At 47.0% G+C, this 57671-nt stretch carries 53 protein-coding genes (2 of these 53 running past the window's edge); 23 read left to right on the top strand and 30 right to left on the bottom strand.

Annotated features, from left to right (window positions below; translation table 11 throughout):
- From C9J03_RS07695 to C9J03_RS07680, 4 genes are all read left to right on the top strand, one after another.
- Nucleotides 1-656: the final stretch of an intermembrane phospholipid transport protein YdbH family protein gene (locus C9J03_RS07695; RefSeq protein ID WP_044621076.1), read on the top strand. The gene continues 2659 nt to the left of window position 1, outside the view; 656 of the gene's 3315 nt are visible here — the last part of the coding sequence; its start codon lies beyond the left edge, outside the window; the stop codon is at nt 654-656.
- Between the two features lie 92 nt (nt 657-748).
- A complete protein-coding gene (locus C9J03_RS07690; protein ID WP_044621077.1) occupies nt 749-964 on the top strand; it encodes a YnbE family lipoprotein in 216 nt (71 codons plus the stop codon).
- 18 nt (nt 965-982) lie between these two features.
- On the top strand, nt 983-1306 hold the full coding sequence (locus C9J03_RS07685) for a YdbL family probable chaperone protein (RefSeq protein ID WP_044621078.1): 324 nt from the start codon (nt 983-985) through the stop codon (nt 1304-1306).
- A gap of 152 nt (nt 1307-1458) precedes the next feature.
- Complete coding sequence (locus tag C9J03_RS07680; protein WP_044621079.1) at nt 1459-2409, top strand: YeiH family protein; 951 nt, start codon at nt 1459-1461, stop codon at nt 2407-2409.
- 75 nt (nt 2410-2484) lie between these two features.
- Here the strand turns inward: C9J03_RS07680 and C9J03_RS07675 are convergent, their stop codons facing one another.
- The 3 genes from C9J03_RS07675 to C9J03_RS07665 all read right to left on the bottom strand — a co-directional run bounded on the left by C9J03_RS07675 (nt 2485) and on the right by C9J03_RS07665 (nt 4534).
- Nucleotides 2485-2736, bottom strand: a complete 252-nt coding sequence (locus tag C9J03_RS07675) for a hypothetical protein (RefSeq protein ID WP_146149068.1) — start codon at nt 2734-2736, stop codon at nt 2485-2487.
- Between the two features lie 109 nt (nt 2737-2845).
- A complete protein-coding gene (locus C9J03_RS07670; protein WP_044621081.1) occupies nt 2846-4147 on the bottom strand; it encodes a Y-family DNA polymerase in 1302 nt (433 codons plus the stop codon).
- Between the two features lie 3 nt (nt 4148-4150).
- Nucleotides 4151-4534: a LexA family protein gene (locus tag C9J03_RS07665; RefSeq protein WP_044621082.1), complete on the bottom strand. Its 384-nt coding sequence runs from the start codon at nt 4532-4534 to the stop codon at nt 4151-4153.
- Between the two features lie 333 nt (nt 4535-4867).
- Here C9J03_RS07665 and C9J03_RS07660 point away from each other — a divergent pair, with 333 nt between their 5' ends.
- Entirely contained in the window at nt 4868-5278 is a 411-nt protein-coding gene (locus tag C9J03_RS07660) for an SPOR domain-containing protein (RefSeq protein WP_044621083.1), read from the top strand.
- Nucleotides 5279-5322: 44 nt separating this feature from the next.
- Here the strand turns inward: C9J03_RS07660 and C9J03_RS07655 are convergent, their stop codons facing one another.
- The 3 genes from C9J03_RS07655 to C9J03_RS07645 all read right to left on the bottom strand — a co-directional run bounded on the left by C9J03_RS07655 (nt 5323) and on the right by C9J03_RS07645 (nt 7628).
- Nucleotides 5323-5859 carry a GNAT family N-acetyltransferase gene (locus tag C9J03_RS07655; RefSeq protein WP_044621084.1) on the bottom strand — a complete coding sequence of 179 codons (537 nt, stop codon included), beginning with the start codon at nt 5857-5859 and terminating at the stop codon, nt 5323-5325.
- Entirely contained in the window at nt 5860-6129 is a 270-nt protein-coding gene (locus C9J03_RS07650; RefSeq protein WP_044621903.1) for a type II toxin-antitoxin system TacA family antitoxin, read from the bottom strand.
- Between the two features lie 122 nt (nt 6130-6251).
- Nucleotides 6252-7628 (bottom strand): MATE family efflux transporter, encoded by a 1377-nt coding sequence (locus tag C9J03_RS07645; protein WP_044621085.1) that lies wholly within the window; start codon nt 7626-7628, stop codon nt 6252-6254.
- A gap of 205 nt (nt 7629-7833) precedes the next feature.
- On the opposite strand from C9J03_RS07645, the gene C9J03_RS07640 reads away from it, so the two are divergent.
- Complete coding sequence (locus C9J03_RS07640; protein WP_338064692.1) at nt 7834-8847, top strand: LysR family transcriptional regulator; 1014 nt, start codon at nt 7834-7836, stop codon at nt 8845-8847.
- A 27-nt stretch (nt 8848-8874) separates the two neighbouring features.
- Here C9J03_RS07640 and C9J03_RS07635 read toward each other — a convergent pair whose 3' ends face one another.
- Both C9J03_RS07635 and C9J03_RS07630 read right to left on the bottom strand, forming a co-directional pair.
- Nucleotides 8875-9804: an electron transfer flavoprotein subunit alpha/FixB family protein gene (locus C9J03_RS07635; protein ID WP_044621087.1), complete on the bottom strand. Its 930-nt coding sequence runs from the start codon at nt 9802-9804 to the stop codon at nt 8875-8877.
- Complete coding sequence (locus tag C9J03_RS07630) at nt 9804-10577, bottom strand: electron transfer flavoprotein subunit beta/FixA family protein (protein WP_044621088.1); 774 nt, start codon at nt 10575-10577, stop codon at nt 9804-9806. The genes C9J03_RS07635 and C9J03_RS07630 overlap by 1 nt, the downstream gene beginning before the upstream one ends.
- Before the next feature lie 128 nt (nt 10578-10705).
- Here C9J03_RS07630 and C9J03_RS07625 point away from each other — a divergent pair, with 128 nt between their 5' ends.
- A complete protein-coding gene (locus C9J03_RS07625; protein ID WP_231580634.1) occupies nt 10706-12364 on the top strand; it encodes an electron transfer flavoprotein-ubiquinone oxidoreductase in 1659 nt (552 codons plus the stop codon).
- A 29-nt stretch (nt 12365-12393) separates the two neighbouring features.
- On the opposite strand, the gene rlmF is transcribed toward C9J03_RS07625, so the two are convergent.
- The 3 genes from rlmF to C9J03_RS07610 form a co-directional block, all read right to left on the bottom strand.
- Nucleotides 12394-13419 carry a 23S rRNA (adenine(1618)-N(6))-methyltransferase RlmF gene (rlmF, locus tag C9J03_RS07620; protein ID WP_044621090.1) on the bottom strand — a complete coding sequence of 342 codons (1026 nt, stop codon included), beginning with the start codon at nt 13417-13419 and terminating at the stop codon, nt 12394-12396.
- A gap of 246 nt (nt 13420-13665) precedes the next feature.
- Nucleotides 13666-14439 (bottom strand): slipin family protein, encoded by a 774-nt coding sequence (locus tag C9J03_RS07615; RefSeq protein WP_044621091.1) that lies wholly within the window; start codon nt 14437-14439, stop codon nt 13666-13668.
- A gap of 43 nt (nt 14440-14482) precedes the next feature.
- Entirely contained in the window at nt 14483-15877 is a 1395-nt protein-coding gene (locus tag C9J03_RS07610; protein WP_044621092.1) for an NfeD family protein, read from the bottom strand.
- A 287-nt stretch (nt 15878-16164) separates the two neighbouring features.
- On the opposite strand from C9J03_RS07610, the gene C9J03_RS07605 reads away from it, so the two are divergent.
- Complete coding sequence (locus tag C9J03_RS07605; RefSeq protein WP_052829615.1) at nt 16165-17259, top strand: transporter substrate-binding domain-containing protein; 1095 nt, start codon at nt 16165-16167, stop codon at nt 17257-17259.
- A 61-nt stretch (nt 17260-17320) separates the two neighbouring features.
- Here the strand turns inward: C9J03_RS07605 and viaA are convergent, their stop codons facing one another.
- Both viaA and C9J03_RS07595 read right to left on the bottom strand, forming a co-directional pair.
- Entirely contained in the window at nt 17321-18769 is a 1449-nt protein-coding gene (gene viaA / locus C9J03_RS07600; protein ID WP_044621093.1) for an ATPase RavA stimulator ViaA, read from the bottom strand.
- A 14-nt stretch (nt 18770-18783) separates the two neighbouring features.
- Nucleotides 18784-20439 (bottom strand): ATPase RavA domain-containing protein, encoded by a 1656-nt coding sequence (locus tag C9J03_RS07595; protein ID WP_044621094.1) that lies wholly within the window; start codon nt 20437-20439, stop codon nt 18784-18786.
- Nucleotides 20440-20985: 546 nt separating this feature from the next.
- On the opposite strand from C9J03_RS07595, the gene C9J03_RS07590 reads away from it, so the two are divergent.
- Nucleotides 20986-21804, top strand: a complete 819-nt coding sequence (locus C9J03_RS07590; protein ID WP_044621095.1) for a phosphate ABC transporter substrate-binding protein — start codon at nt 20986-20988, stop codon at nt 21802-21804.
- A 63-nt stretch (nt 21805-21867) separates the two neighbouring features.
- On the opposite strand, the gene C9J03_RS07585 is transcribed toward C9J03_RS07590, so the two are convergent.
- Complete coding sequence (locus tag C9J03_RS07585; RefSeq protein WP_044621096.1) at nt 21868-22716, bottom strand: sulfurtransferase; 849 nt, start codon at nt 22714-22716, stop codon at nt 21868-21870.
- Nucleotides 22717-22922: 206 nt separating this feature from the next.
- Here C9J03_RS07585 and C9J03_RS07580 point away from each other — a divergent pair, with 206 nt between their 5' ends.
- Complete coding sequence (locus tag C9J03_RS07580; RefSeq protein ID WP_044621097.1) at nt 22923-23915, top strand: lipid A deacylase LpxR family protein; 993 nt, start codon at nt 22923-22925, stop codon at nt 23913-23915.
- A gap of 36 nt (nt 23916-23951) precedes the next feature.
- Here C9J03_RS07580 and C9J03_RS07575 read toward each other — a convergent pair whose 3' ends face one another.
- Complete coding sequence (locus C9J03_RS07575) at nt 23952-24776, bottom strand: DUF5718 family protein (RefSeq protein ID WP_044621098.1); 825 nt, start codon at nt 24774-24776, stop codon at nt 23952-23954.
- A 345-nt stretch (nt 24777-25121) separates the two neighbouring features.
- Between C9J03_RS07575 and C9J03_RS07570 the strand changes: the two genes are divergently transcribed.
- Together C9J03_RS07570 and C9J03_RS07565 are read left to right on the top strand one after the other, a co-directional pair.
- On the top strand, nt 25122-26219 hold the full coding sequence (locus tag C9J03_RS07570; RefSeq protein WP_082060474.1) for a S1 family peptidase: 1098 nt from the start codon (nt 25122-25124) through the stop codon (nt 26217-26219).
- 284 nt (nt 26220-26503) lie between these two features.
- Nucleotides 26504-27616 (top strand): S1 family peptidase, encoded by a 1113-nt coding sequence (locus C9J03_RS07565; RefSeq protein WP_052829616.1) that lies wholly within the window; start codon nt 26504-26506, stop codon nt 27614-27616.
- Nucleotides 27617-27722: 106 nt separating this feature from the next.
- On the opposite strand, the gene C9J03_RS07560 is transcribed toward C9J03_RS07565, so the two are convergent.
- Nucleotides 27723-30875, bottom strand: coding sequence for an efflux RND transporter permease subunit (locus C9J03_RS07560; protein ID WP_044621099.1), 3153 nt, complete (start codon nt 30873-30875; stop codon nt 27723-27725).
- A gap of 2 nt (nt 30876-30877) precedes the next feature.
- Nucleotides 30878-31999 carry an efflux RND transporter periplasmic adaptor subunit gene (locus tag C9J03_RS07555; protein WP_039460164.1) on the bottom strand — a complete coding sequence of 374 codons (1122 nt, stop codon included), beginning with the start codon at nt 31997-31999 and terminating at the stop codon, nt 30878-30880.
- Between the two features lie 337 nt (nt 32000-32336).
- Between C9J03_RS07555 and C9J03_RS07550 the strand changes: the two genes are divergently transcribed.
- Nucleotides 32337-33290 (top strand): precorrin-2 dehydrogenase/sirohydrochlorin ferrochelatase family protein, encoded by a 954-nt coding sequence (locus C9J03_RS07550; protein ID WP_044621100.1) that lies wholly within the window; start codon nt 32337-32339, stop codon nt 33288-33290.
- Between the two features lie 56 nt (nt 33291-33346).
- Here C9J03_RS07550 and C9J03_RS07545 read toward each other — a convergent pair whose 3' ends face one another.
- Nucleotides 33347-33826: a DUF1097 domain-containing protein gene (locus tag C9J03_RS07545; protein ID WP_044621101.1), complete on the bottom strand. Its 480-nt coding sequence runs from the start codon at nt 33824-33826 to the stop codon at nt 33347-33349.
- Nucleotides 33827-34237: 411 nt separating this feature from the next.
- On the opposite strand from C9J03_RS07545, the gene nagZ reads away from it, so the two are divergent.
- Nucleotides 34238-35242 (top strand): beta-N-acetylhexosaminidase, encoded by a 1005-nt coding sequence (gene nagZ / locus C9J03_RS07540; RefSeq protein ID WP_044621102.1) that lies wholly within the window; start codon nt 34238-34240, stop codon nt 35240-35242.
- A gap of 753 nt (nt 35243-35995) precedes the next feature.
- Here the strand turns inward: nagZ and C9J03_RS07535 are convergent.
- Both C9J03_RS07535 and C9J03_RS07530 read right to left on the bottom strand, forming a co-directional pair.
- A complete protein-coding gene (locus C9J03_RS07535) occupies nt 35996-36910 on the bottom strand; it encodes a cation diffusion facilitator family transporter (protein WP_044621103.1) in 915 nt (304 codons plus the stop codon).
- A gap of 187 nt (nt 36911-37097) precedes the next feature.
- Nucleotides 37098-37550 (bottom strand): hypothetical protein, encoded by a 453-nt coding sequence (locus C9J03_RS07530; protein WP_231568985.1) that lies wholly within the window; start codon nt 37548-37550, stop codon nt 37098-37100.
- Between the two features lie 357 nt (nt 37551-37907).
- On the opposite strand from C9J03_RS07530, the gene pdhA reads away from it, so the two are divergent.
- Genes pdhA through C9J03_RS07515 form a run of 3 tightly spaced genes read left to right on the top strand, consistent with a single transcriptional unit; the run spans nt 37908 to nt 41117 of the window.
- Nucleotides 37908-38996, top strand: a complete 1089-nt coding sequence (gene pdhA / locus C9J03_RS07525) for a pyruvate dehydrogenase (acetyl-transferring) E1 component subunit alpha (protein WP_044621104.1) — start codon at nt 37908-37910, stop codon at nt 38994-38996.
- A complete protein-coding gene (locus C9J03_RS07520) occupies nt 38989-39972 on the top strand; it encodes an alpha-ketoacid dehydrogenase subunit beta (protein WP_044621105.1) in 984 nt (327 codons plus the stop codon). Before pdhA ends, C9J03_RS07520 begins: the two co-directional genes overlap by 8 nt.
- Nucleotides 39969-41117 carry a dihydrolipoamide acetyltransferase family protein gene (locus C9J03_RS07515; RefSeq protein ID WP_044621106.1) on the top strand — a complete coding sequence of 383 codons (1149 nt, stop codon included), beginning with the start codon at nt 39969-39971 and terminating at the stop codon, nt 41115-41117. Before C9J03_RS07520 ends, C9J03_RS07515 begins: the two co-directional genes overlap by 4 nt.
- 85 nt (nt 41118-41202) lie before the next feature.
- Here the strand turns inward: C9J03_RS07515 and C9J03_RS07510 are convergent, their stop codons facing one another.
- Nucleotides 41203-42543, bottom strand: coding sequence for a DEAD/DEAH box helicase (locus tag C9J03_RS07510; protein WP_044621107.1), 1341 nt, complete (start codon nt 42541-42543; stop codon nt 41203-41205).
- A 258-nt stretch (nt 42544-42801) separates the two neighbouring features.
- On the opposite strand from C9J03_RS07510, the gene C9J03_RS07505 reads away from it, so the two are divergent.
- Nucleotides 42802-43416 carry a DUF2238 domain-containing protein gene (locus tag C9J03_RS07505; protein ID WP_052829617.1) on the top strand — a complete coding sequence of 205 codons (615 nt, stop codon included), beginning with the start codon at nt 42802-42804 and terminating at the stop codon, nt 43414-43416.
- A gap of 75 nt (nt 43417-43491) precedes the next feature.
- On the opposite strand, the gene galE is transcribed toward C9J03_RS07505, so the two are convergent.
- On the bottom strand, nt 43492-44508 hold the full coding sequence (gene galE, locus C9J03_RS07500; protein WP_044621108.1) for a UDP-glucose 4-epimerase GalE: 1017 nt from the start codon (nt 44506-44508) through the stop codon (nt 43492-43494).
- 193 nt (nt 44509-44701) lie between these two features.
- Here galE and C9J03_RS07495 point away from each other — a divergent pair, with 193 nt between their 5' ends.
- From C9J03_RS07495 to C9J03_RS07485, 3 genes are all read left to right on the top strand, one after another.
- Complete coding sequence (locus C9J03_RS07495; protein ID WP_044621109.1) at nt 44702-45634, top strand: alpha/beta fold hydrolase; 933 nt, start codon at nt 44702-44704, stop codon at nt 45632-45634.
- 152 nt (nt 45635-45786) lie between these two features.
- Nucleotides 45787-46836: a GGDEF domain-containing protein gene (locus tag C9J03_RS07490; protein ID WP_044621110.1), complete on the top strand. Its 1050-nt coding sequence runs from the start codon at nt 45787-45789 to the stop codon at nt 46834-46836.
- A gap of 45 nt (nt 46837-46881) precedes the next feature.
- Complete coding sequence (locus C9J03_RS07485) at nt 46882-47406, top strand: NUDIX hydrolase (RefSeq protein ID WP_082060541.1); 525 nt, start codon at nt 46882-46884, stop codon at nt 47404-47406.
- A gap of 122 nt (nt 47407-47528) precedes the next feature.
- Here the strand turns inward: C9J03_RS07485 and C9J03_RS07480 are convergent, their stop codons facing one another.
- On the bottom strand, nt 47529-48419 hold the full coding sequence (locus C9J03_RS07480) for a LysR family transcriptional regulator (RefSeq protein ID WP_107291682.1): 891 nt from the start codon (nt 48417-48419) through the stop codon (nt 47529-47531).
- A gap of 130 nt (nt 48420-48549) precedes the next feature.
- Here C9J03_RS07480 and C9J03_RS07475 point away from each other — a divergent pair, with 130 nt between their 5' ends.
- Both C9J03_RS07475 and C9J03_RS07470 read left to right on the top strand, forming a co-directional pair.
- Nucleotides 48550-50568, top strand: a complete 2019-nt coding sequence (locus C9J03_RS07475; RefSeq protein ID WP_044621113.1) for an alkyl/aryl-sulfatase — start codon at nt 48550-48552, stop codon at nt 50566-50568.
- A 172-nt stretch (nt 50569-50740) separates the two neighbouring features.
- Nucleotides 50741-50848 carry a hypothetical protein gene (locus tag C9J03_RS07470; protein ID WP_044621114.1) on the top strand — a complete coding sequence of 36 codons (108 nt, stop codon included), beginning with the start codon at nt 50741-50743 and terminating at the stop codon, nt 50846-50848.
- Between the two features lie 36 nt (nt 50849-50884).
- On the opposite strand, the gene C9J03_RS07465 is transcribed toward C9J03_RS07470, so the two are convergent.
- The 7 genes in view from C9J03_RS07465 to C9J03_RS07435 are tightly spaced (at most 44 nt apart) and all read right to left on the bottom strand, a layout consistent with a single transcriptional unit that may run on beyond the window.
- Nucleotides 50885-51643, bottom strand: coding sequence for an SDR family oxidoreductase (locus C9J03_RS07465; RefSeq protein ID WP_044621115.1), 759 nt, complete (start codon nt 51641-51643; stop codon nt 50885-50887).
- Nucleotides 51644-51683: 40 nt separating this feature from the next.
- Nucleotides 51684-52589, bottom strand: a complete 906-nt coding sequence (gene mmsB, locus C9J03_RS07460; protein WP_044621116.1) for a 3-hydroxyisobutyrate dehydrogenase — start codon at nt 52587-52589, stop codon at nt 51684-51686.
- Nucleotides 52589-53767: an enoyl-CoA hydratase/isomerase family protein gene (locus C9J03_RS07455; protein ID WP_044621117.1), complete on the bottom strand. Its 1179-nt coding sequence runs from the start codon at nt 53765-53767 to the stop codon at nt 52589-52591. Before C9J03_RS07455 ends, mmsB begins: the two co-directional genes overlap by 1 nt.
- A gap of 44 nt (nt 53768-53811) precedes the next feature.
- A complete protein-coding gene (locus C9J03_RS07450; protein ID WP_044621118.1) occupies nt 53812-54594 on the bottom strand; it encodes an enoyl-CoA hydratase in 783 nt (260 codons plus the stop codon).
- Between the two features lie 25 nt (nt 54595-54619).
- Nucleotides 54620-55780: an acyl-CoA dehydrogenase family protein gene (locus C9J03_RS07445; RefSeq protein WP_044621119.1), complete on the bottom strand. Its 1161-nt coding sequence runs from the start codon at nt 55778-55780 to the stop codon at nt 54620-54622.
- A 30-nt stretch (nt 55781-55810) separates the two neighbouring features.
- Nucleotides 55811-57319: a CoA-acylating methylmalonate-semialdehyde dehydrogenase gene (locus C9J03_RS07440; protein WP_044621120.1), complete on the bottom strand. Its 1509-nt coding sequence runs from the start codon at nt 57317-57319 to the stop codon at nt 55811-55813.
- A 13-nt stretch (nt 57320-57332) separates the two neighbouring features.
- On the bottom strand, nt 57333-57671 hold the end of the coding sequence (locus tag C9J03_RS07435) for a thiolase family protein (protein WP_044621121.1). 864 nt of this gene lie beyond the right edge of the window; the window shows 339 of its 1203 coding nt (coding positions 865-1203); the start codon falls outside the window, past its right edge; the stop codon is at nt 57333-57335.

Here is a 57671-nt window from a genome sequence, read left to right as displayed (position 1 = left end):
GCCTTCATGTCAGCTACCTGCACGCAGGAATACTATTGGAAAACCTGTATGCCATGCTGGAGTTCGACAGCCAAAAACCATATTACAAACTCTATAGGGGCAAAGCTTATTTGCTGGGTGGGGACATCAGTATTCACGACATCGCCAGCGACTCCCTGTCCAATATTCCCACCGTGCCCATCCAGGTCCATGGCATAAAATTGCCAAAACTCATTGAGGCTGTTGCGGCTGATGATATCGAGATGTCCGGAGTTATCGACGGTCTGCTGCCATTTGGAATAAAGGATAGCGCACCAATAATAGCAGGTGGAAAACTGCACGCTCGATACCCGGGCGGGATCCTCAAGTACAAGGAGGGATCCCGTATCGATCAAAACGTAGAGGCCGCGGGTGAAAATAGTTTGTTAGTTGTGAGTACGATTCTCAAAAATTATAACTACCACTCGCTAATCGTTAATCTAGACTATTCTAAAGAAGGACAGCTAAGTGCTAGATCACATTTTAAAGGGCGAAACCCAGATGTTTTATCCGGGCGACCCATTAATCTGAATCTCAGCATAGAAGAAAATATTCCAGCACTACTAAAAACACTTAACATGATTAATTCAAAAAAGCTGGAAAACATGTTCTTAAAGCAGATTGGTGTGGATAAGTAGCATTTTTGCGCTTGAACTCAAAATCACTTAGTTGGACACGCCTTTGAGCTAAAGCGAGGTCAAAGGTAAGGGTCCACAAAAGGTTGTAACCAATGGATATCCAACTTAAGCTGTTTTATATACCATTTTTTATCGCCCTGTTTTCGGTCATGTCGCTTATGGCACTATCTGGCTGTACCCCAACGGTACAAGTCACTGCCTCTGATAAGCCAATAGAAGTTAATTTGAATGTCAAGATAGAACACGAAATTCGTATTAAAGTTGATAAGGAAATCGATGAGCTGTTTAATGATGATGATGTCTTTTAAGCTGGCAGGGAGTATGCCATGACGCGAAAACTGCTGTTCTTACTTTCCGTCTTCCTGACATTTAGTGCATTTGCTCTCGATCTTCAGCAAGCCAAGGATCAAGGACTTGTTGGTGAAGCAAACACTGGACTTATCGCCCCTATTACTGCCCGCCCGTCACCGCAGGTAAAAAGTTTGGTTTCCGAGGTGAATACACGCAGAACAAATACTTTCAAAAGAATTGCCGTCTCACACGGGCTCACCGTCAAGGAAGTTGGCCATATCGCCCACAAAAAAGCCGTCGATAAAACCGCACCTGGTCATTATTATCAGGATCCATCTGGCAGGTGGATTAAAAAATGACCTGGACAGGATTGCTACATTTAACCGCTATCGGTTCAATACTGCATAACCATATGTTAAGTAGATCTTAACCCTGGCATCAAAATATTATAATTATCCTTACTACTCTTTACGCATATACTCCTGCCAAGTTTTGTTCATCTGTATAACCAATGTCTGCTAAATTCTCTCTTTTAAATAAACTATCCAAGACCGATGGCCTTTTCATCGCAGTGGCATTGCTATGCTTGCTACCGGTTGTCAGCTCTCCGGTTGCCCTGGTGCTAGGCTTCACCCTTGCCACTTTCGGTTTGGTCCCAACACAATTTAATTTGGCTGCACTGACTAAGAAACTCCTCTCTTACTCCATCATTGGACTTGGTTTTGGTATCCAGCTAGATCAGGCAATAGAAGCAAGCAAACAAGGCCTGGGCCTTATCATTGCCTCGATCTTTTGTACTTTGCTACTGGGCTATGTACTCACTAAATTACTGCGTATAGAACAGAAAACGGGTCACCTTATTGCCTCAGGCACAGCCATCTGCGGCGGCAGTGCTATTGCGGCGGTTGCACCGGCCATTAATGCCAAAGACGACCAAACCTCTTTAGCACTGGCCACGGTTTTTGTCCTGAATGCGATTGCATTGTTTATCTTCCCTGTCATTGGCCATTACTTGGAAATGAGCCAACATGCTTTCGGCACATGGGCAGCAATTGCAATTCATGATACATCGTCGGTTGTGGGTGCTGCTGGTGCCTACGGGGACGAGGCACTGAAAACAGCAACCACGTTGAAGCTTGCCCGTGCGCTATGGATCATTCCAATTGCCTTCCTCAGCGCTCTGATGTTCAAGGGTAACAGTAAAAAAATCGGTGTGCCTTTCTTTATTGTGTTCTATTGCTTGGCAATTGGCATTGCCTACCTACTACCTGGTTTTCAACCGATGTATTCGGCAATATTCTCGGTATCCAAACGTATCCTGGTGGTGTGTCTGTTCCTGATCGGTTCAGGGATCACCATCCAGAAGCTTCGAGCCGCAGGTATCCAGCCGTTGTTACTGGGTGTGCTGCTATGGCTATGTATCGGTGGAGGCTCACTGGCCTATATCCAGCTTGCTGGCTAATTTTCGGTATCACACAAACAATACAGCCCCTTATTCACTTTAAGGGGCTGTTTTTTAGTCGCTTGCCACAATACGTTACGGTGTAATGTCCAGCCGGTCTGTCGCACTGTTAATCTGCTTCACTTCTTCAATAAAGCCCGAGCTATCCGCCTCAGCCTTCAACTGACGCACACTTCCCTTTTTATCCACTTTACCTTGCCTTACCCTGCGTACACCTAGGCCTAAAATAATGACAAATGCGGCAAGGTCTAATACTGCGCTTACCAGCCCAGAGGTATACGATGAGGCGATCAGAATGCCACATACTAAGCCTATCCATACAAACATCCGCAACCTCATACCTTCCTGTTTCAATGAAGGTAATTATTAACCAATTGGTTAAATCCAGAAATTCGCTTTCACTCTATGACATACAGTTTTGTTATATGGTACGCCATTAACACTTGGCGACCTGTAGCTCGTCCAGCCGTGTCGTCCAGCGGTTTGATCTAAATGCTTGGCGCATGTGCCAATTGGTAGAGCCAATCACAGAAGCCGGCTTTACACCATTTTTGAATTTAGCATTCATCTGATCGGTAATAACCATGAGATCACGCCGCTTCATCTCTTCGAGTGCACTGTCATCAAACATATCAAACTGGAACTGATCATTGTTGGCGTCGCTTAAGCCCTCTAGGATCACCCCGATCTTCTGGTAGGCGTAACCCGGTCGGTAAATAGACTCCAGTTGCTGCAACGCAATATCGAGAAATTTATAACTGTCCTGACTCGGGCACAGCAACTCTCTCGCACAACTAACATTATGCTGCGGCAAATCTTTATAGCGATTGGTACGAAGAAAAACACCAACCACACCAGCTTGGCTATGTTGACGCCGAAGCTTCTCGCCAGCCCGCTGGCAATGAAATGCAAGAGCCGATTTCAAATCGTCGAGATCGCTTAGGTCAACACCAAAACTGCGGCTCGATAAAATCTGCTTACGCTTCTCGTCTATGTCGCCGGGGTCAATACAAGCAACACCTTGAAGCTCAAGCACAGTTCGGGCAAGCCCGACATTCCACAATCGGCGCATATCGGCCGGATTCTGTTCGGCTAATTGCAGTGCATTAGTGATACCACTGGTTTGCAGCCGGGTCGCGGTCTTCGCTCCGACCCCCCATATATCTTGCACACAGCACCTTTCTAGCAACCAGCGGCGACGCTGTTCGCTGTCAATTTGAATAACGCCATCCACCCTTTGCTCGTATTGTTTGGCAGCCTGATTGCCAAGTTTGGCTAATGTTGGACTCGAACCAATACCCACCCTGACCGGCAGCCCCAAATGCTGATAAATCCTGTCGCGGATCTCCTTACCATAATGGGTCAACCCATCGAGCTGGAAACCGTCCAGCCGTACAAAAGCTTCATCGATAGAGTACTGCTCAACATGAGGCGAAAAGCGATGCAGTTCTTCGATGAAGCGGCGGCTCATATCAGCATACAGGGTATAATTCGAACTCCTGACTTCAACCCCCATCTTCCTGGCTTCGCGTTCAATTTTGAACCACGGCGCACCACGCTTGATACCGAGCGCTTTGGCCTCAGGAGAAAGCGCGACACAGCACCCATCATTGTTAGATAGCACCACAAGCGGTTTATTCACCAACTTTGGGTCAAACAGCTGTTCACAGGCACAGTAGAAACTTTTGGCATCAACCAGCGCCCACACCTGATCACGATATCCGTCTAATGCCGCCATCGTTCACCCCAGTAAGTTATGCACATTGCGCGTTACCACCCCAAAAATTTCTGAATCTTCGGGCATGGGAAAAGGCTTGAAACTCGGGTTTTCGGCAACCAACCACCATGTTTGGTCATGGCGCATCAGGCGCTTGCATGTGAATTCATCATATATCCTGGCAATCACAATTCGCCCGGGAGCAACGGGCTCGGCCCGATCAACGACCAATAGGTCACCGTCGTAAATACCGGCACCTATCATGGATTCACCAGACGCCCGCAGGAAAAAAGTGGCATTGGGGTTTCTAATGAGATAGCTCTCTAGGTCGAGCTCCTCTTGATGGCCGTCAGCAGGTGACGGAAAGCCGCACTTCACCCCTTCAATAAAGTAAGGAAATAGCTTCATCTCCATCGTTCTCAGTTAACTGTATGTATATACAGTATACTGAAAAATAGATAGAATAGTCACACCTTAGTGTTAACTTTCAAGGTAACTGAAGACCGAACCAACAAACGAGCTATTTTCTATACAATTTCAATCACCTGGCAATATTTCGCTGCGCCTTATTCCGTCAACGCCGAATAAATCAGCAACTTTTGCTGCCATCTTCGGCAAACACGCTTTTACCGACGAGTATTGTCAAACAAACGCTCATCATTATTGGTAAAATTGTCGTTTATAAAAACTAAAAGATATATCCAATGAATTGGGTATGGGGTTATTACCAAGGAGTTTTTAATGCAAAAAATTTTTGCAGTTTTGGCTGTGCTTCTTTTAGCCGGCTGTTCCACCACCGAAAACACGCACACTGACAGCCAATGTATAGGCCAGATGACCACAGAGGAAGCCTACGGCCACCTCAACCCTGAGCGTTTCACCATTCAGGTGCTCGCTCTGACCGAAGAGCGCCAAGCCGATGTCAGAAACTATATCAACCACATCCAGGGCCAACAGCCAATCTGGGTGAACTGGAAGAAAAGTTCAAGCGGTCGCTGGTATGCTGTCATTTACGGCGATTTTGCAACCAAAGACGAAGCCAAAGCTGTCATTGACCGCCTGCCAGAAGCCGTACGCCAGCAGGGACCATTCATCAGAAGCTTTGCCGAAGTACAAAGTGACAAGCAAACTGACGTCTTCCGCCTGCGTTGATCAAAAAAGCCGGAGTGTTTCACTCCGGCTTTCGATTCTTTCAATTATCGCCCTTCAAACAACTGGCCGACAGTTTTCATCGGTATAAACATCCGTACCCGCCCGTTGTGCTCGCAAAGCACTTCAAAGCCATATTTGGTATAAAAGGATTCCGCTTCGGAGCTCAGACAATCAACGACAATCGCATACGCCCTCATATGAGCATTGACTTGCCAAAGATATCTCAATGCCTTGACTAAACTCACTTTACCCAGTCCATTGCCATGATATTCGTGGTGAACGGCAAGTTGAGCAAGCAAAAAAACAGGAATCGGATACTTGGGAAGCTTTTTAGCCATTGCCGCCGGTAATGTATCGCGACAAATCGAGCTCGGCGCAATGCTATAGAACGCACAAATGGGCCGTTTTTGATTGGGTAGAGGAAGTAAGGCAGGTAGCACCATGGTACGGCTGATACCTGCCTGCATATGTTTTGCCGCCTGAGTCTGAATGAAGGTATTTAGTTCCGGTTCACCGCAGTCAAAGGACGCGCGGTCATGCAGCTTTTTATCAAGCTCGATAAACTCTTTGGCCCAACTCACTTACTTAAAGCCCTTTTCATCTGCAAAATCCACAGCATCGAGCAAAGCTTTATTCGGTGATTTAGCCTTATCGCAAGCATCAACGAACCGATCAAATACATCACCATCAACAGTGATGCTTTCATGCTGAGCGATTACCTGGCTGGCATCTTCATCCATCAGACGGACCACGTACTCAGTCAAACTTTTCAGCCCCAAAAGTGCCGAGGCCTTTTCAGCTTTGGCTTTAATTTCTTCATCCAGGCGCAAGTCCAAACGTGCTGTTGCCATATCCACCTCCATCAGTACAGAAACACTCCGTACATAAAAAGTATACTCCTTGTTCACCGACACAGCAAATCGTACGGAAAGCTTCCGTACGATTTCAATATCAACAACGGGATATCATTCCTTTAAGATGACATAGCCCCAGCACTTTGTGTTTTGTGGCTTTGCACTTCACGTCCTTCAAGCTTGTGAAGTTCACGCAACAAGATGAACAGTAGCATTAAGCCCGTAGCAGCCAAACCAACGGCCAAACCACCCCAAACACCTTCCAAACCAAACATGTTCATCAACACCCAGGCAGAAGGCAGACCAATGAGCCAGTAGCCAATACCAGTCGTTACCGTCGGGGCTTTCACCACTTTCATGCCGCGAAGAATACTAATAGCAGACAATTGCCAAGCATCAACCACAAAACAAGCCGCAACCATAATCATCACACTGGGCAATGCTGTGACTAACTCTTCCGCCAATGCATCACCTTCGACATTGAAGACAACAGTCAAGAACTCTGGTTTTGCAATCAACAATACCCCAAATAGAGCACTGGTGATTGTTACCAGCAACAAACCCTGTTTGGCATAGCGTTTTACCATGCCAGGTTCTTGCAGACCGACATGCTGGCTAACCAAAATAGAAGCTGCCTGGGACAGGCCAAAGGCTACGTTCCACGACAAATTCAAGCATTGCATTGCAATCTGGTGAATAGCCAGCGACACGGCCCCCAAGGTCCCCGCCAACAGTGCCGCGCTAGAAAACAGAGCATGCTCCATCAGGGTCGCAATCATTATAGGCACCCCGATCGCCAACAACGGCACCAGGATACCCAAACGATACTCCTGCCAATTGGCAAATGGATTATATTGACGGTATTTATCAAGGGTGAAGACCCAATAGCCATAGCCTAGCATGACAACGAAGGCGGCCAGTGCGGTACCGTAACCCAAGCCTGCCAACCCCATATCCCAATGAAACGCCATCAGGTAGCTTAGCGGCACATTAAGGATAACAGTGGCAATTGACATCACCATAACCGAGCGGGTGTCACCAAACGCACTAACCAAGCTGCGCAGAACCAACAGAATCAACGTCGGCAGCATCGCCCACTTCAAGGCATTGAGATAATCTACCGCCAGCACGACGGTTTCAGGATCTTGACCGGCTTTGAGCAGTAGGTCGTGCATCCAGAAGAAGACGGGCAATAACGTCACGGTCAGGATAACCGATAGCAACAGTCCACTTTTGAGAGAAATACTGACTTCGGCGTCACCCTTCTCCATATCTTTTATTCTTTTGCCGTAGGCGATAGCAATTAAATTCGCAACACATCCAACGGTACTGCCCGCAACAGTAAAAACGATTGAGTAGACAGCTGCTCCCAGGCCACCGCCGGCAATAGCAAGGATACTGAGTTGGGCCATCATCCAAACATCAGTAAATACCAATAATTGCGCAACCAGCTGTGAAATGATGAGCGGCACAGCCAGGCTGATTAATTTTTTCATTTATCACCACAAGACACTAGAGTATCGAAAAGCAGAAAGGATCTTCAGCAGTGACGGTAAAGGCGACCTATTTGAGAAAACCTAGATCAGAAAATGTAGGTTTAAAGTGCGTAACGGCCATCAAACTGCAGAGATAGGGATAATGTAAAATCTTCATGTTTGTGTTTCAAACGACATTTATAGTACCTTAGCATTCATAAAACTCATGCAAGAGTTATCTCAAACTGAGCCGCGCGCGTGGCGAACACAATTGCCTATGAAGAAAAGACACAACCTACTTCCATCATCTTTAAATGGGTTAAGAGTATTTGAAGCCTCTGCAAGACACCTGAGTTTTACACTTGCCGCAGAGGAACTCAATGTGACGCAAAGTGCGGTCAGCAGGCAAATCAGACAGTTAGAGGATAAACTTGGTTTCTCACTGTTTATTCGCCACCACCGCTCACTGGAGCTGTCAGCCCAAGGAAAAGAAATCGCTCTGCTGCTTACCCGCCAATACAGCGAACTAAACCAAACCATCCGCCAATTGAAAACGAAGGAAACGGGCACTTTGCGAGTGCAGGTTGCAATGAGTTTCGCTGTACGTTGGCTGATTCCCCGTTTGCATTCTTTTAAGTCACTCAACCCAGATGTCAACATTATATTGTCGTCCAGTATGGGACATGACAATGAACTCTTACACTTAGAAGAGGATGACTATGATATAGCGATATATAACGTCCCTGAAGTCCATCAAAGCAGCAACATGCCGACTTTTCTCAGAAAAGAGTACTTGGCACCCGTCTATTCTGAACTCTTGACCAAAACCGACGAGCCAATCGATGTGGACAAGCTCATCACTAACTACCCTCGATTACACCCGACCCCCGACCAATCTGACTGGCGAGAGTGGCTTAGCCGAAATGGGCGAAGCGATCAGATAAAAAAAGACGGTCTAACCTTCAATACCTTGGATATGGCTTTAACTTCCTGCTTTGCGGGCCAGGGCGTCACCATTACCGATCTGATGCTGGTCGTCCATGAATTGCAGCAAGGCTATTTGAAACTGCCTACCGGGGCGACTATCGTCACCAACAACACCTGGCAGTATTACTATCAAACCATCAGCAAGGGTGACACCGTCACGCGATTTATTGACTGGATGGTTGAAGAAGATAGGAAGGACATGGCCGCGCTAACCTGTATGGCCGAGCAGCACGGCTGGAAAATCATCGATTGATTTCAAATAAGTGTGTTTTTGAGCAACTCACACTGACTCAATCAGCTCAGGCAGGATGTCAAAAAGATCACCGACCAATCCATAATCAGCGATCTCAAAAATCGGCGCTTCAGGATCACTGTTGATAGCAACAATCACTTTGGCATCTTTCATGCCGGCGAGGTGTTGAATAGCACCGGAAATGCCTATTGCAATATATAATTCCGGGGCCACAATTTTACCTGTCTGGCCAACCTGGTAATCATTGGAAATAAAACCGGCATCTACAGCCGCCCGAGAGGCGCCAATTGCCCCTCCGAGTTTATCGGCTAGTTGCTCGATCAAAGCAAAATTCTCTCTGCTGCCGAGCGCCCTGCCGCCCGATACGACAACACGGGCAGCGGTTAACTCAGGCCTTTCACTTTCCGATGCCTGACATCCGACAAACTCACTCAATTTATTATCAATCGAAATATCTAACTGTTTCTGATCTGCTCGGCCGCTACCCATCGGGGCCGCATCAAATGCCGAACCACGAACAGTGATTATCTTTGTGGGATCAGTGCTGCGCACTCTTGCCAGTGCATTACCGGCATAGATGGGCCTGATAACCGTATCCTCACTTTCTATAGCGATAACATCAGACAGCATGCCAACATCCAACAACGCAGCCACACGAGGCATTACGTTTTTTCCAAACGTCGTGGCCGATGCCAGGATATGGCTATAATCAGAGGCTATTTCGGAAATTAACAATGCACTGTTTTCCGCCAGCTGATGCTCATACTCTGGCTTATCAGCAACCATGACCTGGCTGACGCCTTCTATATTTGACGCATCTTCAACAACCAAGTGACATTGATAGCCAATAACCAATACATCAATAGCCATATCAAATGATCTAGCCGCCCCAACCGCCTTCAGTGTTTCCCCACCCAAGCGCTCATTATCATGCTCTGCAATGACTAGTACCCGCATTAGATCACCTTCGCACTATTTTTGAGTTTATCGACAAGCTCTGCCACTGAGCCAACCTTCACTCCGCCAGAACGCGGCTTCGGCGCCATTATCTCAATCACCTCTTGGTGGTTCTTGATTGTTGCCCCGAGCGCTTCCGGGGTCATTACATCAAGAGGCTTTTTCTTTGCTTTCATGATGTTGGGTAATGATGCATAACGAGGTTCATTTAGCCGCAAGTCTGTACTCAATACTGCCGGCAAGGCCAATTGCAGCGTTTCCAATCCTCCATCTACTTCCCGGGTTACTTTCACTACTCGTTTACCATCAATAGTGACACCGTCACCCATCAGCTCAACATTCGAAGCAAATGTACCCTGCGGATATCCCAGCAAGGCTGACAACATTTGTGCCACCTGATTGTTGTCAGTATCTATCGATTGCTTACCCAGGATAATCAACTCGGGTTGGTCTTGCTTGACTAAAGCCGCTAATAATTTCGCCACGGATAAAGGCTCAATCACGGCATCACATTCAATGTGAATTGCCCTGTCGGCACCCAATGCCAAAGCCGTTCTTAATTGTTCTTGGCAAGCAACCTCTCCGGCAGAAATGACCACCACTTCATCAGCCTGGCCCGCTTCTCGCAGCCGTATCGCTTCCTCTACCGCAATTTCACAAAACGGATTCATGGCCATTTTCACGTTGGCGGTTTCAACGCCGGAGCCGTCAGTTTTTACTCTTACCTTAACGTAAGGATCAATGACACGCTTAATCGCAACATATACTTTCACAAGCACTTCCTTATCAAACCAAAGCGCTAACGCCTTGCAATTGATTTATTCTTTGAGCCTAGTTGAGTTTACGTTTACGTCAACTGGACTATATTTTAACCAAGCGCAGTTCAGTTAGGGATTGAAGCATGAGTTCAGAACAACAAAGAGAAAGCATGTCATTTGATGTTGTGATTGTTGGCGCTGGCCCTGCCGGTTTGTCTGCAGCCTGCCGTCTAATGCAGCTTGCCAACGAGAATGAACACCCCCTCTCAGTCTGTGTGGTCGAAAAAGGGGCAGAGACTGGCAGCCATATCCTGTCTGGTGCGTTGTTCGAACACAAAGCATTGGATGAACTCTTCCCTGACTGGGAGCGCATGGAAGCCCCATTACACAACGCTGTGTCTGATGATAAGTTTTGCTATCTCACCAATGAATTCAATCACATCACCGTTGCAGAGCCACTGGTGCCAGAGACCCTACAGAATATCGGTAACTTTATAATTAGCCTGGGAAACCTATGCCGCTGGCTGGCAAAGCAAGCTGAAAATCTCGGTGTTGAAATCTTTCCCGGCTTCCCCGCCAACGAAATACTCTACAACAACCAGGGCGTTATCTCTGGAGTGCTGACCAAAGATATGGGCCTTGATAAACAAGGAGGGCAAAAAGCCACTTTCGAGCCCGGCATTGAACTTCGGGCCAAGTACACCATTTTTGCCGAAGGTGCCAGAGGACATTTGGGGAAGCAGCTTATCAAGCAATTCCACCTCGACCATGGCAAACAACCACAACATTATGCCTTAGGGCTTAAAGAGCTATGGGAAATTCCGCCAGAACATCATAAGCCCGGCCAAGTTATCCATGGTGTCGGATGGCCGCTCAGCCAAACCGGCGCGAATGGCGGCAGCTTTTTGTACCACCTCGACAACAATCAGGTCGCTGTCGGTTTAATTGTCGATCTGAACTATCACAACCCCTACCTCAGCCCTTTTGATGAGTTCCAGCAGCTGAAGCACCACCCCTTGTTTAGCCAGCACCTAGCCGGAGGTCATCGCATAGCCTTTGGAGCAAGGGCGATAGCCAAAGGGGGGCTCCCCTCATTGCCCAGGCAGCAATTTCCTGGAGGGCTATTGGTTGGCTGCGATGCAGGCACGCTAAATATGGCGAAGATAAAAGGAAGCCATACGGCTATGAAGTCCGGTATGATTGCCGCAGAAGCGATTTTTCACGAACTAGAACAAGGTTTCCATCAGACCACGCCGGGGTATGACCAAATTTTCAGTCAATCTTGGTTATACGAGGAGCTGCACGACTCCCGTAATTTCGGGGCTGAGATCCATCGCTTTGGCACCTTAATCGGTGGAACCTTAGCGGCCATCGAGCAGAGGTGGTTCCGTAAATCGCTCAATTGGACCCTGAAAGACGATAAACCTGATCATGAATGCCTGGAGCCCATTGCCAACCACCAGCCAATCAATTACCCGAAACCCGACGGCCAATTGAGCTTTGATAAAGCCTCATCAGTCTTTTTGTCTGGCACCCAACATGAAGAAAATCAGCCATGCCATTTGCTGCTCAGTGATGGTTCAATCCCGATTAACTTGCACCTAGAGCGCTATGGAGAGCCCAGCCAACGCTACTGTCCTGCTGGGGTATATGAGATCATTGAAAAAGAAGGCAAGGCGGCATTTCAGATCAATGCCACCAACTGTGTCCATTGTAAAACCTGTGATATCAAAGACCCTTCACAGAACATAACCTGGGTGCCTCCGGAAGGGGGCGGCGGACCAAATTATCCCAATATGTAAGCCTTATGGGTCTTTGCAACAGGTTGGAATTACTTAACCCAGCGGGTATTGCGCCACACCCCCTGCTGCTCGGGCGTCAGGAATGTCCAAACCACGATTCTAGTCAGCTTCTGCCCCTGGGCCATATCAATCGTTTTGACCTCTACCGCCCCAGCCTTTTTCAACTGCTTGTAGATGAGTGACAGATTGTCTTTTTTCGATACCAAGGTGGTAAACCAGAAACACTGGCTGGATTTCTCCACACTTTGATTGATCATGCGCTTAATAAAAGCCGCTTCCCCTCCAGGACACCACAGTTCCGCTTTTTGCCCACCAAAGTTCAATACCGGCTTATTACCTTTCATTGCATTCGATGTTTTATTGCACTGAAAATCCTGCTTGCGTCCCCCTTTCTTTTCTGAGTTCGCCGCCAGATTTTTTACCTTTCTAGCACTGCCAGCCATCGCCTCTTCGAGTGAAGCATGAAACGGAGGATTACACATAGTGAAGTCGAAAAGATCGCTGTCATTGATCATACCGGCAAAGATATGATCTGGGTTTTTCTGCAATCGACATTGAATCGCCCCTTTTAATGATGGGTTGGATTCAACAATGAACCTGGCCGACTTGATTGATACCGGATCAATGTCGGCAGCCACAAACTGCCAACCATATACGCGATGCCCAATGATCGGATAAACACAATTGGCGCCCGCCCCTATGTCAATTCCCTTGATGGTTTTGCCCTTGGGAATTTTGCCGCCGTTAGAGTCAGCCAATAGATCGGCAATATAATGCAGATAATCCGCTCTGCCCGGAATGGGCGGACACAGGAAACCAGCAGGAATATCCCAGTATGACACTGAATAGAAATGGCTCAGCAGGGCCCGATTAAGCATCTTAACCGCTTCAGGATCACTGAAATTAACCGACAAATCACCATAAGGGTTCTTCGCGACAAACGGTGATAATTCGGGACAGCTTTGGATTAGCTTGTCAAAATCATAACGGGCTCGATGAGGGTTTCGAGGATGCAGCCCCTTGCTCGGCGCTTTCTGCTTATGTTTTTGTGCCATATCGCTTTTCTATTTGAGTCAAAGTCGGCCTGATGCCAAAAAGAGAAGTATCCTACTTGAATCTGCCCCACCTTGGAACCGACAATACGCGCCCCTGGGCAATTAACCAGCAGACCGCTGATATATTCTCTCTTGCTTCAGCCCATCGCCACCGTAGCAAGAAGTGATATGACAATATCCCCAAGACAGAGAATGTTAGGCAAGGCGACAACCACACCGGGATCCTCCCCTTGCCATCAGTTATACCTATTGATCTTCTTGTTTCTTAGCTGAGGCCATCACATTGCTAAATTTGTCTACCAAGTCTATTGGCATCGGGAAGACAATTGTCGTGGTTCTATCATTGGAAATTTCCGTCAGCGTCTGCATATAACGCAGCTGCACCGCATTGGGTGCCTGATTGAGGACATCGGCGGCCTCTCGTAATTTGGCCGATGCCTCCAGTTCACCAATAGCATGTATGACCTTCGCACGGCGTGAACGCTCCGCCTCGGCTTGGCGTGCCAGAGCGCGTACCATACTGTCATCAAGATCCACATGCTTGATTTCCACATTGGCAACTTTTATTCCCCAATTGTCCGTATGCTGATCCAAAATCGCCTGCAGATCTTTGTTCAGCTCGTCACGGGCCGAGAGTAATTCATCCAGCTCATGCTGACCGAGCACAGAGCGCAGCGTGGTCTGGGAAAGCTGGCTCGTCGCTTCAAGGTAATTTTCCACATTATTGATAGCCATTTTTGGATCAACGACCCGGAAATACACTACCGCATTCACTTTAACCGAGACGTTATCACGAGTGATCAAATCCTGAGTAGGGACATCCAATACAATCGTCCTCAGGTCAACCCGTACCATTTGCTGAATGACTGGGATAATGATGATAAGCCCCGGCCCCTTTACCTGGTAAAAACGCCCAAGTAAGAATACAACTGCACGCTCGTACTCTCGGAGCACTCTGAACATGCTAACAATTAGCACGAACACCAATACAATAATCGTTGCTAATGAGTATGTGATCATATTATTTATCCTTATAAAAAGGGGGATACCAAACACATTCGATTCATTTTGAACGTTGATTAACTTCTAAGCACAGGCCATTGATTTGCACCACCGTTACCCTGTCACCCTTAACCAATGGTGCATCACAGTTGGCCTGCCAAATCTCGCCTTCCACCAGCACACGACCGCTGCCAGGAAAACCACTGACAACAACAGCTTCCCGCCCCAACAATGCTTCCATCCCCGTAGTCACAGGCTTGCGCCTTGCTTTAAGCAAGAGCGTGAGGATCACAAAGGTAAATAAGGCCGAAACGACTGTCAGTCCAACAATGAGTGGAATAGCAATTTGATAACCCGGCGTTTCTGTATCCATCAGCATCACCGAGCCAAGAGCAAAGGCTACAATTCCGCCAAGCCCGAGAATACCAAAGCTCGGACTGAAGGCCTCGGCGACCATGAGCGCAATGCCCAATAACAGTAGCCCTAGACCAGCATAGCTCACCGGGAGCATTTGTAAGGAGTACATCGCCAGCAGCAGACAGATTCCCCCTAACACCCCCGGCAATCCGACACCGGGATTGTAAAATTCCAGCAACAAGCCGTAGATACCAATCAGCATCAAGATGTAGGCAACGTTGGGGTTGGTAATAACGGACAGTAGCTTGAAGCGCCAATCTTGCTCACGCTCGATATAAGCGACATTGGCGAGCTCAATCTTCGCTTCGAGACCGTTGATAATCACCGTTCGCCCATTCGACTGGCGGATCAACCCGTCGAGATCAGACGCAAGGAAGTCAATCACATTCAGCTCTAGCGCCTTTTCGGCATCGATACTGGCCGCTTCTGTGACTGCCGTTTCTGCCCACTCTTCGTTGCGTCCATGCAATTTCGCCAAACCACGAATGTATGCCCGGGCATCGTTAATCACTTTTTTCTCCATTGCCGTTTTGGCTGTGACTTTTTCGTCACTATCAGCAGCCTCGCCGTCTTCATCACTGCCGGAGGATTGTGGCTCTTTATCTTTTTTCGGAGCAAACGGATTTCCCCCAGAGTCATCTGGGTCTTTACCTCCCGGCGCAGTCAGGGAAACGGGGGTGGCTGCGCCAAGATTCGTTCCCGGCGCCATGGCCGCAATATGACTTGCAAGCAGAATGTATGTCCCGGCACTGGCCGCGCGTGCCCCCGCAGGGCCTACCCAGGTAGCGACAGGTAAGGGAGACGTGGTGATCGCCCGGATGATATCTCGCATCGAGGTATCCAAGCCACCGGGGGTATCAACCTTCAAAACGATAAAGCTTGCCTGCTCTTTGTGTGCCTGCTCAATTTCTCGTGACACATAATCACTGGTTGCCGGCCCTATACCTCCGGAAATTTCAATCACCCATACATTTTGTGCCAATACGGGCTGACTAAAACACCAGATGCTCAGTGCAGCTAACATCGCCAACACTTTCATACACCCTCCTCGTGAAAACTGGCCGTAACACAGATATCAATGCCATCGAGCCAACTCTTGGTGCTCATTAAGGTATTAACCAATTTTGCTAATAAGCATAGCTCATTGACTTCATTGACTAAGCATCATCGCTGCTAATGCGCTTAAAATTGGCAAGCATAGTTGACAGACGAAGGAGTAACAGGAAGAGTTAGCAGCAGGGCTAAATGACAAACTTGTGAACCTTGCATGATGTTTATACTTACCAAATTGCAAACTTAGAGCTCTATGTAGAGTAAGGGCACCCTATGCAAGCAGTTTGTCACTCCGTGCTATCTCTGTGGCTGTTTTTTTGTAGTCTTATTGCTGTCACCCTGCCAACTTTTGCCTCCGACAAAATATCAGTCAGCGTTGGCACTTATCATTGCCCTCCTTTTGTCATTGAAAGTGAAACAGAAACTCCGATAGGCCTGAGTATTTTTCTGTGGGAACAAATTGCGGCTGAGCTGAATCTGAATTATGAATTCAGCCATCATGAGCTAGGTGAGCTGTTGGATAATGTCAGTAACAACAAACTCAATATCGGCGTGTCATGTATATCCATAACACCCGAGCGTGAAGAAATACTCGATTTCTCACACTCATTTTATGAAACCCACCTTGCTATAGCGGTTAAGCAACAAGGTCATCTGTCGACCATCAAGAACATCATAACCAATAGAAAACTGCTTCTTGTCCTAGGCTTCATCTGTATTGTTGCCAGCCTTGTTGGCGGCTTCTATTACTTACTAGAACACAAGGTTAACGATAAACTTTATTCTATGCGGTCGAACAAAGCCCAGATGATTGAAGGTTTTATACTCGGGCTATTATTTATTACAAAAGGCCCCTTTAACTACTTCGAATTTAAAACCCTGACAGGTCGTATTTTGACTGTCTTCCTCGCCATATTTACCACTTTTTTCATTGCCAGTGTCACCGCCATTCTCGCCAGTACATTTACTCTCGGCCTCCTGAGCAGCGACATCAAAGGTCCCAATGACTTGGCGAACATCGCCGTGGGAGCAAAGTTAAAATCCACCTCCTCTCTCTTTCTGACTAACCACAGCATTGTCCACCGTACTTACCAAGATATCGATAAGTTACTCACAGCCTTGGATAGTGGCCAAGTGGAAGCTATTGTCGCCGACGATGCAGTTTTGAAATATTTAATCAAAAAGGGAAAAGAAAAAGGAGACTATCAAACACTCTCGGTGTTGCCTTACCAATTCGAAAAACAAAATTATGGCTTGATCATCGAAAACAACAGCCCTCATCGTGAAAAATTGAACCGAGCCTTATTAAGAATACGAAAGAGTCCAGGCTGGCGTCACGCTCTCAGCGAGTACTTTGCCGAACATTAAAAAAAAGCGCTCGTAAGAGCGCTAAAAAGCCAAGACAACTAAACGTTTCAAACTAGGCTGCTTACTTCCACTTGAAAAGCCTGCCCAATTTTGACGGGTGATAAGACCAGCAGTGGTCAAAGACCGTCATCAATTCAGGGTTACCATATTTCGATAAATTGACAGCGTGGAAACGGTTCCTATTTTCTTTGAGTTTCGCAATGCGCTTCATCATCTCATCAGGCTGGGATGGGGCGATAAAGTCCGATAACACAATCAAATCTGCATTTTTGTACTTTTCACTCAACATCAGCGCGATCGACTGATCTAGAACAGGCCCCAAATCCGTGCCTCCGTGGAAGGAATAGGAGAGAAAATTCAAAACCTCGCTCAAGCCATCTTGCTTGGTCAGCTCGTAGGTTATTTGCTGCGTCGAGAACATAATGACGTAGCACTCTCTATCTTCAGCCAAAGCAATTTGCATCAAGCCATAGGCCAACGCCTTGGCACATTGCTCTGGAAATCCATTCATCGAGCCAGATGCATCAATACATACAATGAATGGCCCTTTTTCTTGTTCAACCTGCTTGGTCTGGCGTTTATATGCCTTCACCCGGCGCAGCTTACGCTGGGCACCTTGCATCTTGTAGTTGAGCAAACGCTTATCGACCAAGTGCTTATAAAAAACAACTTCCAGCTCAGGATAGGCCAAGAACATCGCTTCGTTCGGCAGCAGCTTGGAGAGATCATCACTTTCGTGGATACCCACTATATCATCAGTAACGTTGTCACTTTGCTCCTCAACCATTTTCAGATCTTCAGCTCGAACCCGCTCTTTGTTGGGATCATCAACCTCATTCGCCATTCGGCCAAGCTTCTCAGCTATGTCTTTCAGGCCGCTATTTTTCTTTAAAAACTGAGCCATATTTTTTAGAGTGCTGACATCGGTTTTGGTCAATTTAGCCTTGGCCATATCCCACAACCGCCCTGCTTTCTTCTCATCCCCAGCTTCTGTTACCGCCTCCATATGCTGCATGGTTTCGATACGCTGATATAGATCTGCCAACAACTTTTCTTTGTGCTGCTCCAACTCTATTTGCTGAGCTTCAGTCAGTGCCAGTGTGAGATACTTATGCCACTGGCTACAGAAATAACTTTGGAACATCGGATTATGTTTCTGGTGGTCGCGCTCCAGCAACGTCTTGGCTTTAAAATAGAATGCTGAATGTCCTTCCAACTGCTTAACCACATCATCAACATTTTCAATAAATTGATCCGCTTGCCAATTGCATGCCTGCTGATAAAGCTCTATTTCCTGATGAAACCGCTCTTCTACACTGACATTGGTAATTCGCTTTTGTACCTGGCCCCGCCACTTCATGATCTGCTTTTTCATCGCAGATTTGATGCCAGGGTTAGATTCGGCTGCAATAATTAACTGCTTATGCAGCATCAATTCCTGAACCGCGTTATCAATGATACCGGACTCCGATAGCATCATCGCAAGATTTAGACCTTCAGAAACCGGCATAACTTACACTCCCGCTAAGCAAAGTATTCAGTCAAATGACTAATACGGAATACACTTTTATCAACCATCACTTTCAGATCATGCACCGATCCTGTCGCTTGCGATAAGCTCTGCTCTATACGCTCAGGTAATTGCGGGTCGATAAAGTTGTGGGGTAATGCCCCGTGGAAGCTGCTGCGGGAAACTTTCAGGCTATGCTCGGCATCAAGCACTTTGGAAGACGCCTTTTCCGCCGTAGCGACCCAGTGGGCTTGCTGCTCCGGAGAAATTCCGTTGTCACCGGCAATCCCCACCAACACAGAGCGATTAGCGATATCTTTGATCACCAAACGCTGCTGGGCGTCGACTTCAAACTGTAGCCGGCAAAGGTGAGTATTCTTGTTGACAAAGCCATAGATGTCACATTGACCGGCTTTGATCTTTTTCTCGAAGTCATCACCATCAACATAGGCCCAACGGCCATCACCGTTCTCCTGCTCGGAAACCGATGGATTTTGTTGCAACATAACAAGCTTGATCATGCGTGAATTGTGATTCACCGTATATCGACGTGCGCCACTAAAATCGTATTTGAACCACTCTTTACGCATCATGGTTTCACGACTGAAGTTGACGGCCAACTCATTGGCAATTTCCGAGTTGACCTCATCAATGATATTTTGGGCATCGGCCGCACTGATTTGCGCCGACTCCTGGTTGAATGCTTTCTCTATCGCAAAATCACTGATAATTTCCCTAATCACATGGCGTGACTCCGGGCTGTGCCACATACAGTCCTGCAACAACAGTAAATCCAGCGGATTGATAGCATCGCGGCCATTATAGAAAGCACTGGCTTTTAGCAAACGAACCGACTTTTTCCACCGACGGTCGGAGATATACAACTCACTTTCGTGCTCATCAACACTTTCGACACCTTCCGCACGCTGCTCAATCATAGTTTTGAGCTGATATACTTTCTCGAAAATATCCTCAGATAGCTTGATATCCTCGATATGTGACTGCCAGTCTTCGTACTCTTCATCGGTAATCGCCAGGCCAGGCTCTAAATCCTGAATGCTAGGCCCTTCCCCCATCAGCATCGCTTTGAAGTTTTGCTTTTCTTGAATACGGTTAACAAACACCCTCACCAGCATCCTGTCATACAAGGCCTCAAGCCCGCTGTCCTCTTCAGGTAATTCATTTGATGCCGTAATTAGAAGACGCATAGGGACAGGGAGGACATCTTGGCCATTTTTGAATGTACGCTCATTCACCACGGTCAACAGCGTATTGAGAATGGCTGGCCCGGCCTTCCAGATTTCATCGAGAAAAACAACTTGCGCAGTCGGCAGGTAACCATCAACCAAGCGAACATATTTTCCGTTGTCTTTCAGCTCCTGGATTGAAAGAGGCCCAAACACTTCTTCAGGAGTAGAAAAACGGGTCATCAGATAATCAAAAAACTGGCTGTTATCGAAAGCTTGAATCAAGCGCTTAGCGATCAAGCTTTTTGCAATTCCTGGGGGGCCAAGTAGAAACACACTCTCGCCAGCCAATGCAGCAAGAAGACATAACTTTATGGTTTCTTCGCGTTCATAAACACCATTAGATAACGCTTTAATTAATTTCTGAATCCTTTCAGAAACTAGCGCTTTATTCGGCTGCGCTCTTCTTGCCATTGTCAGCATATTTCCGACCTCTCAAGTTGTCATATCCCTGTACTCTCGTACTTATACAGATGATAGACACAAACCCCTAAATGTTACAATGTTGTAAACTGAAATATTTTGTTACAGTCTTTATATATCAAAGAGTTCCCCCTACAGCCAGAGCTCAATCTTTGTTTCCATAAATGGGACTGGGTTAACATTCCGAACAACAATGACATAGCAAAAACATGACTAAACGCATAGAAATTCAAAAAACACGTATGAACAGCTTTTTCATAACACATTATCGATATTCTTTTGGCTCTTTTGAGCGATTTATTTCTTTCTAGCACTTGATAAACGTCAGACTATATTCTGTATCTAAAGAAAGGCTCAGCCACTACTGCGAGGCCATACACCAGCACATTTTTCTTCGTCGCGATAAACAAACTTTCTGTATCAGTAACGTTCACTGCATTTCGTAAGCCACTTACCTTCATTCCTCGCACGCACTTTTCACATAATTGTCATAAAGCAGTAATAAGATTAGCGCCAACATTTTCTGGTGTAATTTGGAGATAAATAATGCTTACCAGAGCCACTTTGTGCGCCCTCATAGCAAGTTGGACACTTTCGGTTCAAGCCAGCGAAACCGTGACCATTACGGGGTCAACATCTGCCAGTCATATTGTGGAAGTACTGGCCGAAACCTATTCCACCGAATACAAAGACACACAAATTGACGTTCAAGGGATTGGTTCCTCTGCGGGGATCACCGCAGTAAAACGAAATGTGGCTGATTTGGGCATGAGTTCTCGCTACCTAAAGCCAGAAGAGATCAACCCAGACATAATCACCGTCACCATCGCCCATGACGGTATTGCTCTGGTGGTGCACAAAGAGAACCCGGTTAGTAACCTCACCAGAAATCAGGTCGAAAAAATTTACCATGGTGAAATCACCAATTGGAAACAAGTCGGTGGTCCAGATTTGAAAATTGCGGTCGTCAGCCGTGAAAGTGCTTCAGGCTCACGCTTTTCCTTTGAAGAGTTTATAGGGCTTACCCAGCAAATTGAAGGGCAGACAGTGTCAGACATCAACCCGCAAGTACTGGTCGTCAATACTAACGGCACTGTAAAGAGCTTAGTATCGCGCAACAAGCATGCTGTCGGCTATGTTTCACTGGGTTCCGTTGATGACTCTATCAAAGCACTAGCTTTCGAAGGTGTATCACCAACATTAGAAAATCTTGAATCAGGGAAATATCAAATTTCTCGCCCATTCTTGATGCTATACAAAGAAAGGAAAGTCAAAAAAAGCGCCAAGCAATTTGTCGACTATGTTACCTCTCAGCCAGGACAGCGCTTAATCGAAGAGAGGGGCTACGTATCCGTACTCAAGTGACACCTCTCTCCATCTTGGCATAACACACTACAGGCACAGTCTAGACTGTGCCTGTAGCTCAAATCAGACGACAGGATATTTATAAGTCGCCCCCCACTCTGTCCATGAACCATCGTAAACGGTAAGCTGCTTTCTACCAGCAAGCTCGGCCGCCAAGGCAAGAATACAAGCCGTCACCCCTGAACCACAGCTAAATATTAACCTTTGATCCGCGTCGCTCACCGCATCAAACCGATGCTGTAATTGTTCAGCCGGTAAAAAATGGCCATCTTTGAGTAGCTGGCCGAAGGGTAAACTTTTGGCGCTGGGCATGTGACCACTTCTTACGCCTTGTCTCGGCTCGGGTTGGGTACCGTAAAAGCGGGCGGCAGCTCGAGCATCTAACACCTGGACATCTGGAGTATTAAGGTGTTGCAACAAGCTATCACCATCGATTACCCATTGCGCTTGGTAACAAGCGTCAAATTTGCCCATATCAAAGGCCGAGGGCTCACCCTGCTCAACCACATTCCCCTCTGCTTCCCAGGCAGGCAGCCCACCATCGAGCACCGCTACTTGATCATGCCCCATGGTTCGAAACATCCACCATACCCGAGGAGCCGAAAAAACCCCTTGGCTATCATAAACGACGATCTGGCTTTCATCGGATATACCTAACGCCTCTACCTCTCGTGAAAAGTGTGCTGGTTCAGGCAGCATATGCGGAAAAGGAGCTGAAGGCAGCGCTATTTGATTATCAAAATCAAAGAACCGTGCGCCGGGGATGCGCTTTTCCCGCCATTCTTTTTGCGCATCCCGCTCCGAACCCGGCAAAAACCACGTGGCATCAAGCACTATGAGATTGGGGGCCGACAAATGTTCGGCCAGCCAGGAAGCCGAAACCAATGGCGATGATATGTTTAGTGCTGACATGCCTTTTCCTTATATAAACCAGTTATTCACAAAGATTTACGGTTATTAGCTAAAACCACTAGCGATAAATCTCTTCCTTTAGATATCATTGGACTATTAACGGATGAACGTTTATGTATGCGGTGTACTGTTTAATACAACAACTAAAAATACGTTTGCACATCCAACTTTATCTTCATCCTGTTTGTTGTACCAAAGGATTAGCAATGAAACAATTTTCACCCGTTTTTTTCGTATGCCTTTCTGCTCTCGCTCCCAATGCCTTCGCTTACAATGCGGGAAGCTTTTCTTTCTCCATGGACAACGATGGAATTGTCGGTACAGACCAAAATTACACCAATGGCGTTTTTTTCGAGTACAACTCGCCTTATACCGCCGATCTGGCAGAAACTGCGCCAACACCTATTCGCCAGATCAGCCAATACCTCCCGTTTAACGACGGTACCAAGCAAGGCTGGAGCCTGACCCTTGGGCAGCAAATGTGGACCCCAGAAGATATTGAAGCACTCGAGCCGCCAGAAAACGACCGTCCTTATGCTGGCCTGCTGTTCTTGGAAACAAGTGCCTACCAATACAGTCCGACGGTTGTCGATAAGTTTAGCTTCATGATAGGGATCGTAGGCCCCAACTCGTTTGCCGAGCAAGGCCAGAAATTCATTCATGAAATCGTTGGCTCAGACGAACCTATGGGCTGGGATTATCAGATTGAGAATACTGCGGTCTTCAACCTTGGATACCAAGGCCACCGCTTGCTGACACGCCAGCAGGCCTATCTCATGGATGATTATGATTTAAGCGGTGTTGGACGGGTTAATATCGGTAACTACCAAAGCGAGTTGGCTGTAGGTGGCGTTGCTCGCTGGGGTAAAAGCCTAGCCAATAACTTTGGAACAACTGGATTCACTCCCGGCAATTTTTTTGATATTGGCGTATTGTCTTCAAGCTCTTCGGGATACTTTGTGTTTGTCGGTGTGGAGGGACGATACCGTTTCAACGACATTACCATTGAAGGTGACCGCCCAAGTGAAGTGCCAGATACCAACGTCAAGCACTGGCAGGCAACCTCTGTTATCGGCGGAGTATTCTATCAGCCCAAATGGGGTGCCAGTCTGAGCTTTGCAACCAGTACGCCTGAATTCAAAGAGAACAAACATCGCTCAACGTCGACCGGCTCATTAGAGCTTTTCTGGCGGATTTGATAAAAAAAGCACTGTTAAAACAGTGCTTTTTTACATTTAGGCTACAGACTGAACCAACGCTGAAATACCCTGCCCTTCAAATGACTGCTTTTCAGCCATTGCGGTAATCGCTTCAGGGCTGTAAGCCGTACCGTCATAAACAACGACCATACTGATGTCACCCGACTTCAAGAAGGTCGTTTCGCCAAACTCGGTATAGCGTGTCGCGCCAATACTGATAACAGCCTGTGATGGATACTCCGCATCAGCCAGAAAATCAGCAATGTTTTCTGTAGGACCGACATCTTGCTGGTGGTTCATACGGTCAACGATCCAGTTCAGCAACTTCTCGTGGAAGTAGCTATAGCCCACTACAGGACTATCTTCACCATAGCGCGAGATGGTCTCACCACGTTTGTGGAAGCTAGCAATACGGAAATTATCGAGCTTGCCACCTTCACTGAGATGCTCGACAGCAATAACCTGTGAAGAAATCCCTTTGGTGCTTGGGCCCCAGTTTTTCTTCTCACTGATTTTCTTCGCATTCGGTTTGCGAATAGAGCAATCATTGTAGGCTGCAAATGCGTGCGGCTTTAGCGCTACCACACGGTTTTCTTGGTATTCAATATCACAAATCAGCGCCACCTCTGGCTCAATTTGCAGATTGTCAGCATCATTAGGTGGGATAATTACCTCAGAAGATAATGGGTAGGTAGATAAAAAACCGGCCTTGTCTGACGGCACATAAAATGGAAAAATTGCTTTAGGCTGTACGGCTTCCTTCACTTCAACAGCAAGAAAATCTTTGTCTTCACCTGCTTGCTCTAGATGGCCAGCAAAATTTCCCGCAACACCGAAACCGATGACGTGCTTATAAGTCATATACTGCAACTCTTTGTTATTACAAATATCAGTGAGCAGTATAACGTGCTACTAGAACAATCTCGATCTGTAGATCACAAGCCTTTGCATCAGATCAAAGATTCCAGCACGAGGAAACGTCCGATAATAACCGAGCAATTGATTGATGTAATGAATAATTTGTTACCCACATCACACAAAGCACTTTTTTGACTGGAACTGTTACCTCATATGCTTAACATAACACCAATAAAAACAGTGTACATTTGCAGAGTTAAAACCTTGCTGAATTGTATTTTTCCTCAACTCACCGTCATTTGATGGTTAACTCATGCTTTAAGCCTAAAAGAAAAATAAAAGGATCTTATGAAAATTAAATTCACCCCAGTTGCTATAACGTTAGCCTGCTTATTCACGGCACCAACTTTTGCTGAAGAGCCTCAGATTCAAACTCGAGTTTTGAATGGTGAAGCGGCAAGTCAACTTTCATCTGAACTGCTTTTACCTTGGCAGGCCGCTTTCCTTACAGCGCCACAACTTAGCGACGGGACTCATATCACGTCAGGTTGTGGCGCTGTCGTCATCAGTGACTATTGGGCTGTTACTGCTGCGCACTGTATCGAACCATTTATGAGTAATACGCTGATAACCGGTACAAATGTCATTAAGAACCAAAGTGGTACTGCTGATGATATCGCGGACAAGTTTAAGTTTACGATTATCGACAAAATCGTTCATTACGGTTACTACCTGAACCCAGCTCTAGACCATGATATTGCCTTGTTGAAGGTTGATCGTTCAATGCTCGAAGTTGCTAAGCCGATCAAAATAGCAACCCCACAAGAACAAGAAGCAGCCAATAACCAATTTGCCAATACCTGGAACCCAAGTGGTTTTTCCAAGGCCAACCTCATTGCCTCTGGATGGGGGTATACCCAGCCCAAATTTGACCAACCCAATGAGCTAATGGTCGTAAAATTAGGCGGCATTCCAATGGACGACTGTGACGCCGACTACCCACTCGGTGAGAATTCGCACTTTGTCTGCGCTGACAGCAACGCCCCAAATATTAAAAAAGATGTGTGCCGTGGTGACTCAGGCGGCCCTCTTGTCTGGCAGGTACCTGAAAAAGCGAGCGATAGTGACTTCGGACTGCGCGTCATCGGTGTAACCAGCAATGGTCCATACTGCCACCTGAAAGAAGGTGGCGTTGCAGAAGCGCAGAAAAATGGCCTGTATACAGAATTGGCGTATTACTACAACTGGATTGAAGCTCAAACAGGCCTAAATTTAGCAACGCAAGACACCCCAACATTCAGTGTTGATCCTTTCAGCAAGGTCAGTGATCCTGAAACCAAAACAGGCCCTAGCGTTGGCGGTTCCGGTGGCGGCGGTAGCCTTCCGCTGTCAGGCCTGCTGAGCTTAGCCGCCCTTGCCCTGCTGCGCCGTCGACTTGACCGTTAAACCAATCTTTACCAGCAAAAAGTCTGTGCTCTAAAGACAGGTTAATGTCAGAAGTAACTACTTAAGCCCTCATTGCTTGGCAATGGGGGCTTTCTTGTTACCTTTCATGGAGAAACAAAGAAAAGCATCACTTAAAGCAATTTTTTGATTGGAATTATAAAAAATATCGATTAACATCCCCACCATAAAAACAGCGTTCAATTGAATTACTGCCCATTCAACCCATTTAAGACAACAAGATAAAATCAACTTGATGTCGTCTGCACAAACAAATCAAGGATCTTATGAGAACTACATTCAGCCCAATCGCCTTGGCCGTTGCCTGCACAGTAAGCTTTTCTGCAATGGCCAATGAGCCGCAGATCCAGACTCGTATTTTGAATGGTGATGATGCTAGCAAACTATCAGAAGAGCTTCTTTTGCCATGGCAAGCAGCAATGCTGACTAAGCCTCAACCCTACAACAATAACCGAATTACTTCGGGTTGTGGTGCTGTTGTCATTAGCGAATACTGGTTAGCGACAGCGGCGCACTGCATTATTCCTGAAATGAGCGACAAAGTTGTTGTTGGTACTGATGTTATCAGCAATAAAAATGGCACCGCGGACCAAATCGAGCAAAAATACTTATTCACAATTGTCGATGGTGCCGTTCATGAGGGTTACCACCCTAAAGATTATCCAGTTTTTCAGGCGGATAATGACATTGCTCTACTCAAAGTTGATCGCTCTATGTTGGATGTGGCGAAACCGATTAAAATTGCAACACCTCAAGAGCAGCAAGACATCAATCGTGAATTCGAGCAGACTTGGAATCCAAGCGGATACTCCAACGCGAACCTTATCGCATCCGGTTGGGGTTACCATGAACCTGTTTTCGATCAGCCTGATAATCTGATGGTCGTTAAACTTGGTGGGGTACCAATGGACAAATGTGTTACCAACTACCAGATGAATGAAGAATCTCACTTTGTATGTGCCGACAGCAACACTCCTGACATTAAAAAAGATGTATGCCGAGGTGACTCAGGTGGGCCACTAATCTGGCAAAACCCTGCGCATGTCAATGACCCTGACTATGGCCTGCGAGTCATTGGTGTTGTTAGTAACGGGCCGTTATGTAATTACAAGGTAAACGGTGATCCGGGTGCTCAAACAGCCGGTCTTTATACCGAACTATCAACCTATTACAACTGGATTGAAACAAAAGCTGAAATCAACCTGAGCAAGGTTGAACCATCTAGCTTTAGCGTTGATCCATTTACAAAAGTCACTGACAACAAGTCTGATAATAAAGGCGGAACAAACAAAGGCGGTTCCGGTGGCGGCGGTAGCCTTCCGCTGTCAGGCCTGCTGAGCTTGGCCGCCCTTGCCCTGCTGCGCCGTAAGACTTGCTAACCCGTTGCTCAACTGCCCCATAAATCACGAGGCAACGGCAACCATAAAAAAAGCTCCCACAGTCGGGAGCTTTTTATTTGGCTTCACTTAACAGACGATGGATACATCACTCATCATCAAGCGGGATCAACTTGGTTGAACCGCCGTGGAATTTCTCACGACGACGCTGAACCAGTGCGAAGAAGCCAGGGATCAGGAAGGTACCTGCCAGCAGCACACATAACAGACCGCCGGTTAATGAAATACCCAATGAGTTCTGGCTGATATGACCTGCACCGTTTGCAAAGATCAAAGGCAGAATACCCAAGATAAACGACCAAGACGTCATGTTTACCGCACGGAAACGTAGCTTACCACCACGGACCGCCGCTTGATCGATATCCAGCTCTTTCTCTTCACGCTCAATCTTGGCAAATTCTACAATCAAGATGGCGTTTTTAGCCGCCAGTGCAATCAGCAGAACTAAACCAATCTGTGCATACAAGTTCAACGGAGTACCGGTCATTGCTAGCGCCAAGAATGAACCTAGCGTCGCGACAGGCACAACAAGGATAATCGCCAGCGGAATACTCCAACTCTCATACTGTGCGACCATGAACAGGTAGATAAACACCAACGCCAGGGCGAAGGCATAAATAGCCTGGTTACCCGCTTTCACTTCCTGGTAAGCCATACCGGTCCACTCATACTGGTAGCCTTGAGGAAGAACTTCAGCTGCAACTCGTTCCATCGCGGCAATCGCATCACCACTTGAATAGCCCGGTGCCGGACTACCCTGGATCACTGCCGAACGGTACATATTGTAACGCCACGCTACATCGGGTTCGAACACTTGTTCTACCGATGTGATGGTGCTTAGCGGGATCATCTGACCACTTGATGAACGCACATGGAAACGCTGAAGCGCATCTAGGCCGTCACGGTAATCACTGTCCGCCTGCACAGTTACACGGAAGTTCTTACCGTACAATGTGAAGTCGTTAACATACATTGAACCCAAGTTACCCTGTAGCGTCTGGAAGATTTCCGTTAGTGGAATACCTAGCTGTTTCGCCTTAACACGGTCAACATCAATATAGTAGTGAGGAACGTTGGCGCGGAATGTACTGAAGGTAAACTGGATTTCAGGCTGCTGGTTGGCGGCCTGGATCATTTCACCCATCACATTGGCGAGATCAGTACGGCTTCTTCCCAAGGTATCTTCAAGCACAAACTCAAAGCCATCCGCCGCGCCCATACCCGGCACTGCTGGTGCACCCATCGCAAAGACAATGGCTTCTGGCAGCTCCATCGCAGCTCGGCCATTGACGCGGTTCGAAATCGCAAAAGAGGAGTGGTCACCTGCCATTGCATTTCGCTCATCCCACTCTTTCAGTTTAATGAACAGAGATGCACCGTTCGATGCTGCCGCACCGGTAAGGAATGCATAACCGTTTGCAACGGTAATACCCTCAATACCCGGCTCATCAGCAAGAATTTCTTGCAGCTTGGCCGTCGTTTCTTCTGTACGTGACAATGAAGCAGAGTCAGGTAACTGTACGTTAACCAGCAAGATCCCCTTATCTTCTGTCGGTACAAAAGCGGTCGATGTGGTTTTCGATAGGAATGTTACGGCACCTACTGCCAGCACAAAGAAGGTAATCAGCAGGCCCGCTTTACGAACCATGAAACCAGCGATAGAACCGTACTTCAATGTGACCTTATCAAGACCTCGGTTGAAGATTTCGAACCAACGCGCGGTGTTACCGCCACCTTGCTTAAGTACCAGCGAACACAATGCCGGTGAAAGTGTCAATGCGTTAATTGACGAGATAACTACCGAAATACAGATAGTCAGGGCAAACTGGCGGTACATGATACCGGTAATACCCGGCAGCATAGCAACCGGTACGAATACCGCAAGAAGTACCAGGGTCGACGTGATGATCGGGCCCGTTACTTCCTTCATTGCAATCAAGGTCGCTCTTGGCGGCGTCAGGCTTGGATCCCGCTTCATGTTGGTATCGACCTGCTCGATAACCAGAATCGCATCATCCACCACGATACCGATCGCCAGAATCAAACCGAACAAAGTAACCGTATTGATGGTAAAGCCTGCTGCCAACATGATGGCGAAGGTACCAATAAGCGATACCGGAATCGCAACAACAGGGATAAGTGTCGAACGAACGCTGCCCAGGAACATATATGTGACGGCAATTACCAGCAAAATTGCCTGGATCAAAGTAACAACTACACCCTTGATGGACTCAGAGACGAACAAGGTAGTATCGTAACTGGTCTCGTATTCCATACCATCTGGGAAGTCGGCGCTCATGCGATCCAACAGATCCATCACTGCCTTGCCACTTTCCAGGGCATTGGCATCGGATTGCAGGTTGAGGGCCACGATTGAAGCTGGCTGGCCACGGAACATACCGTTACCACTGTAGAACTTCTTACCCAATTCAACCCGGGCAACATCTTTCAGGTAAACCATTGAACCATCAATGTTTGCCCGAAGAACAACGTTCTCGAACTCTTCAACAGTCTGCAGTCGGCCCTTGGTTACCAGGTTGAACTGAACTTCTTGCGGATTATTGTACGGTGCCGCGCCGACTTGACCGGCAGCAACCTGTACGTTTTGCTCAGACAGCGCCGCATTGACATCGGAAGTTGTCAGGTTCAGGTTAGCCATTTTTTCAGGGTTCAACCAAACACGCATTGCGTATTCGCCACCACCGATAACATTAACCTCACTGATACCTTTAACACGCGCCAACTGATCTTTCACGTTAAGGTTGATGTAGTTGATCAGGAACTGATCATCATACTTACCATCCGGCGAATAGAAGTTCAGTACCATCAACAAATCAGGCGAACGTTTCTTAACCGTCACCCCTACCATGCGCACTTCAGCAGGCAGCTTAGACTCAATCTGAGAAACCCGGTTCTGAACATTGACCTGCGCCATATCGGGATCAGTGCCAATGTCAAAGGTTACATTGAGGCTATATGAACCATCGTTAGCACTTTTTGAAGACATGTAAATCATGTTTTCAACGCCGTTGACTGATGCTTCAATCGGATCGGCTATGGCTTCCTCTACCGTTTCGGCACTTGCACCGGAGTAGTAGGCTGTTACACCGACAGATGGTGGGCTAATTTTGGGATATTCTGCCACTGGCAGGTTGAGGACAGCAATCGCCCCCGCCAATGTCAGAATAATTGAAATGACCAGCGCGAACTTAGGGCGCTGGATAAAAAAGCGACTTAGCATGATTACTCTTGCGCCCCTGTTTCTTCAAGCCGTACTGGTACACCATTACGAACACGCTGAAGGCCTTTAGTCATAACAACATCATCGCTGTTAATACCTTCGGCAATAATGATGCCGTATTCAGTCTGAGGGCCAAGAACCACATTGCGACGTTCGGCGACATTCCCCTCGGCAAGTACCATGACAAAGTCACCTTCCAAGTCACTTTGAACAGCACGACGTGGGATCACGATACGTTTTACCGGCTCTTTTTCACGCAGGAAGACTTGCACATGCTGGCCAGGAAGCAATGACTGCCCTGGGTTGGCAAAACTTGCACGCATGGCAATGGTACCGGTATTGAGATCAATTCGGTTGCCGATGAAGTCAACTTTACCTAGTTCACTGTACTGCTTACCATTAGTCAGGGTCAGGACAACTTCGACATCACCCTGTCCTTTGCCTGCACCATCAAGGTTATCGATACCTAGATTCAAGCGCTCACGCTCACTCACATTAAATGATGCCTGAATCGGGTCTAGGCTAACCAAGGTGGTCAATACACCTGAGCTAGGAGAAACAAGATCACCGATACTGGCCTTGCTATCACTGATACGGCCAGTAAATGGGGCGGTGATTTTAGTGTACGATAGATCGACTTCTGCCGATTTCAACTGCGCATTCGCCGCTTTGAGCTGTGCTTCTGCGCTCAATTTTTCAGCGGTCAGGCGATCAAATTCAGATTGGCTGATGCTGCCTTTTGGCAACAAGTTTTGGCCACGCTGCCAATCCAGATTAGCACGCTTTAAGGTCGCTTCAGCTTGCGCGATTGCCGCAGCTGCACTTGCAACCCGCGCTTCATAGGCAGCAGGCTCAATTTCAAATAGCACCTGCCCTTTTTCTACCACTTGGCCTTCATTAAACGAACGCGCTTTAAGGTAGCCTGAAACTTGAGCTGTGATGGCCACATCTTCAATTGCTTCAGTTCTTCCTACAAACTGTTTTCCCTGCTGGTAATCAATCACAGTCACAGGTTGTACCGCAACTAGAGGAGCCATTCCCCCCGCTGGACCTGACAACTTATCGCCACAACCAACAAGCAGGCTTGAGCTTATTAGTGTCGCAATCATAAGTTTTTTATTCATATTGCCGACCATCTTAAATTTATGTAAAAACTACGCTTGAAATTTGTTATATTCAATTACTCTAATTATTGCTCAATGACTAATCATTTTACTTAAATTAGAGTGAGTTGAAGGTGTTCAAAGGGTTTTATAATTAACACTTTTTATATGCTGTATAAGCTAGCATTATGCCTTTAATCCAAGCTGAACAGTTATATGTATTGAAACAATTTCACCAACCAAGTGTTTCAAATTATTTCAAACCTTGAATTTTTGTGTTTTTATAGTAGCCAGAAAAAGATATCACTACAAGTCAGAGACTTACAGACAGCACATATACCCAGAAAGAATATAAAAAATGGACTATTTCCCGATTTTCCTCTCTGTAAAACAGAGAAAAGTTACAGTAATTGGCGGTGGTGAGGTTGCTTGCAGAAAAGTGGACTTACTACGAAAAGCAGGGGCAAGCATCACCGTGGTTTCGCCCAAGCTGCACAGCTATTTAACCCAGTTAACAAACACTGGACATATAGATTGGAAAAGAAAGTCTTATGACAAAAGTGATCTTGAAGGTAGCTACCAGGTTTGGGCAACAACTGACGATCCGGCCCTGAACCACCAAGTCCACCATGACGCCACTGAGCTTGGTATCTGGATTAATGTTGTCGACGATAAAGAGTACTGTGACTTCATCACGCCTTCCATCATTGATAGAAGCCCTATTCAAGTTGCGGTTTCCAGTGGTGGTGCCTCACCGGTTCTGGTTCGTTACCTGAGGGAGACACTGGAAACCCAGCTACCACATAACTTGTCGTTGTTAGCCTCTTATGCCGGGGAGCAGCGGGAGCGGATAAAACAGCATTTTGTGACTGTCGATGAAAGACGCAAGTTCTGGGAATTATTTTTCCGCCACTCAGGCGTAGAACAAGCCAAAACTAAAGAAGAACTTGAACATGTTTTTATGGAGCTGCTCGAGCACAATCCTAAATCACAGGCTGCATTGTATTTGCTAGAAACCGGTACCGAAACAGAAATGCTGACCTTAAAAGCCTTGCGGTTAATGCAACAAGCAGAGTTTGTACTCTACCCTGGCAACGTGGATAGCATTGAGGGCGCTGATGATGCGTTTGTAGATTTGTGTCGACGAGATGCTGACCGTGAGCCATTTAGCGAGGGAACATTAAAGGCCCAAGTACAGCAGCTCCTTAACAGTGGGTTGAGAGTTTGTGTACTTGCACCAAAGGCACAAGCAGCAAACCTCCTAAAGCCGCTCCAGAAAGAATTCAATGGCATTTATGTTCCTTGCCTTTAGCCTGAATCAGATACAAAAAATGCCGCGACTGCGGCATTTTTTCAATTCATTCATGTCTACTCGGCAGTGACTAGGTTTCCCTCTGGCTTGGCCAACTTCTGCTGTAGCCACAAACCAGAAGCTTTCATTGAATAACCAAACAAAATACCCAATACCAACGAAGGTACGACTAACTGCCAATCGCCGCCTGCGGCAAATGTTGCACATGAGCCGATAAAGGTACCTGGAATAAAGCTAAGCCATGCTTGCTTAGCTTGAACACACATCAAGAAAGCGACCACCGCAGTAATAACATATCCGATGATCTCAATCCCTACCTCAGTGGAAAGATAGATAATAACCATTGCCCAGAACACGCCACTCAGCGTCGTCGCCAAGCTAAGCAATAAGCCCTTAAGGCCATCTTTAGGGGAAGCAAAATATGCGGTACAACCAAGGAAACCGGCCCAGCTCAACAAACCGAGAGATACCGCTACCCATCCCCATATTCCAGATAGGATTCCAGTTGTAATTGCAATTGCGACCAAAGTTGACATGTTTTACTTCCCTAATTGGACAATCAAGGAAACAGTTTAAGGGACAAAAGAAAGCATTAAAACGCGCAAGATCACAATTTCACTGCAAGCCACCAGCATTACATTGCAAAGATTGATGAATATCACACTACCCAATTAATAATCAATGATTTATCTTATGTTATCAAATATTATATTCAGTGATGAAAACCATTACAAAACTAAGTGTTTCCCACTGGAAACAAAAAACCGCGTGTTATTGTCTAGCAATGTCGCAATTCGCTCTTATTAAACGCTCCTAGCTGATGTGTTGGCTTTGCTAAAACTCGGTCAATTTTCCCTATAATTAAGCGTGTTCATTATGGTATTACCAGATTATATGGGATAATTATCTGGTTGTTATTATTAGATAAATATCCGTAAGGAGAATTCATGGGCCCTCTGATGCTTGATGTAGCTGGCTATGAGCTAGATGCAGAAGATCGCGAGATCATCCAACACCCTACTGTAGGCGGTATTATTTTTTTCGCCCGCAACTATCATGATCGTGAACAACTACGCGCACTTACCAAAGATATCCGCAATACCGCCAAGCGCCCTCTCCTTATTGCTGTTGATCAAGAAGGAGGCCGGGTACAACGTTTTCGTGAAGAATTCACCTTACTTCCACCGGCAAAGGCATTTGCTCAAAGCAATAACGGTCAGTCTTTAGCTTATGACGGCGGATGGCTCATGGCAGCTGAACTACTGGCTATGGATATCGATCTTAGCCTTGCTCCGGTGCTGGATCTCGGCTTTGATTGCAAAGCCATTGGCGATAGAGCTTTTTCGGATGACCCACAAAAAGTGATTCAATATGCATCAGAGTTTATTAAAGGTATGAAACTGGCGGGAATGGCGGCGACCGGTAAGCACTTTCCTGGCCACGGCGGTGTTATTGCCGATTCGCATTTGGAGACTCCTGTTGACTCACGCGATACCATCAAACGTCATGACATGACGGTTTTTCAATCTTTGCTCGATGCAAATCTGCTTGATGCAATGATGCCGGCTCATGTCGTGTTCGACCATTATGACTCATCACCAGCCAGTGGCTCCAGCTACTGGTTGAAGCAAGTCCTGCGCGAAGAGATGGGATTCAAAGGCGTGGTTTTCTCTGATGACCTAAATATGAAAGGTGCTGATGTTCTTGGTAGCTATAGTGAACGAGCCATAGCTGCCCAGCAGGCCGGATGTGATATGGTTATGCTTTGCAATAACCGTACTGGAGCCATTGAAGCGTTAGATGGGTTACCGCAGACGCAAGTTCCCTCTTTGGAATCTTTGTTAAAAAAACCAACTGGCGAATACCGAGACTTGGTCAAGACCTCAAAATGGCAGGAAACACACAAACGTATCACACGTCTTCGAGAAGAATGGTTAGAAAAACAAGTTTAACAGACCATTACATTTAAAATATCGCCCGTACTATTCATCCTGCAGCATTTAGCAGAATAATATACGGGCGATTTGATTTATTAGCGTCAATAAGAAGAATTATTAAGCAGTGCTAATCCGTAAATACTGCCGATCACGCTAAAAGGTATCAATCAAAAAGAGTCACGAGAGTGATCGACGTACTTGTCACATTTCTTCTTTTCTTTGCAAATAATGTAGAAACCACCAATGATGAAGGCAATTACCAGTAATGTTTCCATAATCACATAAACCTATGATTTATCGAAAAGTGTGAAATAATTTCGCATCAGAATGCTAGCTGTAAATCTAAAGATTACCACTAACAGTAGAAGTAATTTTTAGACTGGGGACAAGATACCCCAACAGAGCAAAAAATGCACTAAAAAGTTGCATAATATTCGATCCAAATGCATCGAAACCTATACTTTTTTATCTATTTAAAACTACATATTTATCTAAAATACATAGGTTTAAACCTATTTGCTATAGAACCGCAGTTACTCTAGCAGTCGTTCATTGATTATTTGATGAATTAATGAATATTTTGCGGGTAAAAGGAAAAAATAACTAGGTCATTTTTGACTAGATTTATTTCCATTTCAGATTAGATATAGTTATGGATGATTCAATCGAGTAACCCGTTGGAAATGCAAACATATTTCTATGAATATAGAAACAACAAATATAAAAAAAGGGCAATTCCTGCCCTCTTTATATTCCATCAGATTGTAATCATAGCCATCTAGCCTGCCCCGTAAAGCTGACAGAAAGCCAGGTATCGCCCAGTTCATCAGATAAGGCTTCCCAAAGAATAAGCCGGATCTGATCTTGTCGTTTAGTGGTCCAATATGTGTCGTCCTTTACCAGGATATTGACTTCGAGATCATACTGACGGCCTGTCTTGGCAAAGTGATGAGTGTACGCATCAAAGTGGTATTGTTTCGACAGCTTCTCTATCACCCGGTCAACATTTTCTTGCACATCATCCTGTGGCGCGACCAGCAAGACCTCCTTGAGGTTACGACGTAACACTTTGATTGGCAAAACTACCGCCGCCAGTGATAACGCCGAGACCAAAATAGGGTCGACATAGCGGTTCCACTGTGAATAACCATAGTGATCCAAAATCATTACAAAAATAAAGCCCACCAAAATTGACGCGCTTAATATCCCATCAATCAGCCACTCCTGTGAATCGACTCGCACCAGTTCAGATTGCTCTGCCTTAGCGATATAGGTCTCGGTGAAAAAGATCGCAAAACAGCAGATTGTCGATAGCACCGCATAAAAGATTGCATGCTCGAGCACTATCTCTTGGCCGCCATTGACAATGGTTTGCACACCACTAAAAAAGGCAAAAATACATGTGAGTAAGATGAGCAAGCCATTGACGACGTTGATTAACGGTTCAATATGGGCATATCCGAATTGGAAGTACTTATCATCGGGTTTAGTAACGAGATATGCGGTATAAAGGCTCAGCCCTGTCATTCCCATACTAAGTAAAGAGAACATACCGTCTAGAAGAATGGCATTGGATCCGACATAGAGTCCGTAGCCTATACCTAGCGAGGACAGTACAACGGTACCGGCTAGGGATAACTTCAGTGCTAAACGCTCTTTACTAATTTTACGGCTAATAGCCATAATTTCCTCCTTATATATTATTGAGTCCGCAAGGTGCTAAATATGATACGTCAGTTCACGTGTTTACATCTATACCTTTAGCACAGTTACGCATTTGTAATCAAATTGATAGTGGATTTAGTCATAATACGACATGGTATTACCTGCAATGCAGGTAATACTGGTAGTCATTGATAGAGAGCAGGAACTAGGGGGATTTTTGTAGCTCTAATCTTTCTATATCACTGAAAAAATTGATTATTTTAGCCCTGCTGACACTATACTCAAAATCAGTTCCATCACAAAAGTCACGATTACTCTGCAACTCAGGTGTTTTAAACTTAATGAACTCACAAGTCGCATGTTGTTCGCAGGCCAAGTTTCTTTCGGTCTGAAGTTGCTCCCAGTAAGTGACAAAGTGCTTCAATGCGTAATCCAGTTGCTCATAATTATCGTTGCTTAGGGTTGAACGTAAACCGCCCAACTCCTCTTGCCTGTCAGACATGAACACTTGAAAGGCATCATTCAGCGAGCCAGCATCATTTCGATAGCATTCATCTTTGATAAACTGGGTCTTCTGCTGGGCAATTTCACTTACATTTGCCTGTGACGAGCAGGCAGACATTACTATCATCGCGGCCAGGCTAGTATACCATTTCATAAATCGCCCCTGTAATAAGCGCTTATCAGATCAATTCGCCATGAATGCATTGAACACACAGCGTGCATGCCATTGGGTAAGTATGTGCGATCGCATCGGTACTCTGGAATTTTCTGCGTACAAGTCTTAACACTAAAACACGGTCACAAACTCTCCTTTATTGACAATGTACTCAAGTGTACCGATAAGTTTACTCTTCCAAACAATCTGACCACCTGCGAATGTTAACATTTTGATTACACTTAGTACTATTGAACGTCGCCTCACCCGTTAACGATACTTTTCTTCATTCTCTCAATGGCACGTTCTCCAATTTGCTGTCCGCCTCTTTTGAGGCAGCACCAGAAGGAGCTAAAGATGAATGTTCTGGCTATGCCGATGCATCGATTCATCGATCACCATGGTAAGTTGGTTAATCCGCTCCCTGAATGGGCTGATTTAATGACCCTGAAAGGTTTCTATTGTGACATGGTATTAACCCGCAGCTACGACAACAAAGCAGTCGCGCTTCAACGCACGGGTAAACTGGGAACTTACCCATCTCACCTAGGGTCTGAGGCAATAGGTATTGCCATTGGACGGGCCTTGAAAAAAACTGATGTATTTATCCCCTACTATCGTGACCTGCCGGCCATGTGGGCACGCGGTATCGGAATGGAAAAAAACCTCCAATACTGGGGGGGTGACGAACGTGGCAGTGACTTTTCACCCGATGGGGAACATTGCCGAGACCTCCCTTTTTGCGTACCTATAGCAACTCAATGCACTCATGCCGTCGGTGTTGCCGCCGCTCTTAAAATTCAAGGCAATCACCATGTTGCACTAGTTACCTGTGGTGATGGTGCTACCTCTAAAGGCGACTTCCTTGAATCGTTAAATTGCGCCGGAGCGTGGAACATCCCGCTGGTATTCGTCATCAACAACAATCAGTGGGCAATTTCAGTTCCTAGATCAATTCAGTGTGGGGCTGAGCTGCTTTCAGACAAAGCCAAAGGAGCCGGTATTGAAGGAATAACCGTGGACGGCAATGATGTGGTCGCCATGTTTGATGTTATCGCAAAGTCACTGGAACATGCCCGAAAAGGCAAAGGGGCCACTCTCATTGAAGCGGTTAGTTATCGCCTTAGTGATCACACTACGGCGGATGATGCGTCTCGATACCGCAGCGAAGATGAACTTCAACAAGCCTGGGAGTTTGAACCTATCAAACGCCTCAAATCCTTCCTGATTGAACAGGGAGCTTGGTCTGAACAAGATGACATTAATTGGCAAGTTCACTGCAAAGAGGTGATAGAAAAAGTCGTTGATAATTATCTCGGCATTACACCGCAGGCACCAGAATCTGCCTTTGACTTTCTCTATGAACAACTGAGCGAGGATCTGCTTAATCAAAGAGATCTCATAATCAATAAAGCAATGCGCATGCAAGGAGGTGATCATGGCTGAAGTAACCCTCCTAGACGCTATCAACATGGCCTTGCATTACGAGATGGCCCATGACCAAAGTGTTATTGTGCTAGGTGAAGACGTCGGTGATAACGGTGGTGTTTTCCGCGCAACAGTTGGACTGAAAGAAAAATATGGCTGCAAGCGGGTTATCGACTCTCCATTAGCTGAAGCCTTAATCGGCGGGGTCACCGTCGGTATGGCGACTCAAGGTTTAAGGCCTGTCGCGGAGTTTCAATTTCAAGGGTTTGTGTTTCCAGCGATAGAACACTTGGTATGCCACGCAGCAAGAATGCGTAACCGCACACGAGGACGTTTGACCTGCCCTGCCGTCTTCCGGGCTCCCTTTGGTGGTGGGATCCATGCCCCGGAACACCATTCAGAAAGTGTCGAAGCACTCTTTGCTCACATCCCTGGAATCAGTGTCGTGATCCCGTCATCACCTCAGCGTGCCTACGGCTTACTACTGGCAGCGATTAGAAGCAACGATCCCATTATGTTCTTTGAGCCGAAGCGGATCTACCGTACGGTAAAGTCGACAGTTATCGACAACGGTGAAGCATTGCCTCTAAATACTTGCTTCACACTCAGAAAGGGCCGCGATCTTACATTGGTCACTTGGGGGGCATGCGTTGTTGAATCCCTGCAGGCTGCCCAGGCATTGTCTGAGCTAGGTATTGAAGCCGAGGTCATTGACTTGGCCACCATCAAACCAATCGACATGGCATCTATCATTAAGTCACTCGAAAAAACCGGCCGGCTGCTCGTTGTTCACGAAGCCTGCAAAACATGCGGTGTCGGTGCAGAAATTATTGCTCGCATCTCAGAGCAAGCCATGTGCCTACTGAAGGCCCCTCCGAGACGGGTAACGGGTACAGACACCATCATGCCATATTACAAAAATGAAGATTATTTCATGATTCAGGAAGATGACATTGTTGATGCGGCAAAATTGCTGGTGGAGGGGTGGAAATGAAAGCATTTAACTTGCCTGATTTAGGTGAAGGGCTGGCTGAATCTGAAATCGTTCAGTGGCATGTCAATATCGGTGATTACGTAGAAGTAGACCAAATTGTATTGACGGTAGAAACAGCTAAGGCAACCGTTGAGGTCCCTGCCCCATGCAGCGGAAAAATCATTAGCCGCCATGGCGAAGCCGGTGATGTTATCGGTATAGGAAGCTTATTGCTGGAAATTGAAGAATCTGCCGCATCCGTCCCCTCAAGACCACAGACTAGCCCGCAGAAAAACGATGCAGCCACCGTTGTCGGTACCGTTGCCCAAGACAGCCATGATATTAATGTCGATGAGTTCTGGGTTGGAAGCTCGCAACTGGAAAAATCCGAACATCCCCTAAGCGCAATGCCATCTGCACGCCTTTTAGCCCAAAAATTGGGCGTTGATTTAAGTACCATAACTGGTAGTGGTCCTGATGGCGTCATTCTCGACAAAGATGTCTACAACGCCTGTGACAAGCAGTTACCCGGAACAGAAGTGCTAAAAGGAGCTCGCCGGAGCATGGTCGGTGCCATGGCGGAGTCCCACCATAATATTGCCGCAGTAACCATAACAGAAGAGGCCAGCCTCGCGGCATGGCAGCCACAGCAAGACATCACCTGCCGCCTAGTACAAGCCATCGTCAACGCCTGCAAAAAAGAGCCGGCTCTCAATGCTTGGTTCGATGCGGAAACCATGACCCGCTGTCTGCACCACACAGTCAATATTGGTATTGCCGTCGATAGCAAACACGGCCTTTATGTCCCCGTGCTTCGCAATGCCGATGAATACAATAGCAATGGGATCAGGCTGTGGGTCGACAAAACGGTGGCTGGCATACGTGAACGGAAAATAGGCCGGGAGCAACTGCAGCATGCAACCATCACGCTGTCCAATTTCGGTGCCATCGCGGGCATCTTCGCCACGCCAGTGGTGACCCCGCCACAAGTTGCGATTATTGGGGCCGGCCGGGTCATTGAAAAACTGGTACTCGAGCAAGGAGAAGTAAAAGCCGTCAAAGCCCTCCCCCTCTCGATGACATTTGACCATCGCGCATGTACCGGCGGCGAGGCAGCAAGGTTCATGAAAGCCCTTGTGGATCACCTGCAGCAGCCATCAGCATAAATCTACAGCCCATAGTTCAAAGCTATAGCCATAAAAAATGCCAGTCATTTGACTGGCATTCTCTTTGATATCGCTAAAACCGGGATCAGTCTTCAGAAGAAGGGCTTACAGGCTTTTTCTTTTTCGGGATAAAGACATTATCACCGACAGCCATGTTATCGTAGAAGCGTTTGTCCATCTTCTTCTTGGCCTGTGGTTTAGCCTGGGTCTTCTTGTCCTGCTGCTTAGCCGCCGTTGGCTTCTTCTTGGCAAACTTTTTCTTCGGCGCAGGTTTCAGGCCTTTGAACTTACCTTCCAAACCTTCAATCGTGGTGAAGCTGATAGATTGCTGCAAGAAGGCTTCCACATTCTTGAAGCTCTTCCAGTCTTTAGGGCCCACAAGGGAAATGGCATCCCCTTTGTTACCAGCACGGCCGGTACGCCCGATCCGGTGCACATACTCTTCAGCATGCTTAGGCATATCGAAGTTAATTACATGCGACACTTTTTCAATGTCCAAACCACGAGAAGCCACGTCTGTTGTCACCAGAATTTTGTGGCAGTCGCGCTCAAACTGGCTCATGATTGCGTTACGTTGGGTCTGGTTCATATCACCACTCAACGCTACGGCTTTCAATTTACGCTCATTCAACTCTTTGGTCAGGCGATCGGTATCAGCGCGGGTAGCCGTAAAGATAATCACCTGATTATAGTTTTCTGTTTCCAGAATCTTATCAAGCAGCGCTTGCTTATGATCGAGGTGATCACAAAGTAAGAAGCGCTGAGTGATATCGGTATGCTCTTCTGCCGAATGACCAATTGAAATACGTTTTGGCGCATTGAGCATATCGCTGGCAATACTGACTACATCGGTATGGTCTAGCGTTGCTGAGAACATCATGGTTTGTCGACGACGGTGATTTGCCGCTTCATGAATACGGCGCAACTGAGCCTCAAACCCCAGGTCAAGCATACGGTCGGCTTCATCAAGAATGAGCATTTCCAAGCCATCCAGGTAAGTACTGCGGTGCTCTAGGTGGTCCGCCAGGCGGCCTGGCGTCGCAATCACAAACATTGGGTCCTTACGTAGCTCTTTAACCTGATCGTTGAAATTTTCGCCACCAACGATCAGAGCGCCATCATACGGCGTACCCGCATTCAGAGTGCGTAGTTGCGCAAAAACCTGTTTTGCCAACTCACGGGTTGGTGTCAAGACGACAACACGTGGGTCACGGCGAGTAAAAGGCTTGCTTCGATACATACGCTGCATAGCTGGTAACAAGAAGGCCAGTGTCTTACCAGAACCTGTTTTGGACGAGGCCAAGACATCCTTGCCTAGAATGCCAACAGGTATTGCTGCTTTTTGAATTTCAGTTGGTTTATCGAACGCCAAGTGATTGAGTTTTTTAATTAGGCGCTGGTCTAATCCAAGATCGTTAAATTGCAAAATGATGCTCCGGTAATTGCCCAACTATGAGCAAGAATAATACAGTACAAGCTGTGTGACTGTAATCACACAGCTCTAAATTTGGTCAGCTGAGCATTATACCACATTTCCATTTGCAGGCATCTAATTGGTACAGATTTATTGCCTTATCATGCAGATAACGCGCTGGTAGCAAAACCTATAGAGATATTCAGTTAAAGTTACCTTCAATATGCTAATCTTCACGCACCACATGGATGTATGTAGGACATTGAATTAATGACACAAATTCGCAACCATTCCGTACCGTTTATTGCTTTTCTGATTGTCACTCACATCATTATTTGGTCCGGTTTAGACCCTGCCTTTCCTGATGTATGGCTAGCGGAAATTATCCCGGTTGTGCTCATTTTAGCGCCTTTACTGATCACCTACCGTTTTTTCCAGTTTTCTAACACGGCCTATATCCTGATCGCGATTTGGATGTCACTTCACACCATCGGTGCCCATTATACTTTTGCTAATGTGCCATTTGACTGGTTTAACGATTTTATCGGTTCTCAACGTAACAATTTTGACCGGGTCGCACACTTTTCTATCGGCCTTTATGCTTTCCCTATCGCCGAGTTTCTGGTTCGCAAAGGTGTTTGCAAACCTATTTGGGCGTCTGTTTTTGCCTTGGCCGCAATCATGGCTATTGCCGCGAGTTATGAAATTATTGAATGGTGGTATGCCGTACTAGCTGGAGGGAATGCCGGGGTTGAGTTTCTTGGAAGCCAAGGAGATATCTGGGATGCGCAAAAAGATATGCTTGCCGATACATTAGGTGCAATCACCAGTTTGGTTATTTTCCATATCATCAAACCTTACCAGCTTGAAAACAACGTCAATTAACATGTGCTATGAATAAACTAAAACAAAGCCCGCTCTATAGCGGGCTTTATGCGTATTATCTACAACTATGATGTTTTACAAATCAGGGTAACCACTCGGGTTTGCAGACTGCCAACGCCAAGTATCTGCAGTCATGTCTTCGATAGTACGCGTAGCTTCCCAGTGCAACTCGGCTTTAGCTTTAGCCGGATCAGCCCAGCATTCGGCAATATCGCCGGGACGACGAGGTGCAATTTGGTATGCAACCTCAACGCCCGCAGCTGCAGAAAATGCTTTGACCATTTGCAATACGCTGAAACCATTGCCCGTACCAAGGTTGTAGGTATGCAGGCCTGCTTCCTTGCCCTTGTGATTAAGCGCCGCCAAATGGCCATCAGCAAGATCAAGCACATGGATGTAATCACGCACACCCGTTCCATCTACTGTCGGGTAGTCATCCCCGAAAACGGACAAGAAATCACGACGACCAACAGCAACCTGAGAAATAAACGGCATCAGGTTGTTTGGAATACCCTGTGGATCTTCACCCATTTCACCACTTTGGTGTGAGCCAACTGGGTTGAAATAACGTAGCAGCGTAATGCTCATTTCAGGATACGCTTTCTGAATATCAGTCAGGCACTCTTCCACCATCAATTTACTGCGACCGTATGGGTTGGTCGCACTGGTCGGAAAGTCTTCTGTAATTGGCACACTTGCCGGATCGCCATAAACAGTCGCAGAGGAGCTGAAAATCAAGCTATTTACACCAGCTGCTCGCATCGCTTCCACGAGAACCAAAGTGCCGTGAACATTGTTATCATAGTATTCCAGTGGCTTTTCAACTGACTCACCCACGGCTTTGAGGCCCGCGAAGTGAATCACCGATTCCACTTCATTATCAGCCAATACCTTGTCAAGGAAAGCACGATCACGGATATCGCCTTGATAAAATGCAGGTGTTACACCAGTCAGCTTTTCAATTCTAGCCAACACTGATTTTTTGCTGTTGTAAAGGTTATCAACAATAATCGGCGTCATACCCGCTTCAATCATCTGAACACACGTATGGCTGCCAATGTAGCCCATACCGCCGGTGACGAGAACTCGCATGCTTTTCTCCCTGTGAATGAGGAATTACTCAAACAATATTAGTTAAACTGGGCATAAAGTATCATAACCATATGGAAAATAAAGTAACGATCACATTACCTGTGCAATTTGCAAGCAATAATTCGTTCAGTTCAAACATAAATAAAACAGCGTATAATAACGCCGTTCTGTTTCCGGGAAGGGAGATTTTTTCATGCGCTTTCTTATTAACCGCCAACTCACTAGATTCATTGCCATATTCAACACCCTGATTATCTTAGGTGGTTGTGAGTTGGTGCAATGGAAAGAACAACACGATCATCACCAGCTTTATGCCCAAGGCTACCAAGAGCACCTTCTCAACCTTGAAGAAGGCGGCCAGTTAAAGTATTGGATTGGCGGAACAGGTAAACCCTTATTGCTCATCCACGGCTTTGGCGGTAACGCGATTTCTACCTGGAAAGAAGAAATGCTTGAGCTAAGCAAGCATTATCAAGTGATTGCCCCGGACCTGGCTTGGTTTGGCGACTCTTACAGCATGGGGCCACCAAATCTCACCACCCAAACCGCAACCATTTGGCAACTGCTCGATGCACTTGGAATCGATAAAATACATGTTGCTGGTATTTCTTATGGCGGCTTCATCGCCTACAACATGATGATGCAACCCGATAGAGTTGAAAAAGGGGTGATCATTGCCAGCCCAGGGCCACTCTTTAGTGATGAAGATCTCGAGGGGCTATGTCGTCGAGCCGGAGTGGAAAAGCCTGAGCAGCTCTTTGTACCAACCAACCGCGATGAAGTCAGACGCCTGTTCGATAATGTATTCTACGAGCCGAAAAAGATGCCAGATTTTGTCGCAGAACAAATATACAGTAGTTATTTCTCTCCGTACAAAAAAGAAAAGGAGGTTTTAATACAATCACTTGTAGAAGACAGACACCGAATCTCACTTGCTGATACCGCAACCTTTCCACCTTCAATGTTAATTTGGGGTGACAGCGATCAAATTTTCCCCCTCAAAAATGGCATCGCACTCAGCCAACACCTGAACTCAGCAATCGTCGTGTTGCCTGAAACCGCGCACGGAGTTACCAACGAACAGCCAAAAATCGTCACCAAACTATTGAAATTATTCTTAAGTTAGCATTTCAACAAGGAATTATTACAGAACAATCAATTACATTTTTTTCGTCAAAAAATTAGACAAGACTCGCACCTTAGATTAAGCTTATCCGGCCATTGCGCATAGTTGCGTATTGGCTGGAGTATTGTTTTACCTAAGGATAACCTTCTACCATGAGTATGGTTTTTAAGAGCCACCAGCTGCAATCTGATAATCACGCCTATATCGAACTCAGCAAAGAAACGCTAAAAAGACAGTTGTCTATCTTATTCCCTGTTGCCGGCATTATTTTTCTTATTATTGCCTTCTCGTATTTTGTCTCGACAAACTCTTTGTGGTTAACAAGCCAAGCTCTGGTAGGTGCCCTGCTCTGTCAATGCCTGACGTTGGTGAACAAACGCTGGGAAAGTCCCCATCTGCTCATTTGGCTTTTTATTCTCTATACCACAGCCAATTGCATTTACGGGTTTTATACCGATGGGTCAAATTTACTGAACAACACCATTGCACTTACCATTCCATTATTATGTTTCTTTACCCTCAGACATCAACTTGCTTCTTGGTACAGTTTGCTCTTTGGTTTGTACTACATGGCCATGAGTGCTGATGAATATATTCAGAAGCACCTGCAAATTAACGAAGCATTACAAAACATCAGTGCCTATGCCATGGTCCTGGTTATGGCCTACTTACTGGCTCAGCATCGTAACGAAGCCATCAAGCGGGTAAAGGATACTGCCAAGAAAGACTTTCTCACCGGTCTTCTCAATCGCAAAGGTATTGAAGAGCAATACTTGCATCAAGCCTACCGCTCTAATCGCTACTTGAAAGACATTTCCTTGCTGCTAATTGACATTGATGGGCTAAAGGACCTCAACGATAGATACGGGCTGGAAGTTGGCGATCAAATTCTAATCATGGTGTCCCAATGTCTCAACCATCACCTCCGAGGAACAGACAGTCTTGCTCGAATGGGAAATGGGGAGTTTTGTCTACTACTGCCTGATACATCCCAAATGGATGCTGAAACCATAGCCTTGCAACTATTACAAGAAATCAAAAAATGGCAACTTGAACTGGACGATGCACAGAAAATTTCGGTGACGCTTAGTATCGGCCTCACTTTAGTTGAATACCAAAACTTCAGCCTTGATTACATCAAAGCTGACAGCGCTTTGCTACGAGCAAAAAACTGGGGGAAAGATCAAATTGCCATCGGCTGATAAATTCCATACGCTGTCAAGACATACATTACGGATAATAGAATGATGACAACGAAAACCCTTTGCCAATGGAAGTGCTTCTCTGTTGAACAATCACAGCATACCCTTCCTGACGGCAGGGAGATTAACTTTACCACTGTCAAGCACCCTGGAGCAGTCATCATCGTTCCAATTGATGAAGGCGGTGATCTGGTAATGATCAACCAATATCGCCCAGCAATAAAAAAATGGATCTTGGAATTTCCGGCAGGCACACTGGAAACCAACGAGGATATCTTAGGCTGTGCGCAGCGTGAATTAGCAGAGGAATGCCAGTTGGAAGCAAGGCATTGGCATAACTTGGGGGAGCTTTATCCCGTACCAGGGTTTTGTGACGAGGTACAATATCTGTTCTTAGCAACCCAGTTGAAACCTTGCCAAGCCCAGTGCGATGAGGATGAAGTCATTGAAGTTATGAAAGTGTCACCAACAGAATTCCTCGCCAAAGTGGCACAAAATGAAATAAAAGATGCCAAAACACTCGCGGCATTTCTAAAACTCCATGCCAAGGGCCTATTAGTGCCAAATTAGCCTCAGCCCAAAGCTCAGTGAGAACATTTATGATGAAACCTGGCAGTTGCAGTCTGAGGCTGAAACTGCCGAATTTATCCACCTATTACTCTAAATAGGCCGGCACAATACATCCCCGCAATTTACACCGTTACCGTGAAGTACGACTTGAGCTTTTCTCGCAACCATCGATTGGCAGGACTTTGCTTCATTCGGTTGTGAGTCATTAGACGATAGCGGATTGGAATGTTGGTAAAAGGAGCCTCGAGGATCTTAATATTCAACTTCTCAGCAAACATTTTCGCCATGTTCCTGCTCACGACGGCGACACAATCGCAGCTTGAAACCAGAGACATTTGCGAAAGCAGTGAATCGCATTCCGCAGCAATATCGCGCTCATTCAGACTTTCTACGGTGAAATAATCCGCGAGGTAAGCATTCTCCCGGCGTAGTTTCAAAGTGATATGTTTCTCTTGGTAATATTGCTCTAATGAAATTGAACTGGCAATTCTTGGGTGTTCCTTGCGAACAATAATGCACAGATCATCTGCAAATAAATCCTCAAATAAAAATGATGGAGCAGAGAAATTGGCAAAATCGATAGCCAAATCCGCTTGTTGCTGATTAAGGCTATGGATCAGTTTTTCTTCACTCAACAGTGTCGGGTGCAGCTCAATCTTTACCTTACCCAGTGATTCATCCGCCTCTATTTTTGGCAACAGCATCAACATAACAGGCTCTGATGCATAAATCACAAAGCGACGATCATGTTGTGTCGAAAACGATTCCATTCCCTCAAGCGCATTGTGAATTTGAGTAAGAGCCGGTTCAATCTGCCTCATTAACTCTTGTGCCTGGTGCGTAGGCGCGATACCACGGCCAGAACGGACAAACAATTGTACTCCTAGTTGATGATGCAAGCGCTTGAGAAGCCCGCTAACGCCGGGTTGCGTCATTCCAATTTCTTCTGCGGCCAATGTAATCGAACGGTGACGATACACGGCGACGAATACCTTAAGCAGGTTCAAATCCATATTGCTTACCACGAACCACCTCAACACATAACAAATCGTGATGTTTGATATACAACTTCGTATGTTTTTTGTTATATGTCAACCGAATATAGTAGCGCTATACCCAATGCTGACTACAACGAGGCTCCCTATGAACACCCGTTTTTCACCTTCGATTCTTTCGCTAGCCATTTTAGTATCTTTCAGCGCGAGCGCTGACTACGCAAATCTAGACAGCTATCAAGGAAAGCCAGCAACCTCACATACCCTTAATGCCAATGCCGAACTTGCCAAACAACTGCCATGGCAAGATACCACGGCCTTCGAGCGTACCCAGAGAGGGCTGATCGCTGAGTTTGGTTCCCATGAAGCAGGCGAACTAAAAAACCGATTCCAATATATGTCCGGCATGAGCCAGGATGAATTGCCATCTTCAGTAAACCCCTCTTTGTGGCGACAGGGAATGCTAAATTACGCGGCGGGGGGATTGTATAAAGTCACTGATGGTGTCTACCAGATCCGCGGTGCTGATCTTTCCAATATGACCATCTACCGCACCGATAACGGCTACGTCATTCATGACCCTCTTTTATCTAAAGAAGCGGCAGAAGCATCTTGGGAGTTCGCAAAAATGCACCTGCCCGCCATTAACGGCGGACACCAAATCACAGGCATGATTTACTCGCATATGCATGCCGACCACTTCGGTGGTTCCCGAGCCATTATTGAGTCGGATGATTTTGCTACAGGAGCCCCAATTTACGCCCCGAAGGACTTTATCAAAGAACTGGCTGACGAGAACGTGATTGCAGGCACAGCCATGAGCCGCCGTGCCAACTACCAATATGGCACGACGCTAGACAACAACACCAAAGGCATTGTTGATAATGCGCTAGGACTGGGTACCTCCCGCGGCCAAGTAACCTTGGTTGCTCCAACCCATGAGATTCAGGAGCGGGAAAAACTCATTACTATCGATGGCTTGGAGTTCCTGGCGATTAATATGCCGGGTGCCGAAGCACCAGCAGAAATTGTTCTATACGTGCCGGAATATCGCTCTTTGAATACCGCCGAGCTAACCTACGATGGTATGCATAACATCTATACTTTCCGCGGAGCAAAAGTACGAGATTCGCTGATCTGGACCAAGTACCTGACCGAGCTCAAGCTGCGTTTTGTCGACAGTGGCCTAGTAGACAATATTCACGCGGCTCACTCTGCCCCCGTGTGGAACGACCCAACCACGGATGCCAACGAGATTGCTGAATATATGACTCTACAAAGGGACAACTACGGCTTTATTCACAATCAGTCTATGCGCCTGGCTAACCACGGGGTGTCAATCAATGACGTTGGCCGAGAAATAGAGAAAATTGTTCCGCAATCACAGCTTGATACCTGGCACACCAATGGTTACCACGGCTCTTATAGCCACAATGCGCGTGCGGTAGTGAACTTGTACTTGGGTTATCACGACTTAAATCCAGTCAATACTAACCCTTTACAAACTAAAGACAAATCATGTGTGTATGTTGAAGCGGCAGGTGCAGATACGCTTTATAAAGCGGGAATGACACACTTCGAAAAGGGTGAGTATCAGCATGCATCACAGCTGTTCAACGACCTAGTACAGTGCGATCCAAACAACATCGAGTACCGCTTTGCCCTCGCAGATAGCTTCGAACAGCAAGGCTACCAGTCTGAAACAATGGCATGGCGTAACTCCTATCTGCAAGGTGCCGTCGAGTTACGTACCGGTGAAATTCAACCGTCGATCAAACTCGCCTCGCCGGATGTAATCGCCAATACCCCAACGGGCATGTTCCTAGACTTTGTGGCGGTCAAACTCAATGCAGAAAAAGCCGAACAAGCCGGCTTAAACTTTAACTTTGGTGTAGTACACCCTGACTTGGATGAAAAATATTATGGTGAAGTATCTAATTCGAACTTGGCCAATATTGAAGTAACAGAGCTCCCAACAACGGATGTCACGCTGAGCATTACCAAAGCGGACCTCACTCAGATTGTATTGGGCAACACCACGCTGGAAGCTTTGATCAAATCAGGCGATGCAAAGGTAGAGGGTAACGCAGAGCTGCTTCAGCAACTCGCTGGCACACTGGATGAGTTCGACGGGATGTTTGAAATTCTGCCAATGCCAACTAAGTAGTTTCAACATACTGCAATAATTTCTATCTAACGCAATGCCCCACCGTAGAAGGTGGGGCATGTTTTATCACCGTTATTGTAATCAAACATGTCCACACCAAATGTACTATCGCATTTTGTTGCTAACTGTGGCATCTTTCTGCCAACGCTAACCCAAGAGAAAGACAACCGCCATGGATAAACTCTTTTCAATTCTCAATAAGTTTGCTGCAATTATTGCCATGCTCATGTTCGTCATTGGTGGTGGCATGGCACTGTTTGTGATGTTCTACGGCCGCTAGAACACCAGCTAATGATAACCGCCCCACCTTAGGTGTTTACATTCGCATTCCACCGTCAACTTCCAGCACACGCCCGGTAAAATAATCATTTTCTAAGATGTATTTTACGGCATGGGCTATTTCACTGGCTTCGCCTATTCGGCCAACCGGGATCATTGACTTTAGCCGCTCAATTGCCTCGGGTTTAAGTTGTTTTGCCATTGCCGTTTCTACTACGCCTGGAGCAATTGCAGCGGCTCGGATCCCGTAACGGGCAAGTTCCTTGGCCCAACAGACCGCCATGGTTGCGACAGCGGCTTTGGAAGCTGCGTAGTTGGTCTGCCCGATATTTCCCGCTCTAGCCACACTGGAAATGTTGATGATCGCCCCCTGGTTGCCGGCAGCAACCATGGATGCCGCCGCCTCACGTCCGCAGAGGAATGTTCCGGTAACATTCACATCCATCACGGTAGAAAATTGCTCCAGGGTCATTTTCTCTAGCTTGCCGTCTTTAGCCTTGACCAGCAATCCATCTCTGAGTACTCCGGCATTGTTGATTAGACCATTGAGTTGGCCAAAATCCTCCATGATATTGTCAAACACGGCGATGACTTGCTGCTCATGCGTCACATCCGCCTGATACGTTAACGTCTTGGCGCTCAGCATTTGGCATTGCCGTTTAGTTTCGTGTAACCCTTCTTCACTCAAATCAATCAGTGCCAACTGGGCACCAGCCTGCGCCAGGCTGATGGCCATCATTTGCCCAAGCCCCTGCCCGGCACCTGTTATGGCAATCACGCTTTGCTTTAAATCCATAGCTCCCCCTAATGAACATATCCATAACCGGAAAATCGATTTACTTTGATGGCTTTCGATAGAATTCAAACAGACTCGAGAAATCGCGAAGTTCATTGCCTTCAGCGTTATGAAAGGCATATAAATTTCGTGCCAGCGTGCCCATTGGGATTGGCGATTGGCTCTCCGTTGCGGCTTCCAGGCCCAGCCCTAAATCTTTTAGCATCAGCTTTGACATGAACCCCGGCTGGTAGTGATTCGACGCCGGGGCTTTGTCCATGATCCCCGGACAGGGATTATACAGCTCCAATGCCCAGTTCCGCCCAGAGCTTTGCAGCATGATATCGGACAGAACCTTGGGATCTAGGCCATTATCCATCCCAAGGCTCAATGCCTCGCAGGTACCCGACATCAATATCCCCAGCATCAAGTTGTTGCAGATCTTGGCCATTTGACCATCGCCAGCTTTGCCGGCATGGAAGATATTCTTGCCCACATGCTGTAACACTTCCTCGGCTTGCTTGAACCCGCTGTCTGTTCCACCAACGATAAACGTCAGCGTACCGGCCTGGGCTCCCGCAACTCCTCCGGATACGGGGGCATCAACAAACTCAAGCTCGAGGGTATGGGCTTGTTGTGCCACTAACCGCGCTGAAGCCGGGTCGATTGTTGATGAATCGATAAGAAACGTCCCTGCTTCCACCATTTTCAATAAGCCAACCCCACCTTGATGATCACCAAGGTAAACTGCCCTAACATGCTCGCCTGCCGGCAGCATTGTCATGACAGTTTGAGCACCTTTTACGCATTCCTCCATCGAGCCAGCAACAAACGCTCCGTCTTCCTTCAAGGCTTCAGCTGCAGCGGTATTGATGTCAAACACCGACACCTGACACCCGGCCTTGAGCAAGTTCAAGACCATTGGCCGCCCCATGTTGCCCAAACCGATAAATGCAATATTCATCATTAAGCTCCTTCATGTGAACCATTTAGCCCCAACAGTTGGAGCGGGTGTTCGTTATCTGCCCAGAGTGGGGTGAACAAGGTATCAATCACTCTTTGATCGACGCTGGCTATATCGGAAAACAGCCAACGAGGCTGCTGGGTTTTCTCGATCAGGCGGGCTTTGACTCCTTCATAAAACTCCCCTAGCTCACCACAGCGGACGGACAGTGAGAGTTCGAGGCGAAAGCAGTCGGCCAATGATTCGTAGTGAAATTGGGTCAACTGGCGATAACATATATGGGCCGTTATCGGGCTACCTTCTCTTAACGTCTGTTTTGCCCTTCGCAGCCATTTACCCTCGCTTTCATCAACCGGTTCAGCCATGGCCTGGATTTGATCATATATCTCGGGCAAAGACCCATATTGACAGGCAGTTTGAATAGCCTGGAGATGGGGTAACAACTCATTTTGCGGATGAGAATACTTGGCGTCATTACCAAGCCTGTCCAGCAGCTCGGTCACGCCCTGATGCGGCTCGACATCGTCCCAATTAACCTGCTGCAGCAACTCGAACATCGTTTCTTTTTGGCCTGGCAGTATAATATGTTCGGTCATCGCTAGCGCAAGCGCATCCGTGGCATTGACTGTCGCACCAGTTAATCCAAGAAACAGGCCCACGCCCTGCGGTAAGTGGTTGAGAAACCATGTCCCTCCCACATCGGGATATAACCCGATACTGATCTCTGGCATCGCCAATCTGGTATTCGGCGTGGTTATTCGATGGCTGGCTCCGATATACAAGCCTATCCCGCCTCCCATCACAATACCCTCACCCCATACAATGACGGGCTTGGAATAGGTATGAATGAGATAATCAGTTTGATATTCGAGAGTAAAATAGTCGGTTAAATAACTCATCGCTTGGCAGGTGCCAATGGGTTGATCTGATGACCTAGCCTCATTCATCACCTGGTACATGGCCCTGACATCACCTCCGGCACAAAAGGCTTTCTCCCCCGCACCGTGGATGACGACACCGACAATGTTGTGATCATCGTGCCAGTGCTTGAGAGCATCATGCAGTACCACCAGCATTTCGTAACTTAGGGCATTAAGAGATGCTGGATTATCTAATTCAGCAATGCCAAACTTGAATCCCCCGCTACATTCAAGCTCACTGATATTGACCGTGCCTGACATATCCTTCCCCCTGAAATTCACTGTAAAGACTTACCTCTGGCCTCTTAACGATTTTTCCACTCTGGCGGGCGCTTCTCTAAAAAGGCGTTCACCCCTTCAGTTTGATCTTCCGTATCAAACAGTTTGAGGAACAACTCACGCTCCTTGATCAAACCATGATCCAAAGGCGAATGACGGCAGTTTTGAATTAAGGCCTTGCACGCCGCGACGGAGGACGGAGATTGATGGGCCACTTCGGCCGCCATCTGTTTCGCACTTTGCAGGCCCTGACCTGAAGCAACGACTTGCTCAACCAAACCAATCTCCAACGCCTGTGACGCTGTCACCCTTTCACCACAAAGTATCATCCGTTTGGCCCAACCTTCGCCCACCAACCAGGTGAGGTTTTGTGTACCTCCGGCACACGGCAGCAAGCCGACTTTGGCCTCGGGAAGAGCCAAATCCGCATGCGCTTCCGCAATACGGATATCACACGCCAAGGCCACCTCCAAACCTCCACCCATTGCATAGCCATTAATCGCGGCAATAGAAACACCTCGAAACTGGCTGAGCGTCTCAAAGGCTTCGCCGAAAGCTTGCGCCATACTCAGCGCAATGGCTTTATCGCCATCCGCAAACAGTTTCAAATCGGCACCGGCAGAAAAAAACTTCTCCCCCTGACCGGTTATCACCAGCGCATAGATATTCTTATCGCGGTTGAGCTTGTAAATCGTATCTCGCAGCAGGTTAAGGCTTGTTACTGTCCAGGTATTGGCCGGCGGGTTATTCATGGACAGCACTGCGGTATGGCCATGTACGACAACTTCAATGGCGTTAGTTTCTGGCATGAGGCTACTCCTCTCCTAAATGAAGTCACAGAAGGCGGCAGCCTTCGCTCAACACCCGCCTGGCGATGATCAGTCGCATAATTTCGTTGGTGCCCTCCAGGATCTGATGAACCCTGACATCCCGGAAATAGCGCTCTAAAGGGTACTCCTTGATATAGCCATAGCCGCCATAGAGCTGAAGGGCTTGATCACAGATACTAAACCCCACATCAGTGGCAAACCGCTTGGCCATCGCACAGTACGCCGTGGCGTCTGGTGCCTTCCTATCCAACTGATAAGCGGCATATCGCACTAGCTGCCGTGCCGCAATCAGCTCCGTGGTCATGTCAGCAAGCTTAAATTGCACAGATTGAAACTCAGCCAGTTTGTTGCCGAACTGCTTGCGTTCAGTCACGTACCGGCCCGCCTGCTCAAGGGCTTGTTGAGCGGTACCGATAGAGCATGTAGCGATGTTGATTCTTCCGCCATCTAACCCTTTCATCGCAAACTTGAATCCGTCTCCTTCATTACCCAAAAGGTGGCTAGAGGGAATACGGACATCCTCAAAAGTTACGGCTCTGGTCGGTTGACTGTTCCAGCCCATTTTGGGCTCTTTGCGACCGTAACTGATCCCATCGGCATCAGCGGGAACCACAAAGGCAGAGATACCCGAAGCCCCTTTTTTACTGGGATCCGTTCTTGCCATCACTACCAGTACATCGGTATCCCCCGCCCCAGAAATAAAGGCTTTGGCTCCTCGGATAACATAGTCACCGCCTTGTTTGATCGCAGTCGTTACCAAGGACGCAGCATCCGAACCGGCATTGGCTTCTGTCAGGCAATATGATCCCAAGTTCTCACCATTAACAAGCAGTGGACAATACCTCGCTTTGACGTCATCGGTAGCAAAGCTGGCAATCATCCACGACACCATATTGTGGATGGTCATATACGCCGTGGTTGACGTACACCCCATTGCCAATTGTTCAAAAACAATCGATGCATCAAGGCGTGGCAGCCCCAAGCCACCTTGTTCCTCGGGAACATACAGACTCAAGAAACCCATATCTCCTGCTTCCCTCAACACGTCCTTAGGGAAGATCTGTTTCTCATCCCAGCCAGCCGCATTGGGGACAAGTCGATCCTGCGCAAACTGCCGTGCAACATCGGCAAAAGCACGTTGGTCTTCTGTCAGAGAAAAGTCCATATCCGCTCCTTGTCTCAGGCTTGATTCCGCTTAACGCAAGTTTATGGTCATATTAGGGCCATCGGGAATATCTTCATCAAACCAGCGCGCCGTTACCGTCTTGGTTTCGGTATAGAATCTCACAGCCTGCTTACCGTAAGCATGCAAATCGCCATAGAAGCTACCGCGCCAACCGGTAAATGAGAAAAACGGCAGCGGCACAGGAATGGGGACATTCACACCGACTTGCCCGACTTGAATCCGGTGCTGGAACTTTCTCGCAGCGGCCCCGCAGGCCGTAAAAATGCTTGTCCCGTTACCATATGGGTTAGTGTTAATTAAGGTAATTGCCTCATCCAGGCTATCAACGGCTATGCATACCAATACCGGACCAAAAATCTCCTGCTGATAGATAGCCATATCTGTTGTCACGCCACTGAACAAGGTCGGGCCGAGCCAATTACCGTCAGGATACCCCGCAACGGTACAGTTCGAACCATCGACTTCGCAAACTGCGCCTTGTTGCTTGCCTTGCTCGATAAGTTGCAGCACACGCTGTTTTGCTGCTCGGCTGATCAGCGGGCCATACGCGGCCTCGCTATTATTCGATGGACCAGGTTTCACTTTTTTCATGGCAACTTTCAAATCGGGAATAATTTCGTTGGCATTTCCAACCAACACAGCAACAGAAATCGCCATACAGCGCTGCCCAGCCGCCCCAACCGATGAACCAACGAGATGATTGACAACTTGTCCCATATTGGCGTCGGGCATCACCACCATATGGTTTTTGGCTCCGGCAAACGCCTGGACACGTTTCAGATGGTGTGTCCCAGTTTGGTAGATATGCCTGGCGACAGGTACCGAGCCGACAAATGAAATCGTTCGGATATCAGGATGAGCTAACAAGTAATCCACTTGTTTCTTGCCACCATGGACAATTTGCAGTACGCCTTTTGGTGCCCCCGCAAGCTCAAACAGTTCGGCCAATCGCATCGCTGTCAGCGGGACTTGCTCGGAAGGTTTCAAGACAAAAGTATTCCCAGCGGCAATAGCCATCGGAAACATCCACAGTGGGATCATAGCTGGAAAATTAAAAGGGGTAATACCGCAGCATACCCCTAGGGGCTGAATCAGAGAGTAACTGTCGATATCCGCTGCCACATTTTCAACGGTTTCCCCCATCATTAAACTGGCAATATTCGCCGCTTGTTCAACCACCTCGATACCGCGCCAGACATCACCTTTGGCATCGGCAAAGTTCTTTCCCGTCTCGCTGGACAGTATCGCAGCCAACTCGTCATGGTATTCTTTCAGCAATTGCTGATAAGAGAGCATCAAGCGGGCTCGCTCGGGCACAGCAACTTCGCGCCAGGTTTCAAAGGTCTCCGCGGCACTGGCGATAGCAGCGTCTATCTCTCGCTCCGTTGCACAGGGAACGTTGGCGATCACTGAGTTAGTTGCCGGGTTCGTGACCTCAATCCAGTGGGTTGAGGACGAATGGATGAATTCTCCGCTAACGTACAAGGGTACCGGAGAAATAAAGTTTGCGTCACTCATATTGGCTCCTAGCTTAGTCAGTCGTACCCACTTCAACGGCAATGGCAGTGGCTTCCCCCCCGCCGATACAACAAGCTGCAATGCCACGCACCGGGCGGCCGATACTTTGGTGTAAGCGGTTGAGACGATGGATCAGGGTGACAATGATTCTGGCCCCGCTCGCACCAATAGGGTGCCCAAGGGCACACGCCCCACCATCGGGGTTGACACGTTCAGGATCAATGCCGAGTTCTTTGGTGGCAATCTGGGTGACCACGGCAAACGCCTCGTTAATTTCCCAACTGTCCACTTGCTCAACCGACCACGAAAGCTTATCAAGCAACTGCCGGATGGCATGAACAGGAGCAACCGT

The organism is Photobacterium gaetbulicola (assembly GCF_003025515.1).
GTDB classification, from domain to species: Bacteria; Pseudomonadota; Gammaproteobacteria; order Enterobacterales; family Vibrionaceae; genus Photobacterium; species Photobacterium gaetbulicola.
Note: the sequence above shows the minus strand (reverse complement) of the source record. Positions and strands in the feature narration are given on the sequence as shown.

What these genes read in the sequence shown, in the direction of transcription:
- C9J03_RS07690 (WP_044621077.1), top strand. Translation starts at nt 749, where the DNA reads ATGGATATCCAACTTAAGCTGTTTTATATACCATTTTTTATCGCCCTG.
- C9J03_RS07685 (WP_044621078.1), top strand. Translation starts at nt 983, where the DNA reads ATGACGCGAAAACTGCTGTTCTTACTTTCCGTCTTCCTGACATTTAGT.
- C9J03_RS07680 (WP_044621079.1), top strand. Translation starts at nt 1,459, where the DNA reads ATGTCTGCTAAATTCTCTCTTTTAAATAAACTATCCAAGACCGATGGC.
- C9J03_RS07675 (WP_146149068.1), bottom strand. Translation starts at nt 2,736, where the DNA reads ATGTTTGTATGGATAGGCTTAGTATGTGGCATTCTGATCGCCTCATCG.
- C9J03_RS07670 (WP_044621081.1), bottom strand. Translation starts at nt 4,147, where the DNA reads ATGGCGGCATTAGACGGATATCGTGATCAGGTGTGGGCGCTGGTTGAT.
- C9J03_RS07665 (WP_044621082.1), bottom strand. Translation starts at nt 4,534, where the DNA reads ATGAAGCTATTTCCTTACTTTATTGAAGGGGTGAAGTGCGGCTTTCCG.
- C9J03_RS07660 (WP_044621083.1), top strand. Translation starts at nt 4,868, where the DNA reads ATGCAAAAAATTTTTGCAGTTTTGGCTGTGCTTCTTTTAGCCGGCTGT.
- C9J03_RS07650 (WP_044621903.1), bottom strand. Translation starts at nt 6,129, where the DNA reads ATGGCAACAGCACGTTTGGACTTGCGCCTGGATGAAGAAATTAAAGCC.
- C9J03_RS07645 (WP_044621085.1), bottom strand. Translation starts at nt 7,628, where the DNA reads ATGAAAAAATTAATCAGCCTGGCTGTGCCGCTCATCATTTCACAGCTG.
- C9J03_RS07640 (WP_338064692.1), top strand. Translation starts at nt 7,834, where the DNA reads ATGCAAGAGTTATCTCAAACTGAGCCGCGCGCGTGGCGAACACAATTG.
- C9J03_RS07635 (WP_044621087.1), bottom strand. Translation starts at nt 9,804, where the DNA reads ATGCGGGTACTAGTCATTGCAGAGCATGATAATGAGCGCTTGGGTGGG.
- C9J03_RS07625 (WP_231580634.1), top strand. Translation starts at nt 10,706, where the DNA reads ATGAGTTCAGAACAACAAAGAGAAAGCATGTCATTTGATGTTGTGATT.
- rlmF (WP_044621090.1), bottom strand. Translation starts at nt 13,419, where the DNA reads ATGGCACAAAAACATAAGCAGAAAGCGCCGAGCAAGGGGCTGCATCCT.
- C9J03_RS07615 (WP_044621091.1), bottom strand. Translation starts at nt 14,439, where the DNA reads ATGATCACATACTCATTAGCAACGATTATTGTATTGGTGTTCGTGCTA.
- C9J03_RS07610 (WP_044621092.1), bottom strand. Translation starts at nt 15,877, where the DNA reads ATGAAAGTGTTGGCGATGTTAGCTGCACTGAGCATCTGGTGTTTTAGT.
- C9J03_RS07605 (WP_052829615.1), top strand. Translation starts at nt 16,165, where the DNA reads ATGCAAGCAGTTTGTCACTCCGTGCTATCTCTGTGGCTGTTTTTTTGT.
- viaA (WP_044621093.1), bottom strand. Translation starts at nt 18,769, where the DNA reads ATGCCGGTTTCTGAAGGTCTAAATCTTGCGATGATGCTATCGGAGTCC.
- C9J03_RS07595 (WP_044621094.1), bottom strand. Translation starts at nt 20,439, where the DNA reads ATGCTGACAATGGCAAGAAGAGCGCAGCCGAATAAAGCGCTAGTTTCT.
- C9J03_RS07590 (WP_044621095.1), top strand. Translation starts at nt 20,986, where the DNA reads ATGCTTACCAGAGCCACTTTGTGCGCCCTCATAGCAAGTTGGACACTT.
- C9J03_RS07585 (WP_044621096.1), bottom strand. Translation starts at nt 22,716, where the DNA reads ATGTCAGCACTAAACATATCATCGCCATTGGTTTCGGCTTCCTGGCTG.
- C9J03_RS07580 (WP_044621097.1), top strand. Translation starts at nt 22,923, where the DNA reads ATGAAACAATTTTCACCCGTTTTTTTCGTATGCCTTTCTGCTCTCGCT.
- C9J03_RS07575 (WP_044621098.1), bottom strand. Translation starts at nt 24,776, where the DNA reads ATGACTTATAAGCACGTCATCGGTTTCGGTGTTGCGGGAAATTTTGCT.
- C9J03_RS07570 (WP_082060474.1), top strand. Translation starts at nt 25,122, where the DNA reads ATGAAAATTAAATTCACCCCAGTTGCTATAACGTTAGCCTGCTTATTC.
- C9J03_RS07565 (WP_052829616.1), top strand. Translation starts at nt 26,504, where the DNA reads ATGAGAACTACATTCAGCCCAATCGCCTTGGCCGTTGCCTGCACAGTA.
- C9J03_RS07560 (WP_044621099.1), bottom strand. Translation starts at nt 30,875, where the DNA reads ATGCTAAGTCGCTTTTTTATCCAGCGCCCTAAGTTCGCGCTGGTCATT.
- C9J03_RS07555 (WP_039460164.1), bottom strand. Translation starts at nt 31,999, where the DNA reads ATGAATAAAAAACTTATGATTGCGACACTAATAAGCTCAAGCCTGCTT.
- C9J03_RS07550 (WP_044621100.1), top strand. Translation starts at nt 32,337, where the DNA reads ATGGACTATTTCCCGATTTTCCTCTCTGTAAAACAGAGAAAAGTTACA.
- C9J03_RS07545 (WP_044621101.1), bottom strand. Translation starts at nt 33,826, where the DNA reads ATGTCAACTTTGGTCGCAATTGCAATTACAACTGGAATCCTATCTGGA.
- nagZ (WP_044621102.1), top strand. Translation starts at nt 34,238, where the DNA reads ATGGGCCCTCTGATGCTTGATGTAGCTGGCTATGAGCTAGATGCAGAA.
- C9J03_RS07535 (WP_044621103.1), bottom strand. Translation starts at nt 36,910, where the DNA reads ATGGCTATTAGCCGTAAAATTAGTAAAGAGCGTTTAGCACTGAAGTTA.
- C9J03_RS07530 (WP_231568985.1), bottom strand. Translation starts at nt 37,550, where the DNA reads ATGAAATGGTATACTAGCCTGGCCGCGATGATAGTAATGTCTGCCTGC.
- pdhA (WP_044621104.1), top strand. Translation starts at nt 37,908, where the DNA reads ATGAATGTTCTGGCTATGCCGATGCATCGATTCATCGATCACCATGGT.
- C9J03_RS07520 (WP_044621105.1), top strand. Translation starts at nt 38,989, where the DNA reads ATGGCTGAAGTAACCCTCCTAGACGCTATCAACATGGCCTTGCATTAC.
- C9J03_RS07515 (WP_044621106.1), top strand. Translation starts at nt 39,969, where the DNA reads ATGAAAGCATTTAACTTGCCTGATTTAGGTGAAGGGCTGGCTGAATCT.
- C9J03_RS07505 (WP_052829617.1), top strand. Translation starts at nt 42,802, where the DNA reads ATGACACAAATTCGCAACCATTCCGTACCGTTTATTGCTTTTCTGATT.
- galE (WP_044621108.1), bottom strand. Translation starts at nt 44,508, where the DNA reads ATGCGAGTTCTCGTCACCGGCGGTATGGGCTACATTGGCAGCCATACG.
- C9J03_RS07495 (WP_044621109.1), top strand. Translation starts at nt 44,702, where the DNA reads ATGCGCTTTCTTATTAACCGCCAACTCACTAGATTCATTGCCATATTC.
- C9J03_RS07490 (WP_044621110.1), top strand. Translation starts at nt 45,787, where the DNA reads ATGAGTATGGTTTTTAAGAGCCACCAGCTGCAATCTGATAATCACGCC.
- C9J03_RS07485 (WP_082060541.1), top strand. Translation starts at nt 46,882, where the DNA reads ATGACAACGAAAACCCTTTGCCAATGGAAGTGCTTCTCTGTTGAACAA.
- C9J03_RS07480 (WP_107291682.1), bottom strand. Translation starts at nt 48,419, where the DNA reads ATGGATTTGAACCTGCTTAAGGTATTCGTCGCCGTGTATCGTCACCGT.
- C9J03_RS07475 (WP_044621113.1), top strand. Translation starts at nt 48,550, where the DNA reads ATGAACACCCGTTTTTCACCTTCGATTCTTTCGCTAGCCATTTTAGTA.
- C9J03_RS07470 (WP_044621114.1), top strand. Translation starts at nt 50,741, where the DNA reads ATGGATAAACTCTTTTCAATTCTCAATAAGTTTGCTGCAATTATTGCC.
- C9J03_RS07465 (WP_044621115.1), bottom strand. Translation starts at nt 51,643, where the DNA reads ATGGATTTAAAGCAAAGCGTGATTGCCATAACAGGTGCCGGGCAGGGG.
- mmsB (WP_044621116.1), bottom strand. Translation starts at nt 52,589, where the DNA reads ATGATGAATATTGCATTTATCGGTTTGGGCAACATGGGGCGGCCAATG.
- C9J03_RS07455 (WP_044621117.1), bottom strand. Translation starts at nt 53,767, where the DNA reads ATGTCAGGCACGGTCAATATCAGTGAGCTTGAATGTAGCGGGGGATTC.
- C9J03_RS07450 (WP_044621118.1), bottom strand. Translation starts at nt 54,594, where the DNA reads ATGCCAGAAACTAACGCCATTGAAGTTGTCGTACATGGCCATACCGCA.
- C9J03_RS07445 (WP_044621119.1), bottom strand. Translation starts at nt 55,780, where the DNA reads ATGGACTTTTCTCTGACAGAAGACCAACGTGCTTTTGCCGATGTTGCA.
- C9J03_RS07440 (WP_044621120.1), bottom strand. Translation starts at nt 57,319, where the DNA reads ATGAGTGACGCAAACTTTATTTCTCCGGTACCCTTGTACGTTAGCGGA.